The sequence below is a fragment of the Mesorhizobium sp. B2-1-3A genome, assembly GCF_006442655.1.
In the GTDB taxonomy this organism is placed as follows: domain Bacteria; phylum Pseudomonadota; class Alphaproteobacteria; order Rhizobiales; family Rhizobiaceae; genus Mesorhizobium.
This window is the reverse complement of sequence record NZ_VFWK01000004.1, coordinates 676,417-728,954: the sequence shown is the minus strand read 5'-3', so window position 1 is coordinate 728,954 and position 52,538 is coordinate 676,417. Positions and strand designations below refer to the sequence as shown.

Sequence of the window (52,538 nt, the reverse complement as noted above, 5' to 3'; positions counted from 1 at the left end):
GATCTTCGCGCTGATCGCGGAGTTCTTCTCGTTGCGCAATGTCCTGATGCACATGGTCTTCGGCGCCGCTGCCGCCGCCGGCGGCTTCTTCCTGATCTGGCCGAGTTCGGCGGAGGACATGGATCCGGAGCGATGGGCCGACATCGGCATCATCGCCGCAGCCGGCCTTGTCGCCGGCTTGATCTACTGGCTGATCGCCGGGCGGGAAGCCGGCTTCCGCCGCCCGTTGTCGCAGTTCTGAACGATCAGCTGGACGGCGAACGCACCGCCTCGGTCGCGTCCAGGGCCTGCTTCAGCCGCGAATCGCGATCGTAGACATCGTTGAAATACTCGACCTTGCCGGACATGTCGGGCCATGCGGTGAAATAGGCGACATAGACCGGGATCTTGCGCGTCACATCCTCGGTCGAGTGTCCGTGCTTCAGCTTCTCGGCCACATAGTCGACCGAGGTGCCAAGCACAGCGGCCGCCATGCCGCGCGGGTCCTGCAGGCGCACGCAGCCATGGCTGAGCGCGCGCATGTCCTGTTTGAAGAACGATTTCTGCGGCGTGTCGTGCATGTAGATCGCGTGCTTGTTGGGGAACAGGATCTTCAGTTCGCCCAGGGCATTGGCCTCGCTCGGCTGCTGGCGCACGCTGTAGGGAATGTTGGCGCCATAGGCGCCCCAATTGACCGCCGACGACGGAATGCGCTTGCCGCGCGAGTCCGTCACCTCGTAGCCGGCCCGGTCGAGATAGCCGGGATCACTGCGCAATCTGGGCAGCATCTCGTTGACGATGATCGACTGCGGCACGCCCCAATAGGGATGGAAATCGACCTGCTTGATCTGGTCGTAGAAGAACGCCGTCTGGTTGGTGACCCGACCGACGACGGCGCGCATCTTCAGCTTTTCCTCGCCATTGTCGATGTAGCTGGCGGTGAATGCGGGCTGGTTGATGAAGACACGCGGGCTGCCGAGATCGGAAGGCAGCCAGCGCAGTTCCTCCAGCGCCACCTGCACCTTGAGCAGCCTGTCGGCCTTCGACGTACCGGCCAGCAAGGCGACGGTGCGCGGACCGATGACGCCGTCGCCCTTCATGCCTTCCTTCACCTGCACCGCCTTGATCAGCGGCACCAGTTCGGGAACGTAGACCTCGCTGGTCGCCAGCCGCGACAGGAGCTCGCCATAGGTGCCGCCCATGTCGTCATCGAGATTGCGCGCGATCAGCGACAGCAGCTTCGGCAGTTCGGCGCTGGTCTGCCCCGGCTTCAGCAGCAGCTTGGGATCGACGACGATCTCGTTCTCGGCACTTGCCTGCAAGGATTCCAACTCGACGCGCAGCGCCTGATATTCCGCATTCTGCGGATGCCGCGATTCGAGGTAAGTGCGCACTTCCTGCGTATGCGCGAGCGTCTTCAGTACGCCGACCATGTCGAGCGGCTTGGCCGGGAAATCATAATAGCCGGTCATCCTGTTGGGCTCGACACGGCCGCTCTGGGCATCATGGGCGTAGCGCAAGACGCGCGCCGAAAGCGACATTTCGAAGCGCACCAATTCCTTCAACTTGGCTGCGTCGTCCGACGAGGCCGAATTCACGGCCGGCACGTCGACCGTATAATCGGCTGGCGTCAAGCCATAGCTCGCGGCCTCGCCAAGCACCCGAACCGCATCCTGGGCGCGGTTGTTGAGGCTGGCTCCGCTCACCCAGATGAAGTCCGGATTGGCCGAATAGTAGGCAATCAGTGCCTTGGCGATGTCGGGCTCGGCATAGAGCTCGTAGTCGCTGAGACCGGCAATGGCGTCGTGGAAAGCAGCACCAGTGGCGGACGGAACGAACGCCGCGTCCTGCGGCGTTGCCGGTTGCGGCGCCGCCGACAGCGTCGAGAAGTCGACGCGCACCAGCCTGTCGGCCTTGTAGGTGTAATAGGACGGGCTGCTGATCTTTACGCCACCGCCGCCAGCCGGGACTTTCGGCTTGGGTTTGTGCTTTGGTGGAGGCGGAAATTCGCCTTGTGGCTCATGCCTGACACCACCGCCGAACAGCATGTCGAAAAGCCCTTGCGCACCGGCTTGAGGCGCGCCCAGGGCGAGCGTTGCCGCGATCGCCATCAGCGGCATCGCGGTTGCTTTGTTTCCGAGGAATTTCATGAATCACCCGCTCCGGTCGCAACCGGTTCCCGTTCCGCACGCTAGACCGTCTCGCTCACCGCATGGCGGATGTAAGGCGCGACTATACCGATTCATACCGATTTCGTTAAGCTTTCATAAATTTCGGAAAGCCTGTTGCAGAACGGTTTCACAACATCGTGACGGCGGGAGCGCGGGTGTTCCCGCTCCCGCCTGGGAACTCCGCAAAATTCAGGCGTTGGCACCACCATCGATGGTCAATGCGGCGCCGGTCACGAAACGCCCCTCAGGTCCGGCAAGCCACGCGACCATGCCGGCGATGTCGTCGGCCTTGCCGAATCGCGGCGTAGCCATCTTCTGGCGCTGGTGCTCGGCATGCGGTCCGTCCGCCGGGTTCATGTCGGTGTCGGTCGAGCCGGGATGGACGACATTGGCGGTGATGCCGCGCGGACCGAGGTCGCGCGCCAGGGCCTTGGTCAACCCGACCAGTGCCGCCTTGCTGGCGGAATAGGCGCCAAGGCTGGTGTCGGTGACGCGTTCGGCGAGATTGCTGCCGATCGAGATGATCCGACCGCCCTTGCCCATATGAGCCGCCGCGGCTTTCGAGGCGATGAACGGGGCTCTCAGATTGACCGACATGGTCTCGTCGAAATCGGCAAGCGACAGCGTATCGATGGGTGCCGTTCGCCAGATGCCGGCACTGTTGACCAGGATGTCGAGCCGGCCGAAGGCGCCAACGGCCTGATCGACGGCTCTGTCTATCGCCGCCGCATCCCGGTTGTCGGCCCTGATCGCAAATGCACGGCCGCCCTTGGCCTCTATATCGGCAACAACGGAGAGAGCCTGCTCCTCGCCATGCACATAAGTCAGTGCGACAGCCGCGCCATCGGCGGCCAGGCGCCGTGCAATCGCCGCCCCGATGCCGCGACTGCCACCCGTGACGAGGGCGGCCTTGCCGTTCAAATTGCTGGAAGACATCTGTTTCTCCATTTTTGTATCGATCAATACATAAATGTCTGGCAGCCTTGCCCGGTTGCGTCAACTGATTTATGTATCGATCAACACAGAAAAGGCGCCATGTCGGAAAGAGGCCGTCCCCGTACCTTCGATCGAACTGCGGCCCTGCGGCGCGCGATGGAGCTCTTTTGGGCCAAAGGCTACGAGGGCACTTCGATTGCCGAACTGACCGCTGCGATGGGCATCAATTCGCCCAGCCTCTATGCCGCCTTTGGCAGCAAGGAGGCGCTGTTCCTCGAAGCGACCGAATATTACACGCAAGCCGAAGGAACAGAGATCTGGGCCGCGTTGGACCAGGCATCGACGGCATGCAAGGCGATCGAGAACTTCCTGCGGCAGACAGCCAAGGCTTATTCGCGGACCGATCGCCCGCAGGGCTGCCTGATTGCACTGGGTGCACTGCACGAAGACTCAAGCAGCGGCGCCATCTGCGCGGATTTGCGCCGGCGTCGCGCCGGAAACCTCACAGCCTTGCGCAAGCGCCTCGAGCGCGGCGTGGCCGAGGGCGAATTGCCGGCGAAATTCGACTGTCGTGCCGTGGCGACTTTCTTTGCCACGGTTCAGCACGGCATGTCGATCCAGGCGCGGGATGGTGCATCGCGCGCCGCCCTGCTGGCGACCGTGGCCGGGGCGATGGCGGCGTGGAAGACGATGGCCGCAACCGAGGCAGCGTGACAAACGCAGGCTGGTGTGCTCGAAATTCAGACCTGCCAGCAAGGCCGGGAGGGACGACGGTGAAAAAGGGTTATCGCGAACTGCTGGACGAGGCCAATGCCGAGATCGAAGTGGTTTCGCCTGAAGAAGCGGCGGGATTGCTCGAAGATGAGGGCACGATCTTCGTCGACCTGCGCGACCCTCGCGAGGTCGAACGTGACGGGAGAATACCCGGCGCCAAACATGTCACCCGTGGCATGCTGGAATTCTGGATCGATCCCGAAAGCCCTTATCACAAGCCGTTTTTCGCCTCGGGAAAGAGCTTTGTCTTCTTTTGTGCCGGCGGCTGGCGCTCGGCGCTCGCCACCAAGACCGCGCAGGACATGGGATTGACGCCGGTCAAGCACATCCTTGGCGGCTACACCGCCTGGAAGGCGGCCGGACTGCCGGTCGAGCCCGGCGAGAAGAAGTAGCCCAATGCATGTCGCTCAAAAGCGGTCCCGGTTTCGAGACAACAACATGCATGGAACGAGGACCGCGGCTCAATGCAGTAATGACGGCTCGTGGTTCCCCGCGACGAAGGCAACGGCGCGTTCGACAACACCCTTGTCCGCAAGAATGCGGCGGTGGCCGAGCCCGTCGGCCCAGTGCACCCGTACATGACCGCCGGCGCCGGCATAGCGTCTCGCATGCTCAGCCGGCACCTCGCGGTCATCGGGCGCGTGGATGATAAGCGTCGGCACGGGCGCCTGTGCGAGCTGGCGGTCGCCGGTGAATTCGTGCAGCGGCCGGCCGGACAGGTGTTCGACACGGTCCGCCATGGCAACCTGCGAGCGGGGACCGACATTGAGCATGCGGCTGAAGTCGGCAAAGATCGCCGGCAAGGAGCTTGGCGCCGCGATCAGCACAAGACGCCCGGCTGTCAGCGGCGGAACGTTTTTGACCGAGCCGGCGATGGCATTGGCGGCGACGGCGCCGCCGAAGGAATGCCCCACCGCCGCCACGAACGGACCGAACCATTCGCCAGCAACCCGCACAGCGTCAACCGCGTTGACCATGTTCAGGTGCCGGCCCTGCGAATGGCCGTGGCCCGGCAGGTCCAGCGAAACGACCCTGTAGCCAGCGGCGCGATAGCCTTCGATCAATGCGCGCATGTATTCGGTGCGCGAACGCCAGCCATGAACGACAAGTACGGTGCCGGGAGCCGCCCTGCCCGGCTCCGGCCGGAATTCATGCACCACCACGCAGCCGGTCGCCGTCTTCAGTCGATGATGGCGCGCCTCGGTCATGAATTCGGCGGCGCGGCCGATGGCGCGGCGCTCACCGTCGGTCAGCGCCCTGGCGCTCGGCGTACGGCAGAACAATTCGAAGGCCGCACGCCCGGTGATGCGCGGCGCAATATGTTCGGCCGCACCAAACACACCTCGGATGACCTTCAGCCCGAATGATGCCATAGTGAGAATCCATCCATACGTTCAAGCATGAACATAATAGTTCAAAGATGAACAATAAACAAGAGCTGCCCTGGGACAACCCGCGTTTTCGCAACTGGGTCGCGGTGGCGCGCGCCTGCCATGTGCTGGAGCGCACGCTGGCGGTGAAGCTCGCGCCGCTGGATCTCAAACCGGCGCAGCTCGACGTGTTGATGAACCTCTACCGCCATCCCGGCATGTCGCAGCACGACCTTGCCCGCAAGCTGCTCGTCGGCCGCTCCAACATCACCATGCTGTTGCCGCAGCTGGAGACGCGCGGCCTGCTGCGCCGCGAAGGCGACGAGAAAGATAAGCGCATCCTGCGGCTGGCCCTGACCGAGGCCGGCGAGGCGCTGCTGATGCAGGCGCTGAAAGTGCATATGGCTCTGATCGAAAAGGCGATGAGCCAGTCGACGCCGGAACAATGCGACATGATCGGCGAACAGATGCGCAAGATCTACGAGGTGCTGAAGGAAGCCTGACGGCCCGGTCAGTCACCACATCGTCTTCTTCGCCCGCTCCGGCCATTCCTTGTCATAGGTTTCACCGTCGATGTTCTTGCGGCTGGTGATTTCCAGGATTTTTCCTGGCGTCGGCAGTGATTTCGGGTCGACATGTTTCGCCGGATTCCAAAGTTCCGACCGCACGATGGCGCGGGCGCACTGGAAATAGACCGAATCGACTTCGATGACGGTCACCGAACGCGCCGCCTTGCCGTCGACTATGAACGACGCGCAAAGGGCGGCATCCGTGGTGAGGTGCGCGCGGCCGTTGATGCGCAACGTCGTACCGGAGCCCGGCACCAGGAACAGCAGTCCGACGCGAGGATCCCTGATGATGTTTTTCAGCGAATCGGCGCGGTTGTTGCCGCGCCGGTCCGGCATCATCAGTGTCTTCGGATCAACGATGCGCACGAAGCCGGCGAGATCGCCGCGCGGCGAACAGTCCAGCCCCTCCGGGCCGCTGGTGGCAAGCGCAACAAAGGGCGAAGCCTCGATGAAGGCTGCGTATTCGGGAATGACGTGGTCGAGTTCCTTGACCAGCGAGGCTTCGCCGGGAAAGCCATAGAGCGCTTCGAGCTGTTCGACCGTGGTGATGAGCGACATCGTTTCGTCTCCGAACCTTTGCCGGCGCTACTCCAGATGTGTGACGCCTTTACGACGCCAGCTCAGCGATCCCGGCTCAGCCCTTTTTCCGCAAGCTCGGCAAGATAGGCATTCCAGCGCTCATCCCTCTCATGGCCGAGCGTATGCAGGTAGTTCCAGGTGAAAATACCCGTGTCGTGGAAATCATCGAAGGTGATGCGCACCGCATAGTTGCCGACCGGTTCGATCTTCAGGATAGCCACGTTGCGCTTGCCGGGAACCGTCACCCGCTGCTCCGGGGAATGCCCCTGTACCTCGGCCGATGGCGAGGCAACGCGCAACAGCTCCGCCGGCAATTCGAATGGCTGGTGATTGGGAAAGGTGACCGACAGCAGCTTGCGGTCCTTGGAGACCCTGAGTTCTTTTGGCGCGGTCATGCAGTTTCATCCCGTATCGATTGCCCTTCCCTACGCCGCTTCGCGAAAGGGGAAAAGTCCTGATAGACGACCGACACACCGTGTCGGCTCCGGGATGTTACCAAAGATCGAGACGCGGTATCTTGAATGGCGGGCTGGATCGTATCACATAGCTGTATATAACGACGCCGATAAGGGCCACGGAAACGCTCGAACATGAACATGATCGACCCCTTCGGTCGCACGATCAGCTATCTCAGAGTGTCGGTGACCGACCGCTGCGATTTCCGTTGCACCTATTGCATGGCCGAAGACATGGCCTTCCTGCCGAAGAAGGACCTGTTGTCGCTGGAAGAGCTGGACCGGCTCTGCACCGTCTTTATCGAGAAGGGCGTCAAACGGCTGCGCCTCACCGGCGGCGAGCCCCTGGTGCGCAAGAACATCATGCATCTGGTGCGCCAGCTCTCGCGCCACCTCGACAGCGGCGCGCTGGAAGAACTGACGCTGACCACCAATGGCTCGCAGCTGTCGCGCTTCGCCGCCGAGCTCGCCGATTGCGGCGTCAAGCGCATCAACGTCTCGCTCGATACGCTCGACGCCGACAAATTCCACCAGATCACCCGCTGGGGCCATCTCGACAAGGTCATGCAAGGCATCGATGCCGCTCAGGCGGCCGGGCTGAAGGTCAAGCTCAACGCCGTGGCGCTGAAGGACTTCAACGACGCCGAATTGCCCGACATGATGCGCTGGGCGCACGGCCGCGGCATGGACCTGACCGTCATCGAAACCATGCCGATGGGCGAGATCGACGCCGACCGCACTGATCAGTACCTGCCGCTATCGCTGCTGCGCGCTTCGCTGGAGCGACAGTTCACGCTGACCGACATTCCCTTCAAGACCGGCGGCCCGGCCCGCTACGTCCACGTCGCCGAGACCGGCGGAAAGCTCGGCTTCATCACGCCGATGACGCATAATTTCTGCGAAAGCTGCAACCGGGTTAGGCTGACCTGCACCGGCACGCTCTACATGTGCCTCGGCCAGGAGGATGCCGCCGATCTGCGCGCGCCCTTGCGGGCGTCCGAAGGCAACGAATTTGTCGCCGACGCGATCGACGAAGCCATCGGCCGCAAGCCGAAAGGCCACGATTTCATCATCGACCGCCGCACCAGCCGCCCGTCCGTGTCCCGGCATATGAGCGTCACCGGCGGCTGACCTTCCCGCCGATCTGTGCAAGGATTGCTCCCGGTCATTGGCTTTGGGAAGGTAGATGCGGCGGCTTTTTTCAGTGATTGCGACTTTCGCGGCGATTGCGGCAAGCGGCGCAATCGCCAAGCCCTTCACCTATGTGAACGAGCGCTTCGGCACCGTCTGCATCTTTCCCGACGAGATCTTCACCGATCGTCAGCCCGAGCCCGAAAATGGCGACGGACAGGTATGGCTGAGCGCGGATGGCGCCAGCCTGACCTGCTCCGGCATCCTCAATGTCGACGACGACACGCCGAAGGGCTTTGTCGCGGAAGAAAAGGCGAGCAAGGAACCCGGCTATGCCGTCACCTACAGCAAGACCGGAAAGGACTGGGCGGTGCTGTCGGGGATGAAGGACGGAAAGATTTTTTACGAGCGGCGCCTGTTCGGCAGGGATGGTGTCATTCGCACGGTCTGGATCGATTACCCGCCGGCCCTTAAGTCGAAATACGACCCGCTCGTTGGCGCCATTGCCGGCAGCCTCGAGGGACAGTGAGTATTTCGGATCACACCCCAGAAAAAGTCTCGTTCGCGACCACCGCCGGATTTACGGCCAGCTTGTTCCGGCCTAGCTTTTCGCCTGAAAGCGGCTCTTCGCTGACAGGGGGAAAACGTCATGCGCAAACTCATTCTTTCTCTTGCATTGCTTGGCTTCACGGCACTGCCCGCGGCAGCGCAGTCGATCGGCGGCACTTACACCGTGGCCGGCACCAACTTCGATGGCTCGGCCTATGGCGGCGAAGCCACCATCACGCTGACCAGCGGAACCACCTGCACGATCCACTGGGAGACGGGCGGCTCCTCCTCGGACGGCATCTGCATGCGCAATGACGACGCATTCTCCGCCGGCTATGTCATGGACAAGGATATCGGCCTCGTTGTCTACAAGGTCGAGGAGGACGGCTCGCTGCATGGCCTGTGGACGATCGCCGGCAAGGAAGGCAACGGCACCGAAGTGCTGACGCCGAAGAAATAGGCATCGTCCAGGCTGGTCGGTTTCCGGGAGGCGAAGCCGCCTCCCGATACGATCCGTGACGAAGCCGGGATGTGATTTTACCCGGCGCCGACGGATTCTCCCTGTTCTGGCACAGCCCTTTGCCATTGCTGTTTCGCGGCGGGCTGTTACAGGCTTGCTTGCTCAGGCAATCGGTAGATCTCTTGCCCCTTTCTCCAAATCTTCGCGGCGCGTTGTTCATGATGGTGGCGATGGTTGGCTTCACGCTCAACGACGCCATCACCAAATACTCTTCGCAATCGATGAACATGGCGCAGGTCATGCTGATCAGGGGGGCTTTTGCCTCGCTCTTCGTCGGCCTGCTGGCCTGGCAACGTGGCGCGCTTTGGCAGCCGCGCCTGATGCTGCAGCCATTGGTGGCAATCCGAGTCCTGGGCGAAGCGGGTGCCACCGTGTCATTCCTCGTGGCGCTGGCCCATTTGCCGATCGGCAGCGTCTCGGCGGTTCTTCAGGCGCTGCCGCTGGCGGTGACGATGGGGGCCGCGGTGTTTTTCGGCGAACCAGTCGGCTGGCGACGCTGGATGGCGATCGCCATCGGTTTTGCCGGCGTGCTGATCATCGTGCGGCCGGGCTTCGACGGCTTCAGCATCTATTCCCTTGTGGCACTGGTCAGCGTTGCATGCTGCACCGTGCGTGATCTCGCCACCAAGCGTATCCCCCAAGCCATACCGACAATGCTGGTCTCGACCGCCACCGCGCTGGCAATGACCGTCGTCGGCGCGGTGCTGTTGTCGCCGATGGGTGGCTGGACGCCGATGACCGGCAAGAGCACGACACTGCTGGCGCTGGCTGCGGTGCTCGTGCTCGTCGGCTATCAGTTCATCATCATGGCGATGCGCTCGGGCGAGATCTCCTTCGTCGCGCCATTCCGTTACACCGCGCTCCTCTGGTCCATATTGCTTGGCTTGATCGTCTTCGGCGATTTCCCGGACATGCCGATGATCGTCGGTGCGGCGATAGTCGTCGGCTCGGGTCTCTATACGCTTTACCGTGAACGGCTGGTCGGCCGGCGAAGAATCGTCGCCGAAAGCACCGGGCCGGCCATGGCGCCGGACGGAATCTAGCCCTTGAAGCTGCTTGCGATTTCCGGCGGCTGGCGTAGAGGCTGGGCGGCATGAAACGGGATGTCGCGGGGATCATTCTGGCCGGCGGCCAGTCACGGCGAATGGGAGGCGGCGACAAGAGCCTGTTGCCGCTTGGCGCCGGCTGCGTGCTTGACCTGGTCCTGTCGCGCCTTGGCCCACAGATTGAAACCCTGGCGCTCGGTGCCAATGGCGATCCGGCTCGCTTTTCCCGTTTCGGACTGGCCGTGCTTGCCGACACCGTCGAAGGCTTTGCCGGGCCGCTTGCCGGAATTCTGACCGGCCTCGAATGGGCCGTTGCCAGCACACCTTGCAAGGCTGTCGTCACCGCTGCCGGCGACACGCCCTTCCTGCCGCTTGATCTCGTCGACCGCCTGGCGGCGGCGGCCGGCCGAAGCCCCGGTTCGATCGCTGTCGCCTCCTCGGCCGGACGGCTCCACCCGACCTTCGCGCTGTGGCCAACCGATTGTCGCGACGCCTTGCGGCATTTCCTCGTCGATGAGGATAGCCGGCGGGTACTGGCCTTCATCGAGCGTCACGGTCATGTCGAGGTGGAATTCCCGATCCAGCAATCCACAGGGCTCGATCCTTTCTTCAACATCAACGTGCCGGACGATCTTGCCGAGGCCAGACGCCTGTTGCAGAGCATGACATCATGAACATCTTCGGCATCACCGGCTGGAAAAACTCCGGCAAGACCACACTGACCGAAAAGCTGGTCGCCGAGCTTGTGCGGCGCGGCTGGAAGGTCTCGACGGTCAAACATGCCCATCATGACTTCGACATCGACAAGCCTGGCGCCGACAGCTTCCGCCATCGGCAGGCCGGCGCCACCGAGGTCGCGATCGTTTCCGGCAACCGTTGGGCGCTGATGCACGAATTGCGCGGCGAGGACGAGCCACCGCTGGAAGGGATCCTTTCGCGCCTCGCCCCATGCGACATCGTGCTGATCGAAGGCTACAAGCGCGAGTCCCACCGCAAGATCGAAACGAGGCGGCTGGAGGCAAAGGACCGGGCGCCGCTTTCGGCTGACGATCCCAATATTGTCGCCGTCGCCGCGGATTTCGCCGTCACGGACAAGAGCCTGCCGGTATTCGACCTCAACGACGTAAAATCGATAGTCGACTTCATCGAGCGCACCACCGGCCTCGTTGCTTGAGATCTAACGTAACGGCAGAACCCCGTTACCGATTTTGGTGGTTTTGCAGTTGCTTTTTTCTTTGAAAGAGTGGGAGTATCGCTTCAGCGGGCGGTCAAAAGCACCGCCCCACAGAGCCGTTTCGGAACGACGGCCGGGACCATAAAGAGAGGACTATCATGCGTATTGCACTGCGTATCGCGCTCGCCGCATCGGCCGCGCTGCTGACGCTCGGCGTAGCCCAGGCCCAGGAAAAGACCCTGCGGATCGGCACCGAAGGCGCCTATCCCCCGTTCAACAATCTCACCTCCGACGGCAAGCTCGTCGGCTTCGACATCGATATCGCCCAGGCGCTGTGCGACCAGATGAAGGTCAAGTGCACCTTCGTCGCCCAGGATTGGGACGGCATCATCCCCGCGCTTCAGGCCGGCAAGTTCGACGCAATCGTCGCCTCGATGTCGATCACCCCCGAGCGCAAGGAGAAGGTCGACTTCACCCACAAATACTACAACACGCCTTCGGCTCTGGCAGTGCCGAAAGACTCAACGCTGAAGGGCGTGACCAAGGAAGATCTCGCCGGCAAGACCATCGGTGTCGCCACCACGACCACGCATTTCAACTATGCCTCGAAGACCTACACCGACAGCACCGTGAAGGGTTATCCGAGCAGCCCCGAGGAGCAGGCGGATCTTGCCAATGGCCGTCTCGACGCGATCGAGGACGATATCGTCGTGCTGCAGCAGTGGCTGGACTCGCCCGATGGTGCCTGCTGCAAGATTCTCGGCCAGCCCTCGCCGCAACCGGTCGAGATCTTCGGACCGGGCGCCGGCATTGCCGTGCGCAAGGGCGAGACCGACCTGGTCAACAAGCTCAATGAGGCCATCGACGCCATCCGAGCCAGCGGAAAATACAAGGAAATCAACGACAAGTACTTCAAGTTCGACGTCTACGGCGCCGAGTCCTGATAGACTGGATCAAGACGGCGGGGAAATTCCCCGCCGTCTTTCTATTCGTCTTGGGAATGCCGTGGAGATAAGACCCGTCAATGCCAGCCCAAAGCATATGGACACTTCTCAGTTGGGGACCCGATGGCTGGAGTGACGATATTGCCTATGGCGTCGTAGTAACGGTTCTGCTGGCGCTGGCGACGCTCCCCATTGGTTTGACGATCGGCTTTTTCATTGCGCTCGGCAAGCAATCCGAAGAGCCTTCGCTGCGCCTGGCCGCCAACATCTACACCACGGTCTTTCGTGGCCTGCCGGAACTGGTCACGCTCTTCCTGTTCTTCTTCGGCGTGCCGATCCTGCTGCAGCACATCATCCGGTATTTCCGCCCCGAAGCGACCATCGACGTCAACAGCTTCGTCGCCGGCATGATCGTGCTTGCCCTGATCTTCTCGTCCTACGCCAGCGAGGTTTTCCTGTCGGCCTTCCGTGCCATACCGAAAGGTCAGTATGAGGGTGGTTATGCCATTGGTCTTTCCTACGGGCAGACAATGCGCCTTGTGATCTTGCCGCAGCTGCTGCGCATAGCGTTTCCTGGTCTCGAGAATTGCTGGCTCAGCCTGTTGAAGGACACCTCACTGGTGTCGGTCGTCGGTCTAGCAGAGACATTGCGCAACGCCGGCGTGGCCGCTCGCGTCACTAAGCATTCGTTCCTGTTTTACGGCGTGGCGGCACTGGTCTTTCTTGGCCTGGCCGTCGTGTCATCCTTCGCCACCAACGCCATTTTGCGCTCGCTCGGCAAACGCGAGGCTCAACGATGAGCGCGACAGCTACCATGGTCGAACGGCCACCACCGCGTGCTCGCGGCTGGCCGCGACGGCGCATCGTCGGCTACGCGCTTGTTTGCCTGTGGATCGCCTTTGGCCTCGGCATCGTCAGCTACTTGTTCTTTGCCTGGAACGCAGCCTTCTTCGCCAAATATGCGCCGGCCTATCTCAGAGGGCTTGGCGTCACCCTGTCGCTGGTCGCCATTTCAATGGTGCTTGGCGCCGTCCTGTCGGTGCCTGTCGCCTATGGGCGCATGTCCAGGAACCGGATCCTGTCCGGTCTTGCCTATTGTTACGTCTATTTCTTCCGGGGCACGCCGCTGCTGGTTCAGACATTTCTGGTCTATTACGGGGTGGGCTCGTTCAGACCGGAGCTCAGTGCGGTTGGCTTATACCTACCGGTCGTCAGCGACTGGGTCCAAGTTCTGCCTCACGTAAGCATCCCGGTCGGATTTACGATGGGATGGTTCACGCTCTGGGATTTCTTCAAGGACGCCTTCAACTGCGGCGTCTTCGCCTTTGCGCTCAACACAGCCGCCTACCAGGCCGAAATCCTGCGCGGTGCCATCGAAAGCGTGCCAAGAGGGCAATGGGAAGGGGCATCGTCGCTCGGCCTGCACAAACTGCAGACGCTGCGCAAGATCGTCTTGCCGCAGGCGTTGATTGTCGCCCTGCGACCCTATGGCAATGAACTGATCCTGATGGTCAAGGCATCCGCCATCGTCGCCATCATCACGGTTTATGATCTGATGGGCAATGCAAAGCTCGCCTTCGCCAACAGCTTCGACATTCAAGCCTATATCTGGGTCGCCATCGTCTATCTGGTGATGGTCGAGATCTTGCGTCATGCCATCGAATGGATCGAGCGCCGCATCACCATTCACCTGAAACGCTGACCCGTTCTCGGCTTCGGCTGCACCAGTCGATGGTTTTCCGCGCGTCTTGACGAATTGAACGCAGAGTCTAGAACGGTTCATCGTTTCGCGGAAACGGCGAACCGCTCTATCTCTTTGTTTTGACGCAATTCCTGTGGGAAAACCGCTTCACATTTTTTCAGGAATTGCTCTAGAGCTTTCGCAGCAAATTCCATTTTCAGTCTGAAGGGCAAGCTTATGGCATCCGTGGCATTTCTCGGTCTTGGCGTAATGGGTTATCCGATGGCCGGGCACCTCAGGAACAAGGGGGGCCACGACGTCACTGTCTACAACCGCACCAAGGCCAAGGCCGAGCAATGGGTTGGCCAGCATGGCGGCAGCCTTGCGGTGACGCCGGCGGAGGCAGCCAAGGACAAGGACTTTGTCTTTTCCTGCGTCGGCAATGACGACGATCTGCGCTCGGTGACGACAGGCCCGGATGGTGCCTTCAAATCGATGAAGAAAGGTTCGGTCTTCATCGATAACACCACGGCCTCGGCCGAGGTCGCGCGCGAATTGGCGGAGGCCGCGCAAGCCGGCGGCTTCTCGTTTCTCGACGCGCCGGTCTCCGGTGGCCAGGCTGGCGCCGAGAATGGCGTGCTGACCGTCATGGTCGGCGGCGACCAGGCCGCCTTCGACAGGGCCAGGCCGGTTATCGACGCCTATGCCCGCATGGTCGGGCTGATGGGATCGGCGGGCGCCGGCCAGCTGACCAAGATGATCAACCAGATCTGCATCGCTGGGCTGGTGCAGGGCCTGTCGGAAGGCATCCATTTCGGCAAGAAGGCCGGGCTCGACATCGAGAAGGTGATCGAGGTGATTTCCAAGGGCGCGGCCGGATCCTGGCAGATGGAAAACCGGCACAAGACCATGAATGCGGGAAAATATGATTTCGGTTTTGCCGTCGACTGGATGCGCAAGGATCTCGGCATCTGCCTGGAGGAGGCTGATCGCAACGGCGCCAGGCTGCCGGTGACCGCGCTTATCGACCAGTTCTACAAGGACGTGCAGGCCATGGGCGGCAAGCGCTGGGACACGTCCTCGCTGCTGGCGCGGCTGGAGAAGTAGGATTTGCGATGGCCGAGCTTTCGCCCCAATCCAGTGCCGACGAAATCGTCGCGCATCTGCGCTTGATCGGCTCGGAGGAAAATCGTCTTGGCATGCTGCGCTACGGTATCAGGATCGAACGCGCGCTTGGAATCCCACATGGCGTCCAGCGGCAGATCGCTCGGAAGATCAAACGCAACCATGAGCGCGCTTTTGAGCTGTGGGAGTCAGGCATTATGGAGGCGCAGTTCATCGCTTCCGTCACGGCCGACCCGAACCGGTTTTCCGCCGCGAACGCAAGGCAATGGGCGTCGAGTTTCGATTCCTGGGATATCGTCGACGGCGTCTCCGATCTCTTCGTCGACACGGACGCCTGGAAGGATCTGATCGGCGAGTTCGCGGCCGATGAACGGGAATTTGTTCGACGCACGGCCTTTGCCATGATGGCTTGGTCTGTCGTCCACCGGAAGAAAGAGCCGGAGGCGACCTTTCTCACCTTCTTGTCGATCATCGAGGCGCATGCCTCGGACGACCGTAATTTCGTGAAGAAAGCCGTGAACTGGGCGCTTCGTTCGATCGGCAAGCGATCGATGAATATGCACGGCGCGGCCCTTGCTGTCGCTGAACGGCTCGCGAGATCGCCCGACAAGACGGCACGCTGGAACGGCAGGAATGCCGTGAAGGAACTGACCGATGCCAAAACGCTCGCGCGGATCGCCGCCAGAAACGTTTGACCTCGCCAACATCCGCTTCACCGAGGTGACGCGGGCGACCCGTGGCGGCTTCGAGACTTTGTTCGAGCAGCCGGGGGCGCCAAAATATTGCTGGTGCATGGCCTGGCGGCAGTCCGGCCGCGAGCACGCCCAGAGCGACGAGAAGAAGCGGCGGATGATGGCGCTCATCGATGCCAGCACCCCGGTCGGCATAGCCGCCGAGCTCGACGGCAAGACCATCGGCTGGTGCTCGGTCGCGCCACGCGAGACCTATCGCAAGCTTTCAAAGCAGCAGGATGACGGCGAGAGCGGCGTATGGTCGATCGTCTGCTTCTATGTGCCGAGGGCTTTGCGCGGCGGCGGCCTTGCTTCGGCGTTGCTCGATGCCGCCATTGATCATGCCTTCGCCAAGGGCGCGCGTATCATCGAGGCCTATCCGGTGTCCGAGGCGTCGCCGAGTTACCGTTTCATGGGTTTTCGCGACATGTTTGCATCGCGTGGCTTCCGCGAGGACGGCATGGCCGGTTCTCGCCGACATGTGATGCGGCTCGAGCATTGACGTCATTGGGCACGGCGTCTTTACTCGCCCGCAAAGGAAGCGGCATGAGCATCCATTTCAAATCAGTGCTGGCGCTCGCGGCCGCGCTGTCTCTCTGCGCCGCCGGTGCCTCGGCCGAGACCACGCACATCTTCTGGAAGGATCTGCGCCCGGCGAGCCAGGCGGTTGCCGAAGACGCCGGCCTGCCGATGATCGCGGCAAAATTGCCCGATCATGGCGAGACGCTGTCGCTTGGCCTGCAGGACGAGACTATACAATTAGCCGGCTATGCATTGCCGGTCGATCGCGACGGTGACCTCGTCTATCAGTTCCTGCTGGTGCCATGGACGGGCGCGTGCAGCCACATGCCGACGCCGCCACCCAACCAGATCGTGCTGGTCACGCCAGCCCATCCCTACAAGATGTCGCAAGCCTACCAGTCGGTCGCCGTCACCGGCGCCCTGAGGCCGGACATGGAAAAGAGCCAGCTGTTCATTCTGGATGGCGTCAGTGTCATCCAGTCCGGCTATACCGTGCGCAAGGCGGAGGTTGTCGGCGTCGACACCGTGCCGGACACCATCGTCCTGCCGGTGAATTCGCCCTGGAGTTTCCTCAACAAAAAGAAGAACTAGAGCAATTCCAGGAAAAGTGTGAACGGTTTTCCCACAGGAATTGCGTCAAAACAAAGAGTTAGAGCATTTCGCCGTTTCCGCGAAACGGTGAAATGCTCTAACGGCTTGGCGCTCAGGCAGCGTTGGCACCCGATTCCTTGTCCAACACCATGTAGTCGAGCGGGATCTCTGTGGTGTACTTGATCTGCTCCATGGCGAAGGACGACGACACGTCACGGATCTCGATCTTGGCGATCAGCCGCTTGTAGAAGGCGTCATAGGCGGCGATGTCGGGCACCACGACGCGCAGCAGGTAATCGACGTCGCCGCTCATGCGGTAGAACTCGACCACCTCGGGAAATTCCTGGATGACCTCGGAAAACCGCCGCAGCCACTCATGGCTGTGTGAATTGGTGCGGATCGAGACGAAGACAGTGACCCGTACATTGACCTTCTCATGGTCGAGAATGGCGACGCGCCGCTTGATGACGCCTTCCTCCTCGAGCTTCTGGATGCGGCGCCAGCAGGGCGTGGTCGACAGGCCGACTTTCTTGGCGACATCGGCGACCGCGAGCGTCGCGTCCTCCTGCAGGAGGCGTAGAATTTTTCGGTCAAGGCGGTCCATGAGAGGCTCCTGGGGAATAGTTTATCTATATTCCCTCTTATTCGAGGCTTTCACAAGAAAGAAATTCTGCCAATCGCCACTAAAGCGAGTGATTTCTTGCTGAATGCCTAGCCAATGCGATAGCGGATTTCCGACCGAAGGAAAGGCAGCAAATCCATTTCAAACCATGGATTCTGCTTTAGCCAGCCGGTGTTGCGCCAGGACGGATGCGGCAGAGGCAGCACTTTCGTGCCGACCGAATTCTCCCAGATGGCACGCCAGTCCATCACCGTTTCCGTCAGCGAGGGTCGGCGCGCGGCGCCCATGTGCCAGGACTGCGCATAGATGCCGATCGTCAGCACCAGGTCGATCGCCGGCATCAGGGCCATCAAGGGCGCGCGCCATGCCGGTGCGCATTCGCGCCTTGGCGGCAAGTCGCTGCCCTTGGCATCCTGACCGGGAAAGCAGAAGCCCATCGGCACGATGGCGAATTTCTCTATGTCGTAGAATTCGTCGCTGGTCACACCAAGCCAGTTGCGCAGGCGGTCGCCGGAGGCATCGGTGAACGGCATGCCTGACAGGTGCACCTTGGTTCCCGGCGCCTGGCTGGCGATCAGGATGCGCGCGCTGGACGACGGCCGCAGAACCGGTCTTGGCTCATGCGGCAGCGGCTTGCCGACGGGGTTCTCGACGCAGATGCGGCAGGCCCGGACCGTCGCGGCAAAGCTGTCCAGTTCCACACTCAAGCGGCGGCACTCGTCCGGCTGGAGATCGCCTGATGCCAGCGCAACACATTGGTGCATTCCTCCGGCACCTTGATGCGGGCCGGCTTCATGAAGTCGATCGCGATCAGGCCGGTAATATCGGCAATCGAATAGCTGTCACCGGCGGCGAACTCACGGCTCGCCAGCTCGCGGTCGAGAATCTTCAGGAACTCGACCGCCTTCGGCTTGTTGGCCTCGCCCCATTCCGGGACCTGCGGGATTTCCCATTCCTTCATGGCCGGATGGATATGGCGAAAGGCCTGCGCGACGCTGCTCAGCAGATTGAGCTCCATCCGCCTCTGCCACATCTCGACCTGCGCCTTGCCGAGCGCGCCGCGTCCGAACAGGGCCGGTTCGGGCTGCAACTCCTCGAAGTAGCGGCAGATGGCGACGGATTCCGTGATGATGGTGCCATCGTCAAGTTCCAGCACCGGCAGGCGTTGTAAAGGGTTGCGCGAACTCACTGTTTGGCTCTTGTGCTCCAGCGCGCCCATGTCGACGGACACGATTGGAACCGCGATCCCTTTCTCGGCAAGGAAAACGCGTACCCGCCGCGGGTTGGGCGCCCGGCCGCCGTCGAAGAGCTTCATTCGATCCTCCTTCCCTTCCGCAGATGCGTTTCACCAGAGGCGAAAAATCTCCCGGACGGCATCCCCGATCGATGCCAGCGCGCCGTGTCTTCGCTCCACGACTTCGCCGCGATGGCTGTCGCGCCAGTCCTGCGGCCGGTCGAACGTGCCTGCCCAGATGCCGACCTTTGCCGCGCGAGCGGTCGCTTCCTCGCTTTCGAAATCGCCATAGGCAACGGCCCAGCCAGCCTCGACCTGGGCGCGGTTGAGATCCGTGTCACCCGCCTTGCAGTTGCCAAGCAGCCGGCCATAACGATCCCGTTGCCAGCCGCTGCAAGTGACCGGCCTGCCGGCGATCAGGCGCACCAGCGACTGGCGCGCAAGCGTGCCGCAGGCATAATCGGCGCCGTTCCTGCGGCAGGTCTGGGTGTATTCAGGCGCGTCGATGCCGCGCATGCGGATGCGCTCGGTGCCGAGCGTGATCGAATCGCCGTCATTGATGACGGCCGCGCCTTGCGTCTTGCGCGTCTCGAACCGGTCGAGGCGTGCCGCCAGCAGGATCAGCAGCCCCAGAATGACGATAGTCAGCCCGTAGTCCATGAGCTTGCGCCACAGGCTTCTCGGGCGCGGCGCCGCGTACCGGCGCGATCTTGGCGACCAGGAACGGCTCATATGGCAAACGGTTGGTTAATCATTCGAACGTAGCTTAACACCTTGGAACCGCTGCACGCATAAATTGAAGTTTTTGATGCCCTTGCAACGCTCGAACACAGCGGACAAGTTCATTGTGGACCGCAGGAAACCTCATCGCAACAGCGATGTGGCGCGCGCGGTGCGCAAGACGCGCGACCGTCTTTCGCAGCAGGCGGGCAATCCCGATTTCGACCGTGAACTGCTGAATCTCCACGCCCGCGCCATGACAAGCGGCGCCGTGGCCATCCCGCTGCTGGTCCTGGCGATCGCCGCGGCTGGCCGGCTGGCCGGCGTCGGCAACGAGATCGGGCTCTGGGCGCTGTTCACGCTCACTTGCTATACCATCGTCGCCTTCATGGCCCGGCGCATTGAGCGCACGGAAGCTTCCGAGCTCAACCCCTTGCAAACGCGAAGGGAATTCCTGGTCGGCCACTTCCTTTGCGGCCTCGGTTGGGCCTGGTTCGTCCTGCTCGGCTGCGCCGCCTGCGAGGTCGACCAGTTCCAGGTGGTCAAGGCGGTGGTGATGCTGCTTGCCATGGCCGGGACGGCTCTCATGGCCTCGTCGCTCAGCGGAGCACTGCTGGTGACCTTTGCCGTGCCCGTCGCGCTCTATGCCTATGTCGGCACCAGATTGTGGATGCCGGTCGAGGCGATCATGGCAGGGCTGCTTGTCGTGTCGCTGCCTTTCTTCGCCTATGTCGCCCGTCAACTCAACCGCTCCTCCCTGATGCTGTTGTCGTTCCGCTCCGAAAAGGACGCGCTGATCGCCGAACTCGAGACGGCGAAATCGATGTCGGACGAGGCGCGGCGGCGGGCTGAGGATGCCAATCTGGCGAAGTCGCGCTTCCTCGCTTCGATGAGCCATGAATTGCGCACGCCGCTCAACGCCATTCTCGGCTTTTCCGAGGTGATGGCGAACGAAGTGCTGGGGCCGATGAGCAACCCCACCTATCGCGACTACGCCCATGACGTGCACGACTCCGGCCAGCATCTGCTCGACTTGATCAATGAGATCCTCGACCTGTCGCGCATCGAGGCCGGCCGCTACCAGCTCAACGAGGAGCCGGTGATGTTGCTGAACATCGTCGAGGATTGCTGCCATATGATGGAGTTGAGGGCGCGCAACAAGGACATCCGCGTCATCCAGGATTTCGAACAGACATTGCCGCGTCTGTTCGCCGACGAGCGCGCCGTGCGCCAGATCGCGCTCAACCTTTTGTCCAACGCCATAAAATTCACCGCCACCGGCGGCGAAATCCGCGTCCGCGTCGGCTGGACGGCGGGCGGCGGGCAATACATTTCGATCAAGGACAATGGCCCGGGCATTCCCGAGGACGAGATTCCGATCGTGCTTTCAGCCTTCGGCCAGGGCTCGATCGCCATCAAGAGCGCCGAGCAAGGCACCGGGCTTGGCCTGCCGATCGTGCAAGGGCTGCTTGCCATGCATGGCGGCGAATTCGAGCTCCATTCCAAGCTGCGCGAAGGCACCGAGGCGATTGCCATCTTCCCGCTGAGCCGAGTGATGGAAGAGCTGCCGGCATTGCCGACCGCGGCAGTAGCGGCACGGCGGCGATAGGCGCTACCTCGTCAACGCCGCGTATGCCTCGTGGCTAACCCCGAACAGCCGCCGCCATGCCCGAACTGGTCAGCGCCGCGGCCTTGACGAGGCCTGCGCCAAGCGCCGCCCCCGCCCCCTCGCCATGGCTTATGCCGAGGTCGAGCAGCGGGCGCAAACCGAGGAGCTCGGCGGCTCTTGCGTGCGCGGGCTCCGGCGACAGGCTGGCGAGAAGACAATGGTCTAGCGCTGCGGGGTTCGCGGCATAAAGCACCGCCGCTGCGGCCGTTGCCGCAAAGCCGTCAAGCAGCACGGGAATCTTCTGCATCCGCGCGGCGAGGATGGCGCCGGCTATCGCCGCGAACTCGCGGCCGCCGACCCGGCGCAACACCTCCAGCGGGTCCTCTAGATGGTCGCCGTGAAACGCCAGTGCCGCATCGACCACCTCCGCCTTGCGCGCCTGCGTGGCCGCATCCGCGCCGGATCCCGGACCGACCCAATCGGCACCCCTGCCCCCGAACAGTGCCGCAAACAGCGCGGCAGCGACGGTGGAATTGCCGACACCGAGATCCCCGAGGCAAAGCAGGTCGGTGCCGCCGGCGATCGCTTCCATGCCGAAGGCCATGGTCGCCGCGCAACCGCGCTCGTCAAGCGCGGCATCATCGGTGATGTCGCCGGTCGGGATGTGCAGCGCAAGATCGAACACTTTCAGCCCGAGATCGTTGGCGATGCAGATCTGGTTGATCGCCGCGCCACCGGCGGCGCAAAGCTCGACCGCATTGGCTGTTGCTGCCACCGGGCGTGGCGAAATGCCATGTCTGACCACGCCATGATTGCCGGCGAAGACCGCCATCAGCGGCCTTGTCACGGCGGGCGGAGCCCTGCCGCTCCAGGCCGCAAGCCACGCGGCGATCTCCTCGATGCGGCCGAGCGAATGCGCTGGCTTGTCCGCCTTGGCGAACAGCGCATGCACGCGCGCTTCCGCCTTGAGATCGGCAGCCGGCAAATTGTCGAGCAGGTTGCGAAAATCGTCGAAAGGTAACGCGCTGGTCATGTCGTGAGCAATCATTCCTGGGTTTGGTGAGCGGCATAGCCGCGTTGCGTGATCAGCACAACCTCCCCCAAACATCCGCCTTGATTGCCGCAAAGATGGCCCGGGACGGCGCGATTGCGAGGGCTTGCATTGGCTTTGCCGTTGCACCATGTGGAGATGGAAGAGCGGATTCCAAACGGGTCGCTCGTGAGAAAGTCATGACGGCCATCGAATCGCCCTGCATCCTCGTCTGTTCGATCGACATGAAAACCGGCTTCTGCTTCGGTTGCGGCCGCACGCGCGAGGAAATCGGCGCCTGGATGGGGATGACGCCCGAAACGCGCCGCAATGTGATGGCCGAACTGCCGGCCCGGCTGGAAACGGTCGAGCGCCGGCCGCGCCGGGAAACGCGCCGCACCCGCATGGCGCGCGAACGCGACGCACTCTAGCGAGGCACGGATGAGCAGCCGGCTGTTCTGGATAATGATGGCGGTGATCGGCGTGGGCGCGGTCCTGCTCATGCTCAACGATTCCGCCGGCAGCACGCTGGGCGTGGAAAATTACGATTTCGGCCGGCTGATCTGGCTTGGCGCCTTCGGCGCCCTGATCGGTGCCGGCCTGCTGCGGTCAGGCCGCCCGCTGGGCGCGATGGCCCGCAACCTTGGCGCCTGGGCGGCAATCGTGCTCGCCCTGATCACCGGCTACCAGTATCGCTACGAACTGCAGGACGTCGCCAGCCGGGTGACGGCGGGCCTCGTTCCCGGCAGCCCGCTGGCGCTTGGCGTCGAAGACGGCCACGCCACCGTGACCCTCGACAAGGCCGACAACGGCCATTTCGAGGCGCGCATCCTGGTCAACGGCAACCCGGTGCGGGCCGTGGTCGATACCGGCGCTACCAGCACGGTGCTGACGTCGGAGGACGCGCAAGCCGCCGGCTTCAACCCTGCCGCGCTCAACTACACGATACCGGTGTCGACAGCCAACGGCATGGCGCGCGCCGCGGCGGTCAAAACCGACGCGGTGGCGATCGGCGGTATCGTGCGCAAGGACATGTCGGTGATGGTCGCGGCCCCTGGCATGCTGAGCCAGAGCCTGCTCGGCATGAACTTCATCGGTTCGCTGTCAGGCTTCGACGTGCGCGGCGACCGCATGATCCTCAGGGACTAAAGCAGTTCACCGTTTCATGGAAACGGTGAGCTGCTCCCACTCTTTGCTTCGACGCAATTCACGGACGGAAAACCGTTTTACACTGTCCTGGAATTGCTCCAGCTCAGGCCGCTTCGGCGGTCCCTGCGCCAAAGTCGACGGCCGCAAACGCCGTCTTCAGCACATCAGGCCCGGCACCGGGCCGGTTCGCGTCGGTCGACAGGATCTGGCGGTAACGGCGCGCGCCGGGCAGCCCATGGAACAGCCCGACCATATGGCGGGTGACATGGCCGAGCCGCCCGCCCTGTTCGATGTGGCGCGCTGCATAACCCGCCATCGCGTCGATAAGCGCTGCGAAGTCGAACGCCTCGGGCTTTGCGCCATAGAAGCCGGCGTCGAGACCGGCCAGAATGCCTGGTGTATGGTAGGCGGCGCGTCCAAGCATGGCGCCGTTAACCCGATCGAGATGCGCCCGCGCCTCTTCAAGTGACTGAACACCACCATTGATGCCTATGAATTTGCCCGGTTTTCCAGCCTTCAGCCGATAGACCCTGTCATAGTCAAGCGGCGGAATGTCTCGGTTTTCCTTGGGGCTCAGCCCTTCCAGCCATGCCTTGCGCGCATGCACCCACAACGCGTCGGCGCCGGCATCGAAGACCCCGTCGGCCAGCGTATCGAGCGCCGGCTCGGGATCCTGTTCGTCAACGCCGATGCGGCATTTGACGGTGACGGGGATCGTCACCGCAGCTTTCATCGCCGCGACGCACTCGGCGACAAGGTTGGGCACTTGCATCAGGCAGGCACCGAACGTCCCCGACTGGACGCGGTCGGATGGGCAGCCGACATTGAGATTGATTTCATCATAGCCGAAAGCCTCGCCAATGCGCGCCGCCTCGGCAAGTTTCGCGGGATCGGAACCGCCGAGCTGCAAGGCGACCGGATGTTCCACCGCATCGAAGCCAAGCAATCGATCGCGCGCGCCGTGGAGGACCGCGTCTGCCACCACCATTTCGGTGTAAAGCAGCGCACGGTTCGTCAGCTGGCGATGGAAGAACCGGCAATGTCGGTCCGTCCAGTCCATCATCGGGGCCACGGCCACTCTATGATCTTGATTTTTCAGCATTTTTTCTTTAACATCAAATCGTTAGAACCTGACGAGTGCACACGAATTTACGCCAGAATACGACCCTTTTCGCCACGTTTCGATCTCTCAGTGCACACGGAGCGCACACGAAAAAATGGCCACCTACACAAAGCTCTCGTCCGGTTCCTGGCGTGTCCAAGTCCGTCGCAAGGGTCGCTACGTCAGCGAGACCTTCCTGCGCCGAGACGACGCCCGGCGTTGGGCCACCGAAACCGAGCGCCAGGTCGATCGAGGTGAGACGCCGACCAAGTCCCGCATAGCGCGCCTCAAAACCTTCGGCGAACTGATAGACCTTCATATCGACGACATGTGCGATGTAGGCAAGTCCCCTCGCCGCTCCAAGGCCGCGGCCCTCGATATGCTCCAACGGCATTTGGGGAAGTGCAACCTAGCAGTGCTCGATCGCGAACGGCTCATTCGTTTTGGTCGTGACCGCGCCGCCCAAGGTGCCGGACCGATGACCCTCGGTATCGACATCGGCTTTATAAAACTTGTTCTTACTCACGCCGCTGCGGTCCACGGCCTGCCCGTCAAGGTCGAACCGGTTGATTTCGCGCGTGTCGCCCTAACGAGGCTCGGTCTCGTTGGCAAAGGCCTACAGCGAGATAGACGACCGACACAGGATGAACTCGACAAGCTCATCGCTCACTTCGAGGCAAACGCTCGCCAGATTGCACCGATTAGCCAGATCATTAGGTTCGCTATCGCAACCGCGATGCGCCAGGAAGAGATCTGCAAGGCGCGTTGGTCCGATTTGGAATCTCGCACGCGGATGCTCCTTGTCCGCGACAGGAAGGACCCTCGAAACAAGAACGGTAACAACCAGCGCATACCGCTGTTTGCAGCCACTGGGTATGATGCGTGGGCCATTGTTGAAGAGCGGCTGACAAAGCGTAGCAATGACGACGATCGAATTTTCCCGTTCAACCATCGGTCAGTTGGAACTGCGTTCCGTCGAGGATGTACTGACCTAAGAATCCACGATCTTCATTTTCATGACTTGCGTCACGAAGGGACGAGCCGGCTATTCGAAGCTGGGTTCACAATCGAACAGGTAGCGCTGGTTACAGGACATAAGGATTGGAAGATGTTGCGGCGCTATACGCACCTCAAGCCGGAAATGCTCCACACTATCCAAGCAGCGAGGGCTGCATAGTTGACGCGAGTGGCGGTATCAGTCCGCAATCTCCGGCGACGTTGAACGCCTCCGATGGATAGCCGCGGCTACAATCGCGATGCTTTGAAATAACGATTCAAAACGGGATCTCGTCATCAAGCTCTCTGTGCTTGACCGCCGGAGGCGCGATCTGCCTGGCTGGCGCAGGGAGAGCCTTGGGTGATGGCGGAGGTCCAAGCCTCGTGGTCTCAGCGTCTTCTGCCTCTTTGTCGGCGCCGATTAAGCTTGTGATAGTGGCAATGGCCTGCGGCGCCTCAGCTAGGAAACCGGTGGCCCCACCGACGCCAACGCTGACAGCAGCAATGACTGCCAAGACCTTCGCAAAACTAACGCGCGGCTGAGAGAGTTCCACCGATAGTTCGTCCAACTTGCGGAGGAGTCGTTTCCGACGGTCTTCAGGTAGATCCCCGGCCGAGATAATCTGGCGCAGCTTATTAAGCTGCTGCTCGATGCGTCCCCGTGTTTTGCTCGCCAAGCGAACTGAAGTTTCCGGGGCTCCGACCGTGCTGCGGAGACGAATCCGTGTTGTCGTGGCGGTCGCCTTTAACAGGAAATCATCAAACTCTTCCATGGGGTTTTGCATGTCAGACGGGTAGGCAAAGCCCACAAACCCCAGCTCTTCCGCAGCAGCCGCTATGACAGCCATGTACTGAGTTCTGATCCCCCGATCATAGTGCTCGGGACTTTCCCCCGTTATCATGGCATTCATGTTGCGACGGCAAATTTCCTCAAGTGCGGCGAATTTCGCATCCGGCTCGAAAGGAAGGGTCGCAAACTCGCGGCCAGAAATAATCTCATCTGCCATTGGCTGAATCCTCCCGCTGCCCTTGGGTCAGTTATTTAGGATTGGATGAGATCGTTCGCAATGCGGCTCAAAGCGAGCTTCGTCGCGCAGCCTGCCAGCCGAGATGGCTAACCCAGTATGAAGCCTTGGTTACATCAGAGTTACATCAGCAAGATTGGTGCGATGCAACTCAATATAAGCATCTGAAATGGCTGGTGGACCGAGTAAGGAGCATGCCGGCGTTGCCGAACTTTCCAACCTGCCATTCTTCCACGGGAGAGATGCCGCCAAGCCGGAGCCCCACGTATATGACGCCCACGAGAAGTTCACAAAACAGGCGCATGCTGTTCGGATTCCTCGGACGAAAGCGCCGTCACGAGCTTGATGGCTTCGTCCCAGTGTCGCGCCACGTCAGCACGGGTGATGGTGCGGTCCGGTCGGTAGGCTGCCAGATCGCCCGCAAATGCCTTCAGGTCGTGCAATACGGACGCAATGTGCGGCCATGGGAAATCCGTCGGATCGCCGATGTCCCGATCGGCGCCAACAATCATCTCCAGCTTTGCGATGATCCCAGCGAGCGACAGAGCAGCAACGCTGGGGATTGCATCCTGAAATTTGAGTGCTTCGGTCATGGCAAACACCTCTGCCTCGCGAGCCGCCGCATATTCGGCGCTCGCATCCGGCGCGGCCACCGACATCCGCCAAGACAAGGATTCGCCTGGGGTCAATACCGGAATTCCGGTATTGGCCATCATTCGTGCCTCTAAACGTTGCTGAACCCGACACAACAGCAATGAGGCATATCGAGCTTGTCGCCACCCGCTCCAGAGACCTAAAGCCGGGTCTATTGTTTGCCGTTCGTGACCGTCCGGCTTATCGCCTTGCCGGTCGATGACGAAAGGCAAAGTCGTGGTATTGTCGGAATCAGCCATGATCCGAGCTCCAGACAGCTTTGGCGTGGTCAGGCTAGGCACGGTGCGTCAACACTGCGTCTAGCCGCACCCTCGACAACCGGCCAAGGGTATCCACTGATACCTTTGGATCATAGCGCAATGATCTAAAGGGATCAACAGAAATTGGTGACAGCAGCACAAATGCGGGCGGCCCGAGCTTTGATTGGCCTATCACAATCGGAGCTTTCCAAGCGGGCCGGCGTTTCAATTCCTACTGTAAAACGCTGTGAGAGCGACAGTGCGCGCGTCGCTGCAGTCTCTGCTGAAACCCAGGACAAAATCCGCGTTGTTCTTGAGGCAGAGGGTGTGGAATTCACTAACGGCAATCATCCGGGCGTCAGATTGCGGCGGCCCTGACCGACGAAGCGGCGGGAATAGAGTTTATCCCAGAGAATGGCGGTGGCCCTGGCGTTCGTTTGTCTCGCAATCAGAGCTAACGCTCTGCTCGCCATGCAACTGGATCCTCCACCCACCGATTGATATCGGATTCTCGCCAGCCCGCCCCGTTGACGCTGATCTTGATCTGAGCTGGGAACGTGCCTTCGACGATCTTGCGATACATGGTTGAGCGGGACAGGCCGGTCCGGTCAAGGACGGTTCTCAGGCGTATGATGCGATCCGGCTCGGACATAGCTCGCCTGCTTCTCACTGGTTGTTGCCGGTACCTGCTGGGACAGACAGCGCGAACCGATGATCGACGCAATCGAAGTTGTCACCTCGCCTATCTATGGCGTGTAGCCGACGGCAAAACGGAGAAAGGTCAAAGTCCAAGGCCCCTTCCCACGCCGATGCCGTGGCTGAACGCGAGCTCCAGACCCAGGCGCCGGCCGGACTCGCTGTGAATGCCGAGATCGCGCTTGCGGTTGGTGAGCAGGGATTCCAGTTGTGGATCGCGTTCAAGGCTCTTGGCCATATCGGACATGGCCGTGCGCGTTGACTTATAACTCGACATGTCGCCGGCCTGATATTGGTCCTGGCTTGCCCGGTGGAGCTTCTGCCAACGATCCACGAACCGGTCGGCGCGGCGGCCGGGATCGATGTCCATTCCGGTGCGGATTTCCGTCTCAAGCTGGAGAGCAATCACGATGCGGCTGACGCGGCCGGCGCCCGCCTCGCGGACAAGCTCGGGATTCTTGACGTAGGCCGCTTCGGCATCGCGCCAGCCATGAGGCCGCACCTTCTCGAAAGCGCTACGGGCATCCCTCAACTCGCGCATCTGCTCGAGACTGCCCTGTCCGTCCGAGTTTCCAGTACTGAGGATCGCATCGATAGCACGCGCGTGACGCACAAGCGCCTGGGTGCGGGCTCGGCGCATTTCTGCTTCGAGGTTCTCGGGCACATTCGTGTCGCGCTGCGCTCCCCTGGCAGAAGGATCTCTTTCCGGCGTCGGGCCTGGATCTCCGATCCGCACCCCAACATCTTCCCTTCCCGGTCTTCGCCCACTGTCCTGGCTCAGCTCGCCGTCTCCGGGCGAGCGCAACCCGTCCAGCAGTCCGCCGATCCTGTCGCGCAGCTTCTCCGGAACAATCCGACGCACGATTTCGACCACGCGCTGTCGGAACGTGATGCCGCGCCGCTCGGCATAGCTCTGCGCCGGGTCGATCTGCTCGTAATCCGACGCCATGTCTTTCGCGCGGTCCCGTGACAGCGTTCGGTCCAGCCGGTCCCGCGTACTGAAGTCGTCACCTCCGTAATGCAGGTCCATCCTGTCTCGATGCCGCGACAGTGCGACGTAGCTGCCATGCGCATCCATGCCAGGCGTGGCGAGCACATAGGTCCGGTCGACGGTCATGCCCTGCGCCTTGTGAATGGTCGCGGCATAGCCGTGGTCGATGTGTGCGTAGTCTTTCAGATCGAACCGCACCGACCTCGCATCGTCGACGCGAACTGTCATGCTCTGTGTGCTGACTTCCTCCACGATGCCCAGCGTGCCGTTCTTGACGCCAAGCCCGCGCTCGTTGCGCAGGAACATGACCCGGTCACCGCTGGCGAAGGCCCTTGCACCTCGTTCCACATCCACGTGAACATCGTCGCCGAGTGCTCCAGCAGCGCGCAGCCGCTCGCGCGCTGCCTGGTTCAGGGCGCGCACCTCGTCGTTTGTGTGGGTGAGAATGATACGGCTTGCCTCTGGATGCGTCTGCCTGTCGCGATCCCAGCGCTCGACGAGTTCACCTCGCGCTTCGTCGCGCGTTGCAGCCTGATGCACCATTCCTTGCGCGTCGTAGGCGCTGATTACGGCACCGATCCTGCCGGTTGCCAGATCGCGTGTGGCATCGCGCTGCCAGCCCTCGCGCTGCCGACGCACCTGGCCGATTTCGACGCCGCCATGACGCTCGTGGATAGAGCGGAATGCAGCGCCGGCTTCGATTGCCTGTAACTGCTGCGGATCACCAACCAACACGACCTTTGCGCCAACGTCCGCCGCATGGGAGAGCACGCGCTCCAACTGGCGCGTGCCGACCATGCCGGCCTCATCGATCACCAGGACATCGCGCGTGGTGAGCAGGTCACGGCCCTGTCCCCAGCCATGCTCCATACTGGCGATGGTGCGTGACGAGATGCCTGATCCGCCTTCCAGATTCTCGGCGGCAATGCCGGAGAGTGCCGCGCCTCGAACCTCGTAGCCTGCCGCTGCCCATGCCTGGCGCGCAACGCCCAGCATGGCGCTCTTTCCCGTTCCGGCAAACCCGACAATGACACCAAGACCGCGACAGTCGGTGATATGTGCAAGCGCATCGCTCTGCTCGCCTGACAGGACAAGCCCGCGTTGCGCAGCCCGCGCCAGAGCTGCCTCGCGATGTACGTCACTCACCGCGTGTCGCTCGTCCCCGGCCATGTGTTCGGCAGCGCGGTGAAGGCGCTGTTCGGTCTCGATCATCTGCTTGGTGGTGAACCGGTCTTCGCCGCGTCCGTCCTTGCCGAGTTCGACCAGATCGGGCGCGTTGCTGATGGCTTGCACAACATCGCCGAACTGCTCCATTCCATCGCTGTGCCGATGCGCAAATTTCGCGATGTCCTTTCGGGTGAAGGTCGATTGCTGATGGGTGATGGCATCGAGCGCCACGGATGGATCGGCAATGATGCGCGCACCATTGTTGCGCGCAATCTCGCGATGCAGTTCGGCGCGATCTGCTTCACTATCGACAGCAGCAATGCCACTGCTCTCGATGCGTTGAGCCGGTGCACCAATCTGCGTTTGCGGCTCCAGGGCAATGCCCTGCGCTTCCAGACTGCGATGATCGATGCGGGCGTCGATGTCGAGTTCGGCAAGGCGTTCATTGGCAAGCTCCGCCCATCGCTCGCGCCAACGCTCGACCATCCGGGTAGAATTCCAGTCTCGAACCTTTGACCCAAAACCATTCTCGTCCACGGACCGCATGGTGAGCATGACATGAGCATGCGGTTTTAGACTGCCATCCTCCGCCCTGTCCCAATGCACATTGAGATCGGCGACCATGCCCTTGCTGACAAACTCGTCCCGAACAAAGTCGCGCGCCAGTTCGATGCCTTGCACCTGGCTGAGTTCTCGCGGCAGGGCGAACTCGACCTCGCGGGCGAGCTGGGCATCCTTGCGGACCTCGGAAGCCTCGACATCGTTCCACAGCCGTTCGCGGTCGCGCCAGACCTCCGGTGCATTCGCAGGCAGCATCACCTCGGAATGGACGACACCGCGCTTGGCGGAGAAATCATGCGTGCGTTCGATCCGCTCATCGCGCAACCGCGAAGCCGAACGGTACGCGGCTGACGCGACAGCGCTTGAGCCTGCCTTGCGGCCAATGACTTTGACATGAAGATGATAGATCGCCATCGCGACCAGATCATTTGCATGTCAAAGCGTACGTCGGCACGACGTATAAGCGCGCCCTCCCTCGAAAAATTCTCGGGATGGACCAGCCCGTCCCGGGCTGTCTCGGCAACCCCGAAGCCTTCTGGCGGACGCTCCCCTATCATCGCCACATCGACAATCAATGGAGACAGCCATGCGTAAACCACGCGATTTCAACACCGAACTGAAGGCGCTGGAAGAAAAGGCGCGCGGGTTAAAAACGCGAAAGGTCCAGCAACTTGGCGAGCTGGTGATCGCCACCGGTGCCGATCAGCTCAGCAGCGACGAACTGGCCGGCGCACTGGTCGCAATTGCCGAGACGAAAGACACCTCAAAGCGTGAGGCATGGGCCAAGCGTGGAGTGATGTTTTTCGAGAGCCGGTCCCGGCGAACTGCTCCGGCATCTCAGCGCAACCCACGCGGCGCTCCAGCGCAACCGGGCAGCCCACAATCGCCGGCAAGCGGCACAGGCTCGCAATGACATGCGCGCCTGGCAGGTCGAGCGTCGCAAGCGTACACGACATCTGATCGAACTCGGTGCGACAGGAGGACAGGCAGGCGCAAATCCGCGAGAATGTCTTCGGTGGCGCCGCCAAGCACGAAGTCCCTGACGCGGGAGTGGCCGTATCCGCCCATGACAAGCAGGTTGCCGCCGATCTTCAGGGCATGTTCCTGAAGCGCTGTTCCGATTGAACTGTCCCCTGCCTGGATGGAGACAGCCTTGGCCACCAGACCGCGCGTCCTCAGGCCCAGCGCAAGGCGTTCGCCGATGCCCTGCCCGGGAAGTGGCTTTTCGTCGGTCACGGTCACAACGGTGACCATCGAGGCACGTTCAAGAAACGCTCGCGCGTCGGACGTGATCGCCGTAAGGCCGGACGCTATGGTGAGCAGGTTCTTGACGCGGTGGCTCATTTCGCCGGCGAGAAGCTCACGGCCCTCCTCGGCCTGCTTGCGGCCGGTCACATCAATGAAAATGCCGAACATCAGCCGCTGGACCATGCCTTCGTCGTCGCCCTGGCCCCGGGCGGAGATCCACTTGAGCTCGTCGCCGATCATGATCCTGAAATCAATCTCGTAGGGGCCGACGATCGACCGGGTGGCGTTGAAGGCGGCACGCACCCGATCGCGGTCGGCCGGATGGATGTGCGCGGACAGGTCTTCAAACTTGACGTCTTTGGTGCGCGGAATGCCCCACAGGTCATAGGCCCGGTCATCCATCGCCAGCGCATCGGTGTCGACATTCCACGACCAGAGGGTCACCCCTGCGGCCTCGACAGCCCGGATGAGGTTCTTGGGTTCCCAAAGGAGTGGCTTGAGATGTTCAGCGGTGGTTGTCATTGTGACTCGCAAGAATCTCGGAAGAGCAGGAAACGGCTTCGAAGTTGGAACACTGGCCTGACTAGCCGGAGGTCAATGAAGGTCGATGAAAAAGTCGCAGATCAGATCCGCAACCTTGACGGCTTCGAAATCCGTCATATGCGCGGCTGTTTCCACCGCCGTCCGTTCCAGGTCGTCCTGATCGACGGCCAAAAGATCGAGGATCCGGGCGAACCTGATCTTGAGTTCCCGGTCCCCTTCGAACTCGTTGATGGTGACCTGCAGGATGCTCTCTGTGGCGTTGATCAGGCGGGTCTGGATGCTGTCAGACGACGCTGCAAGGGTGCGTATCGCCGCGAAAAAATGCTCTCGCGCATTGGCTTTGGCTTCGTCCATGTGAATACCTTCTTCGCTTTCAGGGCACGCCTTGGACGGGTGGCATGGGAAGCGATTGATGAGCGCAGGAAATAGGATCGTGTTCTGCGACGCACTCACCTGGCGGCGCATTGCACGGTCTCGGACCTTCCGGATGGGGAGGCAAGCGGTCCGTAGCACAGTTTTGTGCAATTACCCAACTGCGTTTGGGGGTGCACGTAACTAGACCTCCCGGCTTCGTGAGGTTTCGCCATCCCCAAAGTCGAGGTCCATTACTCGGGGTGCGAAGGGCCCTCTTCCACAACCGGAGGTCGGTAAGTATCGCCGGAACGAATTGCGCCGCCCGCCGTTGCGTCTGCAGCTTGAAGCAGGGAACGGGGATAATCCATGGGCAAAGACGAAGACGACGCCCGCACGGCGGAGCGTGATCGGCTGGCAATCAGTCTGGCCAAGGAAACCGGAATCTCCGAAGCGCAGGCACGTGACCTCATCAACATGCTTGGGACTGATCGCAATTCGCTGCTGCGCGAAGCACGCCTGATATATGGCCAGCGCCTGCGCTAGACGGCCGCGCGAGATCAGTCGACCGTCGAATCGATAACCCCATAATCCACGGATTTTGCGGAGCGGTCTCTGCCGTGGCCAGAAGCATTTTGACCAAGTCGAAGCAACTCCCGCACCGCGTCGGAACGGCTCGGCATTCTTCTGTCGAAGCGCCACGGGTCGAGAACCGCGAGTTCTTCGGAATTCAGCATGATCTGGAGACGATAAGTGCGCTTTTGAATTGTCATCCGCTCTCCTGCTGCCGTTTTAGCCATCGCATTCGGTGACCTAGCCCTCTTCCGCCAGGCAGCGGATCGGCTGCCCCGCCCGGGGCAGCCGCATGAATGAGTATGCGGAAACTTAGGCATAGGCGAGGTCGACGCTGGCCATTGCGCCCCTTCCCCCTGGGGCGCGCGGACGCGGCGCGGCTGATACCGGGCATGGCGGCGGGTCATCGTCATCGTCAGGGCCGAAGAACCGGCCGCTCCGTCGCCAGGCGTCGCGACGTGGAGAGGGCCGCCAAGGCAGAACGCGTGCCGAAAATCTGTCCCCTGCTTCGGGCATCTCATCCAAGGCCTTCAAGGCACTTATAATCCGTTCGACAGGGATGACGGTTCCATTGTCCAGCCGGCGTAGCGTCGGTTGATTTTCCACCGCATATGCGTCGGATGCCCACGAGGCGAGCAAAGCCCGCTTCTCGGCACGGCTGAGACGTGGATGGCGGATGACCTCCTCAGGATCGCCGAGCAGGTACAAAACCGCTTCGCTTTGTGGCAAGCGTTGGAAAGTATTCATCGAAGTCTGGTTCTGGGTGTTCATCTCCGTTCTCCGCAATCTGAGCCTCCCGGCCGAAACCGGGAGGCGGACCGCAGTGTTATGGGTGAATGGACGCGATGATCACGCGGCTTTGCGCGCGCGTTCCGTGTCCTGCGAGATCTGCTTGCTGACCGCAGCATCGCCGGCCCCGATGCTGATGCGGCGCGGCTTCAGCTCCTCGGGAATCTCCCGGACGATGTCGATTGCGAGGAGGCCGTTCTCAAGGGTTGCCCCCTTGATCTTCATGTGGTCGGCCAGTCTGAACGTCTGCCTGAAGCTGCGATAGGCGATCCCCTGGTGGAGCAACTGGCGTCCGCTCTGGTCATCGGCCTTTTGGCCCACGACAACCAGCTCCGGGCCATGCTGGGTCAGCTCAACCTCGTCCGGGCTGAACCCCGCAATCGCCATGGCGATGCGATAGTCGTTCTCGCCGACCTTCTCGATGTTGTAGGGCGGCCAGTCGGTCCTGGCGCCGCTGTCGAGCATGTCGAAAAGACGGTCGAAACCGACGGTGGTGCGATACAGAGAGTCAAAGCTTCTCATAGCCACATTCTCCTTGAAGCAACATGGGTACAAGGGACGCCGACCATGCGGCGCCGCCGTTTTGTCGAGCCATACAGCCTCGACGGCGGATGACTTAGGAGCCGACCAAAACGCCTTCAAGAGCCCTGCCGAAAATTTCATTCTGTCACCTGCTCTCTGCGACGAAGCAGGTGGTACTGATGCCCTCGCGGAGGTCACGCGGGCGGTGAGACCTCCGCGAGGTTGCCATCGATAAAATTGCCGATCTACATCAAAGTTAAATGCGGCTTGCTGGGCCGTCAGCCATTGATGACGCTCCGCTCAGAGGAACATGCCATGCCAACTGTCCAACGCATCGCTGAGTCCGATCCTCTCCTGTCTACACGCGTCGAGGTGGTCGAAGCCTGCAGCGAGTGGTTCGTTCATGTTGTCGAGGACGGCCGAGACCATACGCGGTCGTTTGACGTCGAGGCTTTCGCGCTGAATTACGCCGAGGGCCAGTGTTCGCGGTTGAACCTCAAGGAGTATCTACGGATCTAACTTTTGCGTGCGCAGGGCGCATGACTGGAACTTAAATTGCTGAAACGCATTGTCACCCGCCTGGAACATGGGGCGGGGATAGAGCATGCATGCGCACGTCGTTCTACTTGTCGAAGACGAAGCCCTGATTTTGCTCGACGTTGAAGCCGGTCTTTCCGAAGCCGGTTTCGAGGTCGTCGGAGCCAAGAACGCAGCCGAAGCCCTCACACAGTTCGATGCCGAGCCCGCTAAATTTGCAGGGCTGGTCACGGACATCAGGCTCGGCGACGGAAAATCCGGATGGGATATAGCGCGGCACGTCAGGGAGACGTGGCCTTCAATGCCTGTCGTTTACATGAGCGGCGACAGCGCGTTCGAATGGCATGCTCAAGGCGTCCCCGATAGCGTCATGATCCAGAAGCCCTTTGTGATCGCGCAAATCATAACGGCGCTTTCGCAGCTGTTGAACCAGCCGCCGATTCAGCCGGGAGACGGTCCGTCCGACTGATGACTAGGCGCTCCATCCCGACGTCAGGATGAGTGACGCCTCGAAAACTTGTGCCCCCGTATCGCTACGCACTTTGACGGTAAGTTTCACGAGTTCGTGGTCCGGCATCTCTTCGCGGGTGACATCATGGAGAATCCGCACCGCCTCAACCCGCGCACGTTCCCGTGATTCCAGCAGTTGGCCTTCGTCGTCGAGGACATGGCCGTTGCTGTTATAGACGTCGAAAAAGTACCGGTTCATGTCACGCCATTTGCATCAGGGATTTGGGTCAATTCCCGTCAACGGCCTTGGTTCCTGTTCACGCTGGCATTTCATCGTAAAAGCGGGCATTTTTCGCATTCAGCGACGGGCCCGTTCTCAAGGGCAATTGAACCCTCGCCTCGCCCAGAAGGCCTGGCGACCGGCACTCAAATCCGGACACGGCGAGCCCTAACATGCTTGAACCTCTCTACCTGCAGCTTGGCCAACACGATAAGCTCTCCGACGAAGAGAAAGCTCTCTTGGCCGACATCCTTTCTCCGGGGCGTGATTTTGCGGTGGGGCAGGACCTCGTTTCGGAGGGCTCACGACCCGCGTACAGCACCTTGCTGCTTGAGGGCCTGGCAGCCCGCTACAAAGTGCTGGAAGACGGTGGCCGGCAGTTTACATCATTGCAGGTGGCAGGCGATTTCGTCGACCTCCATGCCTTTCTGCTCAAGACGATGGACCACGGCATCATAGCACTGTCGCCTTGCCGTGTTCTGTTCGCGGATCATGCACGCCTGCGTATGGTCACGGAACAGGCGCCCCACCTCACGCGCCACCTGTGGCTCGACACGCTGATTGACGGAGCCATTCACCGCGAATGGATCGTGGCCATGGGCCGCCGCTCCAAGACTTCACATCTTGCCCATCTCATTTGCGAGCTGTTTTTGCGATTGCAGGTGGTCAAGCACACCAATGGGATGAGCTTCCATTTTCCATTGTCTCAAGCTGAGGTCGCGGACGTCCTGGGTCTGTCCGTCGTGCATATGAACAGGGTGATCGGCGAGGTTCGGAGAGCTGGTCTCGTTACATGGGTCAACCATACCATCAAGATCCTTGACTGGGACCGGCTTGCGGAGTTGGCGGAGTTTGACCCGACCTACCTAAGCCAGTTTTGCGAGCCCCGGTGACATCGACCAAGGGAAGCTGCCCGGGAAAGGCAACCGTCAGCTCACCTCGTCTACGTTGCAGACCCCTAAGGCCAACAGGTAGCCTCTGGCTTCCGCCGTGTGCTGGCGGCGGTGAGGCCTTGCAGTCACCTTTCAGGAGCGTAATCCAGTTGGCTAAGTACTTGGCTTGATCCGCGGGTCCCCTCAATTCCAAGCTTGGCGGAGAGGAACGCGGCACCCATCTCGGCGACCAATTCTTCGGCCCTGCGTACCCTGCGTCGATGTAGCGTCGATATACGCCTCGCAAGCCGGAAACGCAGCATACGGTTCAAGTTGCGGGGGCATCCTTAAAATTTCAAACGTTGGCGCTTGCTGAGGAATACCTATCATCCTCTCGCAGGTGCTCCGTGGAAAACGCAGCGATGATCGCCTCGAGCGATACATTCAGGGCGTTCGAAAAGGTCCTGCCCTTCTGCCAAATGGCCACGTAATGATACAGAGCGGATGGTTCCACTGGCTTTATCCCCAGGTGAAACGCCGCGTATTCGCGCGCAATGATCTCATTGGTTATCGAAATGCCGAGGCCAGCCGAAACGTATCCGGCTTCGTGACCGTTGCAATCGAATTCCACTAATATGTCCGGCTCGACGCCGGCGAAGCGCATTGCATTGAAGTTCATTTGGTGGGCCGCGAACTGGGGATCGATATCGACGATCGTTTCGCCTGCCAGGTCGTGAGCCTCGATACCGGCCTGTTTTGAAAAACGGTGGTCGGGATGGAAGATGCATACGTTTCGTGCCGATCCAAGCGGCGCCCACTCAAACAGGCTTGGATCCCGGGGCAGTCTCGAGATTCCAATATCCGCCCGGCCGGCCAGGATGTGCTCGCCGATCTGCTCGTAGCTTCCCGAAATCGAGCGGACATTCGACGCGGTCTTTGCGTGGATGATCGCCACGACCTTGGGCAAGGTCACGAAACCGAAAACAGAAGGCGCGGCAATCGCAATCCTCTGCTTTTCCTCGTTCTTCATTGCGAAAATCGACGCCTCCAGCCGATCCAGGGACGTCAGGGCAAGTTCTACGTTTCGCAGGAGTTCCCAGGCCTCCTGCAAGGGCACGATGCGGTTGGCCGACCTCTTGAAGACTGTGATGCCGAGCGTGCTCTCGAGTTGCTTCACATGTTGACTGACGGCAGGCTGGCTTATCCCGAGCGCAACCGCTGCTCGCCTTGTCGAACCGGCCCGCAAAACTTCTCGGAAGACTTTCAACTGACGGAGCTTGAGGTCGCTCTGTAGCAACTCCATACTCGACACCGTCGAAGGAGAGCGAACGAGCGGTGTAAAGGCCCAGCGCCCGCAGGTCCCGGGCAAGCACCTCCATCGCCGCCACGCCACCTGCCTCTATCGCCTCGACGAACTCCGCCCGGGTCGAGAACGGAAAGTCTTCCCCGCCCCACAGGCCGAGCCTCTGGGCGTAGGCCAGGTTGTCGACGGTGGTCGCGCCTGTTGCGGAGACGTAGACGACCCGGGCGTCCGGCAGCGCATGCTGCAGGCGCAGGCCGGCGCGGCCCTGCTGCGAGGGGGCCACATCACCGCGCTCCCGCTTGCCGCCGCCGGCGTTCTGCATTGCATGCGCCTCGTCGAAAATGACCACTCCATTGAAATCGGAGCCCAACCATTCTACGATCTGCTTGAGCCGCGAAACCTTCTCGCCGCGGTCGTCGGAACGCAGCGTGGCATAGGTTGTAAACAGGACGCCTTCCGCCAGAGTGATGGGGCGGCCTTGCGGAAGCGCGACAGTGGAGTGACCAGCAGACGCTCCATTCCAAGCGCCGACCAGTCGCGCTGAGCATCCTCAAGCAGCTTGTCCGACTTGGATGTCCAAACGGCCTTGCGGCGGCCCTGCAGCCAATTGTCGAGGACGATACTGGCGGACTCCCGGCCTTTGCCGACGCCGGTGCCGTCGCCGATAAAAAACCCCTGCCGGAAGCGCACCGCCCCTTCCGCATCCTGCGGCGCGGCTTTGACGATATCGAAGGTACCGTCGTCGACCAACCATGAACCGGCGAGAAAGCCCGAATGTCTCAGAGCCAGCTTCCAGAGGAAGATGACATGCTCCCGAAATGCCCGAAGTGATCGCAGGTTGGCGGGCACCGCGTGATACTCATAGTATCCGCAGACGACCTGCCTGAGCCATTTCGCTTGTTCGCGAATTGGCTGGTTTCTCAACCATCGCAGCCGGTCCTTGATCTCCCGGAGCTTCGCCCATACGGTCGCGGCGGGACTTCCGCAGAAGCATGAAGTCTCCCCGCAGTGATTTGCCGCAGATATGGGTAAAGCCGAGAAAGTCGAAGGTTTCCGGTTTTCCGAGACCACGTTCCCGACGACGACTGGCCGCGTAGCGGCCAAACGTTATCAGGCGCGTTTTCTCAGGGTGCAATGACAGAGAGAACTTCTCCAACCGTTCTCGCATCTCGATCTGGAATCGGTGTGCGTCGGCTTCTCGTTCGAAGCCCACCACGATATCGTCCGCGTAGCGCACGATGATCATGTCGCCCGTGGCTGACCGCTGTCGCCAGCGGTTAGCCCAAAGGTCGAAGACGTAGTGCAGGTAGAGGTTCGCGAGCAGTGGCGAAGCCACCGATCCCTGACCCGTTCCCTGTTCAGACGTCGTGACGATCCCTTCTTCCAAAACGCCCGCCTTCAGCCACTTCTGGATGAGACGGATGACGCGCTGGTGCCGATCCGATGGTTCAGGAACCTGACCAGCCATTCCCGACTGACCCGGTCGAAGAACTGCTGGATATCAGCGTCCAGTATGAAGTTCACCTTTCGCTTTTCGGTCCCGACCGCGAGTGCGTCCAGCGCATCGTGCTGGCCGCGTCCGGGCCGGAAACCATACGAGAACCCGAGGAAGTCTTCCTCGTAGATCGCGTTGAGCACCGCGACCGTCGCTCTTTGGACAATTTTATCCTCAAGGGCGGCGATGGCGAGCGGGCGTTGGCGTCCGTCCAGCTTTGGTATGTACTGCCGCTGTGCGGGCTTGCCCGGTATGCACCTCTTTGGAGCCTATCGCGCAGATTCTCGATCAGGTGATCAAGGTCCGCTTCGTAGGCTCGCCATGTCAGCCCATCGACGCCGGGGGCTGCATCACGCCGTAAAGCGTAGAATGCCGTCCTCAACGTTTCGAGATTGAGATGGTGAAAGAGGCTGGTGAACCTCTCCTGCTTCCTAAGTCTTGCGACTTGCCGTATGCGGTCCAGCGCATGTGACACGCTTTCCCGGTCCTGTGCCCGGCGCGTGGTTTGCTGATCCGCATTTCCATTGGTCGCTGCCCTTGGCTCCACCGACTCCGCAGCCGGTTCCCCGGCCTTGTTCGTCAGCTTCATAGCTACTATGACAACGTCTGACTTCTCACGATCGTTCATCATCGGCTCATGCTTTCGCTTTCCCGATACGGACCAAGGAAGGTGATACCGCCTTGGTCAATCGTGAGATCTCCCGGTTCCCGAACAAGGAATTTCCGCACATGCCAGGTTCTACGACCACGCCGAGTTGGTCGGGCACTCGCAATAACGCGCCCTACCATGTTGCCTTCCGGAGCATCCACGCCGTCGGCACTCGAGATTAGGTCCCTTACGCGGCTCAATGGCTGGCCTGTGCTTTCTCCTACCGACGCTTCACCAACGACCTCGCGGGCGTAGGCGCACGGCTCGGAGCCAATGTGGATTGCTACTCCTTCACTGAAATGGATCACCATTCTATTCCTTGCCGGTTTTTCCGGCGCTCGGACGCGGGACCGACTGTCCCCGTCCGCGGCGGTCCGCATCTCCCGGTTGGTTTGGCTTTCAAGCTTCTTGCTGGATTCAGTCGACTCCGCCGAACCCGCGGCAGAGGGAACGATTTGAAAGAAAACTCGTTTGCCCTGACCGGAAACAGGATGAACGACATGGTTGCGCCACGTGCTGTCTGGAAGGGCTTTTTGAAGGTTGGATCGGTGACCTGCGGGGTGAAGATTGTCGGCGCCACCAGCGAGGCATCCAAGATCCACTTCAAAATTTTGAACCGCAAGGACGGTCTTCCTGTCAAAAGCGTCTATGCCGACGAGAAGACAGGAAAGACCGTCGACGCAGAAGACCAGGTCAAGGGGTTCGAGGTCGAGAAGGATGAATTCCTTCAGATCGAGCCCGCGGATATCAAGGCGCTTAAGCTCACCTCGGATCACACGCTTGAAGTCGGTGAGTTTGTCGCGATCAATGAGATAGACACCCGCTATCTGGAGAAGCCCTACTACCTCATTCCAGCCGACGGCGCGGCCGTCGAGGCCTACGGCGTGATCCGCGATGCGATGAAGAACAAGGGAGTCGCAGCCCGATCCTGCATCGTGCTCTATCAGCGCGGCCGGGAAGTTGTGATCCAGCCTTACGGCAAGGGCATGGTGATGACCGAGTTGCGAAACCACAACGAGATGGTCTCCGAAGACAGTGTCTTCGATGGTTTGACCAAGGCGAAATACGATCCCGAATTGCTCGAAATCGCAGGCATGCTGATCGACAAAAAGGTGACAACTTTCGATCCCTCGAAATTCGAGGACACCTACGAAGATGCGCTCATTGCCATGATTGATGCGAAGCGCAAGGGCAAGTCGCCACCGAAAGCGGCGCCGAAGCCGAAGGAGAACGTCATCAACCTAGCCGAGGTGCTTAAGAAAAGCCTTAAGCAGGAAGGGCTAGCGACACCTAAAAAGAGCGCTCCGAAGCGCAAGAGCGCTTAGTACAACCGGACACAGAGCCGACCGAGGAGACGTTTGTGACCCATTTGACTGTGGAGCAATGTCGGGCGGCGCGGGCTTTGCTGGACTGGTCACAAGCCAGGCTTGGCGCCAAAGCGCAGGTCAGCGAGGGGACGGTTCGGGACTTCGAGAAAGGGAAGCGCATTCCGGCCGCCGGCATGATTGTCGCGATGCGATCGGCGCTCGAACTGGCGGGGGTGGCCTTTCTGAGTGATGGCGGGACGGTCCATGGCGGACCCGGCGTTCGGCTCAAGAGGTCAACGGCGTCGCGCACGCCTATCCAGGATAGCGAAGCGGGAATTATTCAGAACAGCGAAATGTAAGCCGCAACAAGTCGAGCCCGTCATTACCGCTGATCATTGTACGGCTCTTTCGTTTGTCCAACCATCTTCGCCAGTTCCGAAAACGGTGGAATGTCGGCCTCGCCCTGGGCATTGTTCGCGATCTGCAAAAGCCGAATCGGGAAGCAGATGGCGTCGCGATTGGCCGGCGACATATCCTCATATGTCCGCTCATCGCCCGTCACATTGGCCTCGGCCTTTCGCAGCGCGATGTCGATGTCGTCGATCGAAAGCAGGCCTTTGTGGACCAGCAAATTGTTGATCGACGCGACTGCCATCATCAGACCTTCAAGCTGAAGATTGGCGACGTTCATGGCCGAGCACTCTTTACCTGTCCTGATGGGTTCTGTCCGTCCGATTGATGCGTCTTGTCATCGACTTCGTCCACGGGACGCGTCAATCCAACTCCGCCCTTGGGCTTCTTGTTTCCAGCTGCGTCCTGGGAGAACGCATCCGATGGGTCGGCACCCGTCTTGGCGGGATATTTCGTCGCGCCGGTTTCGCGATGGTTTTCATTGTCAGACATTTTTCGGTGCTCCTCTGTGATCATCGATAACAGGCCTGCACCCCTGCGAGTTCCGCGCGGCATGGAACATTCCTGACGGCCGGTCGTTGGCCAGCAAAGGAGATGACGGGATGGCCAAGATCAAAACCTCAACGCTGCAATTGCCGAGGAACCAGAGGCAGCCGGTGTCGAAATCCAGCGTAAAGGCCCTGGCACCAATGACTCCGGCCCAGGCGCCAGCCAGCCCCAAGACGATAGGCGCTCCGCCCGAACGTGCCAGCGCTTTGGCGGCCCCCTTCACGACCCGACGAAGCGACGCACGTCCGGTGGCTGGCAAGACACCTCGCCCAACCGACACACCAGGAGAATAGGCATGCCGCCCAAACCAGAGCCGAACGAAGAACCGCCGGTGGATGCACCAAGCTGGACCCCAGATGTGCGGGAGCCTGACCCTGACCTCTTGCCGGACGAATTGCCCGTCCCCAACCCCGACGAGAACCGTGGCCCTCCAAAGCGAGCTCTGACATGAGCGAAGATTATATTCGCAGGGGTGGGTGCCTCTGTGGTGCGGTTCGCTTCTCGGTCAACGGCGCTCCGCTTCGTGTTGGCCTTTGCCATTGTCAGGATTGCCGCCGCTCGAGCGGCAGCGCCTTCAACTTCTTCGGTGTTTGGGCGCGGTCGGATTATCAGGGGACTGGCGACCTACGGGCGTTCAATGGCCGAAGCTTTTGCCCCGATTGCGGATCGCGCATCGCCTCTTTGCGGGACGACGAGGCGGAGATCATGCTGGGCGCTCTGGACCTCGCCCCGAGCGACATCATTCCAGGCTATGAACTCTGGATCGACCGGCGCGAGCCTTGGCTGATGGATCTGCAATGGGCAGAGCAATTCCAACATGATCAAGAGACCGAAACCCCCGACTCGGCTTGAGCCGGCGGACACATCTGCTCTCGCGGTCCGCTCTCTCGATCTTCTCGCGATCGATGCGTCTTGTCAGGCAGCCTCCGTTGGTCTGCCCCCCAAAAGTACGACTGGATGCAAATGTTCACGACAAACAAGCGTTTCCGTCAAATGACATTGACGGATGTTCCGCGATATTTCGCGGCGGATTACACGATTGCCGGGTGGGGTGACTAACGAATGTGTTGCCGTTCTGCCGGGTACGGGAACCGCGCCTCTCGACGCTCGTTACTTCCGTGCTGCGCAGACTACGGCCCGACAAGGCTTGCATGCGCGGCCGTACCTGTTCCATCGATCTCAGGACATCATGATGACCCAGAACGAGACCGAACTGACCGCCCGTCTTGCGCGCGAGCATGGCATCTCCGAAGGCGCTGTCACCGCTGTTCTAGACGCTTTGCGGCGTGGGGGCGGGACCATGGCCCAGTTCAGTCACGTCGACTTCGGAGGCATGTCGCAATGGTCTTCCGGCATGACGATGGTCGGCGACATGTTCAACGGCAGCCTCAAGGCGAAGCTCAACGCTATCGCGGGCGAGCTTTCCGCCTACCTCCGCGATCATCCAGCCGAGGGGCGCAACGACGATACGAATGTGAGCTATCGCTCGGCTGGTTTGGCAACCGCCGGCTCGTGGTGGCCTGACGAGTTTGGAAGCCCGTCTGCCGCTGGCTCCCAGAACCATATGCGCTACGCGGCGTTTAACGAGAAGCGCCGTCTGGTCATCGACGATCATGGAAACACGATAATCTACGATACCGGAGATCATCGCATATCTGGTGTTTCACAGAGCCAGAGCACGGACACGACATTGACCTTCGTAAGCCAGCACGGCGTGGTCCGCGTCTCTGATCTCCAGCGCGTCGATGCTGCTTAGGTCAGGCCCGCAATTACGCAGACAGTAACGCTCATTGGCGCACGTGCAGCGCAGTAACCGGAGGACTCCGCAATGACGCAATCGACACCGATGCCACCTAACCCAATGGTTGAGCAGCCTGCCAGCGAGGTTCCTCGGACCATCAACGGGGGAGAGCTCCCCGCTGTCTAAATCCGGTCAGCAGCAGGCGGTGCAACCTCGGCACTCACCGAAGGCACCAAGCGGGTATGAGAACTTTCGGTGACGCCGAACGAGTCACTGCAGCGGAATTTGGCTCGGCGGATTCAGGAATGGATAGTTCCAGGCGAATTGACACGCTGATCGATTAGCGCCGCCGCCGGAGCCAGTGGGTCGTTGCGGGAATCACGCCAGAGGCCCAGCCTCACTACGAAAGGGGTCAAGAAGCGAACATGGGCCGTCGAGCGCATAGGGCCAAGGTTTAAGCGCAACGCGCGCGCTACAGACGGCGTGCCCATTTCATGTTTTCAGCATCTGTTCGAAGGTGCACTGCTTGGGATTCTTGTCGGGGCGCCATCGCAGAAATTTGGTACCGTGCCGGAAGCGATCATTCGTGACGTGATCGAAGCGGACTTCGACCACCAATTCGGGGTGAACCGGTTCCCACTCCCCACTCCTCTCGGTGCTCCAGCGGCTTGGGCCGCCCGGAGCCTTGCCGGTAAAACCAGGAGGCGACCGCAAAGCTTCGAGTTGTCGGGTCAGTTGCGGTCGATCCTCCCGCGCGATTGTCGACGTGAACCCCACATGATCGAGCTTGCCCTGGTTATTGTAGAGACCCAGCAGTAAGGAACCAACCTCACGCGCATTTGCCAGATAGCGAAAGCCGCCGACCACGCAATCGGCTGTACGCAGCCGTTTGACCTTGACCATGGCGCGTTCGCCGGGCCGATATTCGTCGTCGACAAGCTTGGCGACAACGCCGTCCGTCGAACCGTGACCGGACGCGTCAAGCCACTTCGTTGCTGTCGCCAAATCCCGAGTGCAAGGAGACAGTTCGATATCGGCATGACCAGCCGATTCTACAAACAGTTCCAGAGCTTGGCGCCTTTCGGACAGCGGCTGGTCCATCACGTTGAAGTCCGCCCTAGCCAGCATATCAAACAAGATCAATCTGGCGGGGGTTTCGACAGACAGCTTTCGAACCCTGCTTTCCGCTGGATGCAATCGCATCTGCAGCGCATCGAAAGAGAGCGCGCCATTCACCTCGATGACGATCTCACCGTCGACCACGAAATCAGTGGCCCTCTGAACACGCAGCATCGAGACGACTTCCGGAAAGTATCTGCCGAGCGGCTTGCCAGACTTTGCCCTCAGGTCGACCTCATCGCCAGCTTTGAAGGCAAGGCAGCGGAAGCCGTCCCATTTGGGTTCGTACTGCCATTGGCCAGCGCTGTCAGGCAACGTGGCGGCAGCCTTTGCCTCCATCGGTTCCGTGTCCAATGGGACGGCGAAAGACGGTTTTGCATGTTTCGATGTCATGCCGCTAGCTTTGCTGAACCGAGCCGTTTGATCGCGCTCGCGATAGACCTTTCGCCATCGTCGTAGTCGGCCCAGGCAACCGTCTTCTTCAGCAACCCCGGCACGGTGCGGACTGTGTATTTTTTCGGGTCGAGATCCGCCTTCACCTGGCTCCAGGTCAGTGGCATGGAAACAGTTGCACCTTCTCTGGCACGCGGTGACAGGGGTGCAACGGCCGTCGCCATGCGATCATTGCGGAGGTAGTCGAGAAAGATCCGGGACGTCCGCAACTTCTTGGCCATGTTGACGAGGTAGAGATCCGGACGGTCCGCCGCCATTTGCACGCACACCGCCTTCGCGAAGGCCTTGGCCTCGGGCCAGTTCGTTTTGCTGCGCTGGCCTGCCAGCGGCGTCACAACGTGCAGGCCCTTGCCGCCCGTGGTCTTGCAAAAGCTGACCAGCCCCAAATCTTCGAGACGGTCGCGCATCTCCTTGGCGGCCGCGACAACTTCGCCAAAGGAAACCTCCGGACCGGGATCCAGGTCGAAAACCAGCCTGCCGGGAACCTCGGGATGAGCGGGGTGGCAATTCCAGGGGTGCAGTTCCAGGCCGCCGATCTGGGCGATCGCAGCCAGGCCTTCGACGCGGTCGATCTGCAGATACGGCTTGTGGTCGCCGAAGACTTTCACCAATTCCAGCAGATTGGACGTGCCAGGCATGGCGTGGCGCTGGAAGAACTGCTCGCTGGCGTAACCGTCCGGCGCGCGCACGAGTGAACAGGGGCGGCCCTTGAGATGCTTGATCATCCAAGGGCCAATGGCCTCAAAGTATTCCGCGAGGTCGAGCTTGGTGACTGGCTTCCCACCATCACCGGCATTCGGCCAAAGTGGCTTGTCAGGTTTCGAGATAATGACGCCCATGACGATTGGGGTTTTTCCGGTCCGACCGGGTCCTCTGGCAGGTTCGGCAATCTGCGTGTCCTGTGGCTCGGCGGGACGTTCGGCCTCAACCTCCTTTGCTGGCTTGTCTTCGCGAAGGCCCTTGAAGGCCGCCTGCCTGACATTGCCGCCGCCGGTCCAGCCGGCGAACTCGATTTCCGCAACCAGTTCCGGCCTCGTCCAAAAGACGGTTGAATCCTTTTTCGGTGCGCCATCGCCTGTAAACGGTGACTTGGCGGCCTTCATCTCCTTCAGCCTCGGCAGCAACTGCTTGACCTTGGCCTCACTGTAACCGGTTCCGACACGGCCGACATAGGCGAAATGTTCGCCCCTGTTGACGCCGACCAGCAATGAGCGGAATTTTCCGTTGGTCGTCGACCAGCCGCCGATAACAACCTCATGCCCGGCGCGGCATTTCGACTTTGCCCAGGTGTCGGTTCTGCCAGAAACGTAGGGTGCATCAGCTTTTTTGGAGATAATGCCTTCGAGTTCCAGTCGGCAGGCAGACTGCAGCACAGCGTCACCGCCATTGGTGAAGTGCTCGACATAGCGGAGGTGGTTCTCCTCACCGCGCTCGACCTCGCCGATCATCTCGCTTAGCCTTACCTTGCGTTCCGAAAGCGGCAGCTTTCGCAGATCGACACCGTCCGCAAACAGCAAATCAAATGCAAAGAAGATCAGGTCTTTTGTCCGGCGCTCCGAGAACGCCGCTTGCAAGGCGGCGAAATCCGGTGCGCCATTTTCGCCGAGCGCCACGATCTCACCATCCACGATAGCGTTGGGAAGGCTGGCTGCCTCTTTTGCAATGGCGCCGAACTTCTCAGTCCAGTCCAGGCCTTTTCTGGTCTTCAGCGCGGCGACGCCATCTTCGACCCGCAGCTGGACGCGATAGCCATCGAACTTGATTTCGTGAACCCAGTTTGTTCCTACAGGCGGCCGGGAGAGCGTCGCGCAAAGCTGTGGTGCGATGAAGTCGGGCATCTTGGCCGCATCGGCACGAACGGCGCGTTTCGGACGTGGCGATGCTTTCGGCGACGGCTTTGGCGATGCCTTTGACGGCTTTGCGCGTTCCTCGGCGGCGAGGCCGCGATTGCTGTCCCACACGGCGTCCGCATCGGGCACCGATGAGCCTTGCATCATGAACGGCTTCGGGCTAGCCCCCTTCCCGGCAGCAATCTTTTCCATGCTCCGGCCCGAGGCGACGGACCGGTCCTGCTGCAGCACTGCGTCGCCATTGCCATCAGTCGCGTATTTGTCGCGGTGCTTGATCAAAAGCCAGTTGGTTCGCTTTCCGCCATTGCGATCGTGCTTCATGCGCACGAGAACGAAACTTCCATGCAGGCGCTTGCCGTCAAGCGTGAATTTCAGATCGCCTTTCTCCAAGGATTGTTCAGGCGACATAGCGCTTTCTGGCTCCCAATATCCGCGGTCCCACAGCTGGACGGTGCCGCCACCATATTGCCCTTTGGGGATCGTGCCTTCGAAGTCGCCGTAGTCCAGCGGATGGTCCTCAACCTCTACCGCAAGGCGTTTATCCTGAGGATCGAGCGACGGACCTTTGGTGACGGCCCAGGACTTGAAGACACCGCCGAGCTCGAGGCGAAGGTCGTAGTGGAGCCGCGTGGCTGCGTGTTTCTGGATTACAAACCGTAGCCGGTTTGATTTCGCGATCAAACGCTCGCCACTGGGTTCTTTCGTTTTGGTGAAATCGCGTTTGGTCCGATAGGTAGATAGCTCGCCCTTTGTCATGGAAATGCCCCGATGACGCAACGCGACTCAACGCCTTTGGCGACATTTGGTTCGGTCCGCGGCATTCCAGTCCGGTTTTGCCGTGGTTCGGTTGGAACTCTGGCGCCGCCTGCTTCGGAAACGGCGGCGCCGGATATTTTCGCGCACCGGCGTGCATCGCGCCGCCTTAATTCCGCATGAAAGCGGCGTGCTCGCCGCCACACAGCTGCTTCCCTTTGTAAACTCGGTGTGGTCAAGCCGCTTGCAGGATTAGTGCAAACGAACACTACGCCCCCGCGAGCGCGGCGAGGAATGATCGCCGCCATTCTGCTGCGTCGTTGCGCTTGATGCGCTTGAGCAGTGCGCCGTGCCTAGCAATTCGTTCATCAAGTGGCATCACGAGCGCTTTTGCGATGGCATCGGCAACCTCGTCAACCGCATAAGGATTCACGATCAGGGACTCCGCAAGCTCTTCCGCCGCACCTGCAAACGAGACAATACAAGCACTCCGGGATCGGCTGGATCCTGGGCGGCGATGTATTCTTTTGCGACAAGGTTCATCCCGTCACGCAAAGGCGTGACCAAGCCGACCTGGCTAGCGCGCAACCGAGGACTGTATCTCGCGTCAGGTATCGCGCTTCATTGGGAAACGCGGGTAAAATCGTGATGCCGGCGGAATAGACGTTCGTCTTGCCCGCGCACGCGGAGGCACGTCCGGCGTGGTGCTGAAATAACTGAAGTTCGAGCGCAATGCGGCGAGCGGCATCGGCGTCCCCGCCCTGTTCAGTTCCACCCCCAGCGGGCCATTCCCACTGCGATCTGCTGCAGCCGTTCCAGCACGAACGTTACGGTGTCGGCGGTGATCAAGCCGTTGATCGAGAGGCTAGGTGAGAACAGCAGGTCAGGGACGGCTTGGACGCCGGCCATCTCAGACTTTTGCCTCTTCGCCGACACTCTTCAGTTCCGCGAATTGACGGGTCACCTCGGCGAGGTTCGACTGAAGCCACCTTGCCATCCCTTCTTCTTCGGACAGGTTCTGGCGCAATGGGCCTTCGGCCCGTGTCTCGCCAGCCAAGTCAGCAATTACCAGCAAGGAGTTGTAAGCCGCGATCTCGAAGTTCTCGAACGCGAAATTGGCAAAGCTGTTCTTGAGGATATCATCTCCGGCAACCGTATGGCCCGTTGCCGCCATGGTTCCAACAGGTGCGAGAGCTGATAGGGGAAACCGGCAACGATCGCGCCGCGCTCATCGCGGCGGCACGGCAGCTCAGGGCTTTCTCCAAGGGCGGGCCGCTCACGAGCGCCTAGAAGATATGGGCCGTTCGGGGCGCAGAGGGCCTAGGTGGATGCTCACACAATTTCTTGCTCCAACAGGACACCTGGACCGGACCGCTTAACTGTTCGGAGCGGAAGGCGAGCTCAAATGAAAGTTTTCGGCAGACCCAAATTTCTGTCTCCGGCGGAACAAATGGCCTCGAGAGCGGTTCGGCGCGAAATCCATTGAAAGGCAGTGTCATGGCTAGCAAAGCAGTTTGGGCGCTTGTCGCCCTTTTCTCTAGCTGCCTCAGCGCAGCTTCAGCTCAGGCAAAGAGTGATTCGGAATTCCTGGGCGATGCGATTAAGGGCGATAATTCGGAGATCGTCCTCGGTAAGCTGGCGGTCGAGAAAAGTTCCAGCAGGGCCGTCAAATCCTTCGGTCGCGCCCTTGAAAGAGATCACCGCAAGGCGAAGCGGCAGGCCACCGCCGTCGCCCGCAAGGTGAACTCGCGGGTGCCGAACGGCTTGACCGATGAAGCAACACAAGAGCAGCAGAAACTTGAAGCCCTCTCAGGAGCCGCGTTCGACAGGGAGTTTGCGGCCTACATGGTGTCAGATCACCAGAAGGACATCTCGGAATTCCAGGATGAGGCGAAGGCCGGGCGCGGCGAGGTGGCGAAGCTCGCCGAGAAGACCTTGCCGACACTGCGCAAGCATCTGAAATTGGCCCAGTCCCTCAAAGGACACTGAACGCATGACGGTCGGCCACGCTGTCTCAGCAGAAGCGGCCGCGCGGACTTCATCGGCGCCGTGAGCGGCCTGTCGCTGGGGTGCGCAAAGTAAGTACCTGATGTGGAGCTGAAGCGTGAATCGCGGAATAGCAATTGCCCTGGTCGTCGTTGCCGTCCTGATAATAGGATTTCTCGTTCTTCGAGGCGGTGGCTTCACGAGTGGAGGTTCGGGCGGACAGACGCCACACGCCCTCGATCAGCGCCCCTAGCAAACACCTTGATCGGCCGACCCGCGCACATTGCGCTCTCGCGTGATCGGGCGGGTCAACAAACAAGCAAGCGAGGACTGCCCTATGTACCAGTTCGTGCTGTCGACAACCATTATTGTGATAGGGGCACTCCTCACGGTCGGGGGCGTCTGGTTGGCAGCGCTGGGCGGCAGTTGGTTCTATCTCGTGCTGGGTGTGATGCTCGCCATATCCGGTGTTCTGACGGCGCTGCGCAAGCCCGCTGGGGTGGGCCTTTACGCCCTGGCGACACTCGTCACACTTTGCTGGGCGTTGTGGGAAGTCGGCTTCAACTGGTGGGCCCTGGCGCCTCGGGGCGGGCTGTTGCTGGTCATCGGGGTTCTGCTGCTCCTGCCAGCCATGGTCAACAAGTTCAACCGTTCCGAGCTGGCGGCGGCAGGTGCCGATCATGCTCGCCCGGTCGATGTCAACTATGCCGCTTTGGCAGCGGTGATCGTCCTCGCCGCTGCTGCAGGCATCTATTCAATGTTTCAGGATCCGGAGGACGTGACGGGAACGTTTGACCAGGAGCGCATGACGGCGACGTCATCCTCAGGCGACGGCACTCCCGCAGGACAATGGGTCGCCTACGGACGTACATCAATGGGCCAGCGCTACTCGCCCCTAGCCCAAATTACGCCGGAAAACGTCGGCAAACTGCAGGTGGCGTGGACATTCAAGACGGGGCAAATCCGCGGGCCTAATGACCCGCAGGAAACGACCTATGAAGTCACTCCGCTCATGGTCAACGATACCGTATACATCTGCACCCCCTTCAGCACGGTGGTAGCTCTTGACCCCGTGACCGGCAAGGAGAAGTGGCGGTTTGATCCCAAGCTCAAAGAGCCGCCTCAGGCCACCACTCAACACATGACCTGCAGAGGTGTCGCATACCAGGAGGTCGGCCCGGCCGACCTGCCCCCAACCGTCTCGGTCGCGCCGGACGTTGCAGGGGCGGCTGCACAGGCCGGGGGCGATGTCCAGCAGAGCGTGGACGAAGTGACGACGCAGGCCGCCGGCGTTCCGCAAAATGTGGTGACTGGACAGGCACAGCCTGGGGCTCCCAACCCGGTCGTCAATCGCGACCAGCCGCCAACCAGCGTGACTCTGACACGAGCATGCATGAAGCGGCTTTTCGTCCCCACATCGGATGGCAGGCTCATCTCGATCAGCGCCGAGACCGGCAAGATCTGTCCGGGGTTTGGCGGCGCTGACGGCACCGTCAATCTGTGGGCCAACATGCCCAACGTGACGCCGGGTTCTTTCTATTCAACGTCGCCTCCCGTCATAACTCACGATCTGGTCGTCGTTGCCGGGGCGGTCAATGACAACGTGGCGACGACTTCTCCATCTGGAGTGATCAGGGCCTTCAACGCCTATACGGGCGCCCTTGTCTGGAATTTCGACAGCAAGAACCCCGATGCAACCGCTCCGATTCCCAACGGCCAGACCTATTCCAACAATGCTCCGAATTCATGGAGTGTCGCCAGCTACGACGCCAAGCTCGGACTGATTTATTTCCCGATGGGCAACGAGTCGCCGGATCAATTTGGCGCCAAGCGCGGACCGGACACCGAGCGGTTCTCGTCCTCAATCCTGGCACTCCACGCGGACACGGGCAAGGTAGCCTGGGTCTTCCAGACCGTCCATCATGACCTTTGGGATTACGACGTGCCGGCTCAGCCGAGCCTGGTCGATCTCACCGTGGGCGGGCAGGACGTTCCGGCCTTGGTTGCGCCGACCAAGCAGGGTGAAATATTTGTTCTGAACCGACTCACCGGAAAACCCCTTCTGCCCGTCCAGGAAGAGCCCGCCCCGCAGGGCGCCGTCGACGGCGATCACAC

Annotated in this window: 63 protein-coding genes and 2 pseudogenes (2 of these 65 only partly in view); 33 read left to right on the top strand and 32 right to left on the bottom strand. The window is 61.0% G+C overall.

Translation table 11 applies throughout. From position 1 onward, the window contains the following. Window positions 1-241, top strand: the end of a protein-coding gene (locus FJ977_RS19395) for a hypothetical protein (protein WP_181179959.1). 242 nt of this gene lie to the left of the window's left edge; 241 of the gene's 483 nt are visible here — the last part of the coding sequence; the start codon falls outside the window, past its left edge; it ends in the stop codon at window positions 239-241. Window positions 242-245: 4 nt separating this feature from the next. Here FJ977_RS19395 and FJ977_RS19390 read toward each other — a convergent pair whose 3' ends face one another. Together FJ977_RS19390 and FJ977_RS19385 are read right to left on the bottom strand one after the other, a co-directional pair. After that, window positions 246-2,129, bottom strand: a complete 1,884-nt coding sequence (locus tag FJ977_RS19390; RefSeq protein WP_140773811.1) for a murein L,D-transpeptidase — start codon at window positions 2,127-2,129, stop codon at window positions 246-248. Window positions 2,130-2,339: 210 nt separating this feature from the next. Beyond that, entirely contained in the window at window positions 2,340-3,086 is a 747-nt protein-coding gene (locus FJ977_RS19385; RefSeq protein WP_140773810.1) for a 3-oxoacyl-ACP reductase family protein, read from the bottom strand. Window positions 3,087-3,185: 99 nt separating this feature from the next. Here FJ977_RS19385 and FJ977_RS19380 point away from each other — a divergent pair, with 99 nt between their 5' ends. Further along, on the top strand, window positions 3,186-3,800 hold the full coding sequence (locus FJ977_RS19380; RefSeq protein ID WP_140773809.1) for a TetR/AcrR family transcriptional regulator: 615 nt from the start codon (window positions 3,186-3,188) through the stop codon (window positions 3,798-3,800). Window positions 3,801-3,859: 59 nt separating this feature from the next. Continuing rightward, the gene (locus FJ977_RS19375) at window positions 3,860-4,252 is read left to right on the top strand and encodes a rhodanese-like domain-containing protein (RefSeq protein WP_140773808.1); all 393 of its coding nucleotides are present in this window, start codon (window positions 3,860-3,862) and stop codon (window positions 4,250-4,252) included. 69 nt (window positions 4,253-4,321) lie between these two features. Here the strand turns inward: FJ977_RS19375 and FJ977_RS19370 are convergent, their stop codons facing one another. Continuing rightward, a complete protein-coding gene (locus tag FJ977_RS19370) occupies window positions 4,322-5,233 on the bottom strand; it encodes an alpha/beta hydrolase (RefSeq protein ID WP_140773807.1) in 912 nt (303 codons plus the stop codon). Window positions 5,234-5,280: 47 nt separating this feature from the next. Here FJ977_RS19370 and FJ977_RS19365 point away from each other — a divergent pair, with 47 nt between their 5' ends. Then, window positions 5,281-5,733 (top strand): MarR family transcriptional regulator, encoded by a 453-nt coding sequence (locus tag FJ977_RS19365; RefSeq protein WP_019858112.1) that lies wholly within the window; start codon window positions 5,281-5,283, stop codon window positions 5,731-5,733. A gap of 12 nt (window positions 5,734-5,745) precedes the next feature. Here FJ977_RS19365 and FJ977_RS19360 read toward each other — a convergent pair whose 3' ends face one another. Continuing rightward, window positions 5,746-6,357 carry a pyridoxamine 5'-phosphate oxidase family protein gene (locus tag FJ977_RS19360; protein WP_140773806.1) on the bottom strand — a complete coding sequence of 204 codons (612 nt, stop codon included), beginning with the start codon at window positions 6,355-6,357 and terminating at the stop codon, window positions 5,746-5,748. A gap of 62 nt (window positions 6,358-6,419) precedes the next feature. Continuing rightward, window positions 6,420-6,773, bottom strand: coding sequence for a DUF971 domain-containing protein (locus tag FJ977_RS19355; RefSeq protein WP_140773805.1), 354 nt, complete (start codon window positions 6,771-6,773; stop codon window positions 6,420-6,422). A gap of 195 nt (window positions 6,774-6,968) precedes the next feature. Here FJ977_RS19355 and moaA point away from each other — a divergent pair, with 195 nt between their 5' ends. The 13 genes from moaA (at window position 6,969) to FJ977_RS19290 (ending at window position 16,847) form a co-directional block, all read left to right on the top strand. After that, window positions 6,969-7,964: a GTP 3',8-cyclase MoaA gene (moaA, locus tag FJ977_RS19350; RefSeq protein ID WP_140773804.1), complete on the top strand. Its 996-nt coding sequence runs from the start codon at window positions 6,969-6,971 to the stop codon at window positions 7,962-7,964. 55 nt (window positions 7,965-8,019) lie between these two features. Then, a complete protein-coding gene (locus FJ977_RS19345; RefSeq protein WP_140773803.1) occupies window positions 8,020-8,493 on the top strand; it encodes a hypothetical protein in 474 nt (157 codons plus the stop codon). 120 nt (window positions 8,494-8,613) lie between these two features. Continuing rightward, the gene (locus FJ977_RS19340) at window positions 8,614-8,973 is read left to right on the top strand and encodes a hypothetical protein (RefSeq protein ID WP_140773802.1); all 360 of its coding nucleotides are present in this window, start codon (window positions 8,614-8,616) and stop codon (window positions 8,971-8,973) included. 182 nt (window positions 8,974-9,155) lie between these two features. Further along, window positions 9,156-10,076: a DMT family transporter gene (locus tag FJ977_RS19335; protein ID WP_140773801.1), complete on the top strand. Its 921-nt coding sequence runs from the start codon at window positions 9,156-9,158 to the stop codon at window positions 10,074-10,076. A gap of 50 nt (window positions 10,077-10,126) precedes the next feature. Next, complete coding sequence (gene mobA / locus FJ977_RS19330; RefSeq protein WP_140773800.1) at window positions 10,127-10,753, top strand: molybdenum cofactor guanylyltransferase MobA; 627 nt, start codon at window positions 10,127-10,129, stop codon at window positions 10,751-10,753. After that, window positions 10,750-11,253, top strand: a complete 504-nt coding sequence (mobB, locus tag FJ977_RS19325) for a molybdopterin-guanine dinucleotide biosynthesis protein B (RefSeq protein WP_140773799.1) — start codon at window positions 10,750-10,752, stop codon at window positions 11,251-11,253. The genes mobA and mobB overlap by 4 nt, the downstream gene beginning before the upstream one ends. Before the next feature lie 158 nt (window positions 11,254-11,411). Then, the gene (locus tag FJ977_RS19320) at window positions 11,412-12,197 is read left to right on the top strand and encodes an ABC transporter substrate-binding protein (protein ID WP_140773798.1); all 786 of its coding nucleotides are present in this window, start codon (window positions 11,412-11,414) and stop codon (window positions 12,195-12,197) included. Window positions 12,198-12,277: 80 nt separating this feature from the next. Further along, the gene (locus FJ977_RS19315; RefSeq protein WP_140773797.1) at window positions 12,278-12,997 is read left to right on the top strand and encodes an ABC transporter permease; all 720 of its coding nucleotides are present in this window, start codon (window positions 12,278-12,280) and stop codon (window positions 12,995-12,997) included. Beyond that, on the top strand, window positions 12,994-13,899 hold the full coding sequence (locus tag FJ977_RS19310; RefSeq protein ID WP_140773796.1) for an ABC transporter permease: 906 nt from the start codon (window positions 12,994-12,996) through the stop codon (window positions 13,897-13,899). The genes FJ977_RS19315 and FJ977_RS19310 overlap by 4 nt, the downstream gene beginning before the upstream one ends. A 216-nt stretch (window positions 13,900-14,115) precedes the next feature. Further along, window positions 14,116-14,985 carry an NAD(P)-dependent oxidoreductase gene (locus FJ977_RS19305; RefSeq protein ID WP_140773795.1) on the top strand — a complete coding sequence of 290 codons (870 nt, stop codon included), beginning with the start codon at window positions 14,116-14,118 and terminating at the stop codon, window positions 14,983-14,985. Window positions 14,986-14,993: 8 nt separating this feature from the next. Next, window positions 14,994-15,698, top strand: coding sequence for a DNA alkylation repair protein (locus FJ977_RS19300; RefSeq protein ID WP_140773794.1), 705 nt, complete (start codon window positions 14,994-14,996; stop codon window positions 15,696-15,698). After that, window positions 15,658-16,236, top strand: a complete 579-nt coding sequence (locus FJ977_RS19295) for a GNAT family N-acetyltransferase (RefSeq protein ID WP_140773793.1) — start codon at window positions 15,658-15,660, stop codon at window positions 16,234-16,236. Before FJ977_RS19300 ends, FJ977_RS19295 begins: the two co-directional genes overlap by 41 nt. 44 nt (window positions 16,237-16,280) lie before the next feature. Next, on the top strand, window positions 16,281-16,847 hold the full coding sequence (locus tag FJ977_RS19290) for a DUF3299 domain-containing protein (RefSeq protein ID WP_140773792.1): 567 nt from the start codon (window positions 16,281-16,283) through the stop codon (window positions 16,845-16,847). A gap of 112 nt (window positions 16,848-16,959) precedes the next feature. Here the strand turns inward: FJ977_RS19290 and FJ977_RS19285 are convergent, their stop codons facing one another. The 4 genes from FJ977_RS19285 to FJ977_RS19270 form a co-directional block, all read right to left on the bottom strand. Beyond that, complete coding sequence (locus FJ977_RS19285; RefSeq protein WP_006205209.1) at window positions 16,960-17,451, bottom strand: Lrp/AsnC family transcriptional regulator; 492 nt, start codon at window positions 17,449-17,451, stop codon at window positions 16,960-16,962. A gap of 107 nt (window positions 17,452-17,558) precedes the next feature. Next, window positions 17,559-18,233: a uracil-DNA glycosylase family protein gene (locus FJ977_RS19280; protein WP_140773791.1), complete on the bottom strand. Its 675-nt coding sequence runs from the start codon at window positions 18,231-18,233 to the stop codon at window positions 17,559-17,561. Further along, a complete protein-coding gene (locus FJ977_RS19275; RefSeq protein WP_140773790.1) occupies window positions 18,173-18,784 on the bottom strand; it encodes a glutathione S-transferase in 612 nt (203 codons plus the stop codon). Before FJ977_RS19275 ends, FJ977_RS19280 begins: the two co-directional genes overlap by 61 nt. A gap of 30 nt (window positions 18,785-18,814) precedes the next feature. Continuing rightward, the gene (locus FJ977_RS19270) at window positions 18,815-19,435 is read right to left on the bottom strand and encodes a thermonuclease family protein (protein ID WP_140773789.1); all 621 of its coding nucleotides are present in this window, start codon (window positions 19,433-19,435) and stop codon (window positions 18,815-18,817) included. A gap of 76 nt (window positions 19,436-19,511) precedes the next feature. Here FJ977_RS19270 and FJ977_RS19265 point away from each other — a divergent pair, with 76 nt between their 5' ends. Continuing rightward, complete coding sequence (locus FJ977_RS19265) at window positions 19,512-21,032, top strand: HAMP domain-containing sensor histidine kinase (protein ID WP_140773788.1); 1,521 nt, start codon at window positions 19,512-19,514, stop codon at window positions 21,030-21,032. A gap of 34 nt (window positions 21,033-21,066) precedes the next feature. On the opposite strand, the gene FJ977_RS19260 is transcribed toward FJ977_RS19265, so the two are convergent. Then, on the bottom strand, window positions 21,067-22,065 hold the full coding sequence (locus FJ977_RS19260) for a nicotinate-nucleotide--dimethylbenzimidazole phosphoribosyltransferase (RefSeq protein ID WP_140773787.1): 999 nt from the start codon (window positions 22,063-22,065) through the stop codon (window positions 21,067-21,069). 197 nt (window positions 22,066-22,262) lie between these two features. Here FJ977_RS19260 and FJ977_RS19255 point away from each other — a divergent pair, with 197 nt between their 5' ends. Together FJ977_RS19255 and FJ977_RS19250 are read left to right on the top strand one after the other, a co-directional pair. Then, window positions 22,263-22,493 (top strand): DUF1289 domain-containing protein, encoded by a 231-nt coding sequence (locus FJ977_RS19255; protein WP_010909481.1) that lies wholly within the window; start codon window positions 22,263-22,265, stop codon window positions 22,491-22,493. Between the two features lie 10 nt (window positions 22,494-22,503). Then, window positions 22,504-23,211, top strand: a complete 708-nt coding sequence (locus tag FJ977_RS19250; RefSeq protein ID WP_140773786.1) for a TIGR02281 family clan AA aspartic protease — start codon at window positions 22,504-22,506, stop codon at window positions 23,209-23,211. 103 nt (window positions 23,212-23,314) lie between these two features. Here the strand turns inward: FJ977_RS19250 and dusA are convergent, their stop codons facing one another. Then, a complete protein-coding gene (gene dusA, locus FJ977_RS19245) occupies window positions 23,315-24,313 on the bottom strand; it encodes a tRNA dihydrouridine(20/20a) synthase DusA (protein ID WP_140773785.1) in 999 nt (332 codons plus the stop codon). A 115-nt stretch (window positions 24,314-24,428) separates the two neighbouring features. On the opposite strand from dusA, the gene FJ977_RS19240 reads away from it, so the two are divergent. Then, the gene (locus FJ977_RS19240) at window positions 24,429-25,490 is read left to right on the top strand and encodes a site-specific integrase (RefSeq protein ID WP_140773784.1); all 1,062 of its coding nucleotides are present in this window, start codon (window positions 24,429-24,431) and stop codon (window positions 25,488-25,490) included. A 97-nt stretch (window positions 25,491-25,587) separates the two neighbouring features. On the opposite strand, the gene FJ977_RS19235 is transcribed toward FJ977_RS19240, so the two are convergent. Next, window positions 25,588-26,316, bottom strand: a complete 729-nt coding sequence (locus tag FJ977_RS19235; protein ID WP_140773783.1) for a hypothetical protein — start codon at window positions 26,314-26,316, stop codon at window positions 25,588-25,590. 305 nt (window positions 26,317-26,621) lie between these two features. Beyond that, window positions 26,622-27,227, bottom strand: coding sequence for a hypothetical protein (locus tag FJ977_RS19230; protein WP_246683192.1), 606 nt, complete (start codon window positions 27,225-27,227; stop codon window positions 26,622-26,624). 162 nt (window positions 27,228-27,389) lie between these two features. On the opposite strand from FJ977_RS19230, the gene FJ977_RS19225 reads away from it, so the two are divergent. Beyond that, window positions 27,390-27,605: a helix-turn-helix transcriptional regulator gene (locus FJ977_RS19225; protein ID WP_210243845.1), complete on the top strand. Its 216-nt coding sequence runs from the start codon at window positions 27,390-27,392 to the stop codon at window positions 27,603-27,605. Between the two features lie 76 nt (window positions 27,606-27,681). Here the strand turns inward: FJ977_RS19225 and FJ977_RS19220 are convergent, their stop codons facing one another. Next, window positions 27,682-27,879 carry an AlpA family phage regulatory protein gene (locus FJ977_RS19220; RefSeq protein ID WP_140773782.1) on the bottom strand — a complete coding sequence of 66 codons (198 nt, stop codon included), beginning with the start codon at window positions 27,877-27,879 and terminating at the stop codon, window positions 27,682-27,684. A 129-nt stretch (window positions 27,880-28,008) separates the two neighbouring features. Further along, complete coding sequence (gene traA / locus FJ977_RS19215) at window positions 28,009-31,056, bottom strand: Ti-type conjugative transfer relaxase TraA (RefSeq protein WP_140773781.1); 3,048 nt, start codon at window positions 31,054-31,056, stop codon at window positions 28,009-28,011. A gap of 172 nt (window positions 31,057-31,228) precedes the next feature. Here traA and FJ977_RS19210 point away from each other — a divergent pair, with 172 nt between their 5' ends. Further along, the gene (locus FJ977_RS19210) at window positions 31,229-31,555 is read left to right on the top strand and encodes a conjugal transfer protein TraD (protein ID WP_140773780.1); all 327 of its coding nucleotides are present in this window, start codon (window positions 31,229-31,231) and stop codon (window positions 31,553-31,555) included. On the opposite strand, the gene FJ977_RS36310 is transcribed toward FJ977_RS19210, so the two are convergent. Both FJ977_RS36310 and FJ977_RS19200 read right to left on the bottom strand, forming a co-directional pair. Then, window positions 31,480-32,412: a universal stress protein gene (locus tag FJ977_RS36310; protein ID WP_246683191.1), complete on the bottom strand. Its 933-nt coding sequence runs from the start codon at window positions 32,410-32,412 to the stop codon at window positions 31,480-31,482. The genes FJ977_RS19210 and FJ977_RS36310 overlap by 76 nt on opposite strands. Window positions 32,413-32,484: 72 nt before the next feature. Then, window positions 32,485-32,898 (bottom strand): hypothetical protein, encoded by a 414-nt coding sequence (locus FJ977_RS19200; RefSeq protein ID WP_246683186.1) that lies wholly within the window; start codon window positions 32,896-32,898, stop codon window positions 32,485-32,487. Window positions 32,899-33,153: 255 nt separating this feature from the next. On the opposite strand from FJ977_RS19200, the gene FJ977_RS35875 reads away from it, so the two are divergent. Further along, window positions 33,154-33,330 (top strand): hypothetical protein, encoded by a 177-nt coding sequence (locus FJ977_RS35875; RefSeq protein ID WP_181179957.1) that lies wholly within the window; start codon window positions 33,154-33,156, stop codon window positions 33,328-33,330. 14 nt (window positions 33,331-33,344) lie between these two features. Here FJ977_RS35875 and FJ977_RS19195 read toward each other — a convergent pair whose 3' ends face one another. From FJ977_RS19195 to FJ977_RS19185, 3 genes are all read right to left on the bottom strand, one after another. After that, window positions 33,345-33,557, bottom strand: coding sequence for a hypothetical protein (locus FJ977_RS19195; RefSeq protein ID WP_140773779.1), 213 nt, complete (start codon window positions 33,555-33,557; stop codon window positions 33,345-33,347). Between the two features lie 112 nt (window positions 33,558-33,669). Further along, window positions 33,670-34,128, bottom strand: a complete 459-nt coding sequence (locus tag FJ977_RS19190; protein ID WP_140773778.1) for a hypothetical protein — start codon at window positions 34,126-34,128, stop codon at window positions 33,670-33,672. A 78-nt stretch (window positions 34,129-34,206) separates the two neighbouring features. Then, on the bottom strand, window positions 34,207-34,668 hold the full coding sequence (locus FJ977_RS19185; RefSeq protein ID WP_140773970.1) for an Hsp20 family protein: 462 nt from the start codon (window positions 34,666-34,668) through the stop codon (window positions 34,207-34,209). 315 nt (window positions 34,669-34,983) lie between these two features. Here FJ977_RS19185 and FJ977_RS19180 point away from each other — a divergent pair, with 315 nt between their 5' ends. Further along, window positions 34,984-35,187 carry a hypothetical protein gene (locus FJ977_RS19180; RefSeq protein WP_140773777.1) on the top strand — a complete coding sequence of 68 codons (204 nt, stop codon included), beginning with the start codon at window positions 34,984-34,986 and terminating at the stop codon, window positions 35,185-35,187. A gap of 85 nt (window positions 35,188-35,272) precedes the next feature. Then, on the top strand, window positions 35,273-35,674 hold the full coding sequence (locus FJ977_RS19175; protein ID WP_140773776.1) for a response regulator: 402 nt from the start codon (window positions 35,273-35,275) through the stop codon (window positions 35,672-35,674). Window positions 35,675-35,677: 3 nt separating this feature from the next. Here the strand turns inward: FJ977_RS19175 and FJ977_RS19170 are convergent, their stop codons facing one another. After that, window positions 35,678-35,914 (bottom strand): hypothetical protein, encoded by a 237-nt coding sequence (locus FJ977_RS19170; RefSeq protein ID WP_140773775.1) that lies wholly within the window; start codon window positions 35,912-35,914, stop codon window positions 35,678-35,680. Window positions 35,915-36,108: 194 nt separating this feature from the next. On the opposite strand from FJ977_RS19170, the gene FJ977_RS19165 reads away from it, so the two are divergent. Then, complete coding sequence (locus FJ977_RS19165; protein WP_140773774.1) at window positions 36,109-36,828, top strand: Crp/Fnr family transcriptional regulator; 720 nt, start codon at window positions 36,109-36,111, stop codon at window positions 36,826-36,828. Between the two features lie 334 nt (window positions 36,829-37,162). Here the strand turns inward: FJ977_RS19165 and FJ977_RS19160 are convergent, their stop codons facing one another. The 4 genes and pseudogenes from FJ977_RS19160 to FJ977_RS36755 all read right to left on the bottom strand — a co-directional run bounded on the left by FJ977_RS19160 (window position 37,163) and on the right by FJ977_RS36755 (window position 39,772). Next, window positions 37,163-38,110, bottom strand: coding sequence for a LysR family transcriptional regulator (locus tag FJ977_RS19160; protein ID WP_140773969.1), 948 nt, complete (start codon window positions 38,108-38,110; stop codon window positions 37,163-37,165). Further along, window positions 38,109-38,887, bottom strand: a pseudogene (locus FJ977_RS19155) (strawberry notch family protein); the annotation flags it as partial. The gene FJ977_RS19160 and the pseudogene FJ977_RS19155, both read right to left, overlap by 2 nt. An 82-nt stretch (window positions 38,888-38,969) precedes the next feature. Then, window positions 38,970-39,578: a reverse transcriptase domain-containing protein gene (locus tag FJ977_RS36760; protein ID WP_348643218.1), complete on the bottom strand. Its 609-nt coding sequence runs from the start codon at window positions 39,576-39,578 to the stop codon at window positions 38,970-38,972. Continuing rightward, the gene (locus FJ977_RS36755) at window positions 39,509-39,772 is read right to left on the bottom strand and encodes a reverse transcriptase domain-containing protein (protein ID WP_348643219.1); all 264 of its coding nucleotides are present in this window, start codon (window positions 39,770-39,772) and stop codon (window positions 39,509-39,511) included. The genes FJ977_RS36760 and FJ977_RS36755 overlap by 70 nt, the downstream gene beginning before the upstream one ends. Before the next feature lie 982 nt (window positions 39,773-40,754). Between FJ977_RS36755 and FJ977_RS19140 the strand changes: the two genes are divergently transcribed. Both FJ977_RS19140 and FJ977_RS19135 read left to right on the top strand, forming a co-directional pair. Further along, a complete protein-coding gene (locus FJ977_RS19140; RefSeq protein ID WP_140773968.1) occupies window positions 40,755-41,579 on the top strand; it encodes a Ku protein in 825 nt (274 codons plus the stop codon). 35 nt (window positions 41,580-41,614) lie between these two features. Beyond that, window positions 41,615-41,920 (top strand): helix-turn-helix transcriptional regulator, encoded by a 306-nt coding sequence (locus tag FJ977_RS19135; protein ID WP_348643217.1) that lies wholly within the window; start codon window positions 41,615-41,617, stop codon window positions 41,918-41,920. A gap of 23 nt (window positions 41,921-41,943) precedes the next feature. Here FJ977_RS19135 and FJ977_RS19130 read toward each other — a convergent pair whose 3' ends face one another. Continuing rightward, window positions 41,944-42,252, bottom strand: coding sequence for a hypothetical protein (locus tag FJ977_RS19130; protein ID WP_140773773.1), 309 nt, complete (start codon window positions 42,250-42,252; stop codon window positions 41,944-41,946). Next, entirely contained in the window at window positions 42,249-42,464 is a 216-nt protein-coding gene (locus tag FJ977_RS19125) for a hypothetical protein (RefSeq protein ID WP_181179955.1), read from the bottom strand. Before FJ977_RS19125 ends, FJ977_RS19130 begins: the two co-directional genes overlap by 4 nt. 504 nt (window positions 42,465-42,968) lie before the next feature. Between FJ977_RS19125 and FJ977_RS19120 the strand changes: the two genes are divergently transcribed. Continuing rightward, a complete protein-coding gene (locus FJ977_RS19120; RefSeq protein WP_140773772.1) occupies window positions 42,969-43,373 on the top strand; it encodes a GFA family protein in 405 nt (134 codons plus the stop codon). Window positions 43,374-43,713: 340 nt separating this feature from the next. Beyond that, entirely contained in the window at window positions 43,714-44,277 is a 564-nt protein-coding gene (locus tag FJ977_RS19115; RefSeq protein ID WP_246683184.1) for a hypothetical protein, read from the top strand. A gap of 477 nt (window positions 44,278-44,754) precedes the next feature. Here the strand turns inward: FJ977_RS19115 and FJ977_RS19110 are convergent, their stop codons facing one another. The 5 genes and pseudogenes from FJ977_RS19110 to FJ977_RS19095 form a co-directional block, all read right to left on the bottom strand. After that, on the bottom strand, window positions 44,755-45,774 hold the full coding sequence (locus FJ977_RS19110) for an ATP-dependent DNA ligase (RefSeq protein ID WP_140773771.1): 1,020 nt from the start codon (window positions 45,772-45,774) through the stop codon (window positions 44,755-44,757). Continuing rightward, window positions 45,771-48,440, bottom strand: a complete 2,670-nt coding sequence (ligD, locus tag FJ977_RS19105; RefSeq protein WP_140773770.1) for a DNA ligase D — start codon at window positions 48,438-48,440, stop codon at window positions 45,771-45,773. Before ligD ends, FJ977_RS19110 begins: the two co-directional genes overlap by 4 nt. A gap of 265 nt (window positions 48,441-48,705) precedes the next feature. Further along, window positions 48,706-49,016, bottom strand: a pseudogene (locus tag FJ977_RS19100) (trehalose-6-phosphate synthase); the annotation flags it as partial. Between the two features lie 186 nt (window positions 49,017-49,202). Next, complete coding sequence (locus FJ977_RS35865) at window positions 49,203-49,346, bottom strand: hypothetical protein (protein ID WP_181179953.1); 144 nt, start codon at window positions 49,344-49,346, stop codon at window positions 49,203-49,205. A gap of 1 nt (window position 49,347) precedes the next feature. Continuing rightward, the gene (locus FJ977_RS19095) at window positions 49,348-49,611 is read right to left on the bottom strand and encodes a DUF892 family protein (protein ID WP_140773769.1); all 264 of its coding nucleotides are present in this window, start codon (window positions 49,609-49,611) and stop codon (window positions 49,348-49,350) included. A gap of 323 nt (window positions 49,612-49,934) precedes the next feature. Here FJ977_RS19095 and FJ977_RS19090 point away from each other — a divergent pair, with 323 nt between their 5' ends. Together FJ977_RS19090 and FJ977_RS19085 are read left to right on the top strand one after the other, a co-directional pair. After that, window positions 49,935-50,426 (top strand): DUF4142 domain-containing protein, encoded by a 492-nt coding sequence (locus FJ977_RS19090; protein WP_140773768.1) that lies wholly within the window; start codon window positions 49,935-49,937, stop codon window positions 50,424-50,426. Window positions 50,427-50,760: 334 nt separating this feature from the next. Next, a protein-coding gene (locus FJ977_RS19085) for a membrane-bound PQQ-dependent dehydrogenase, glucose/quinate/shikimate family (RefSeq protein WP_140773767.1) crosses the window boundary here: on the top strand, window positions 50,761-52,538 show its 5' portion. It continues 778 nt past the right edge of the window; only the first 1,778 of its 2,556 coding nucleotides appear in the window; it begins with the start codon at window positions 50,761-50,763; its stop codon lies beyond the right edge, outside the window.

What these genes read in the sequence shown, in the direction of transcription:
- FJ977_RS19295 (WP_140773793.1), top strand. Translation starts at nt 15,658, where the DNA reads ATGCCAAAACGCTCGCGCGGATCGCCGCCAGAAACGTTTGACCTCGCC.
- FJ977_RS19240 (WP_140773784.1), top strand. Translation starts at nt 24,429, where the DNA reads ATGGCCACCTACACAAAGCTCTCGTCCGGTTCCTGGCGTGTCCAAGTC.
- FJ977_RS19115 (WP_246683184.1), top strand. Translation starts at nt 43,714, where the DNA reads ATGACCCAGAACGAGACCGAACTGACCGCCCGTCTTGCGCGCGAGCAT.
- FJ977_RS19220 (WP_140773782.1), bottom strand. Translation starts at nt 27,879, where the DNA reads ATGTCCGAGCCGGATCGCATCATACGCCTGAGAACCGTCCTTGACCGG.
- FJ977_RS35865 (WP_181179953.1), bottom strand. Translation starts at nt 49,346, where the DNA reads ATGGCCGGCGTCCAAGCCGTCCCTGACCTGCTGTTCTCACCTAGCCTC.
- FJ977_RS19320 (WP_140773798.1), top strand. Translation starts at nt 11,412, where the DNA reads ATGCGTATTGCACTGCGTATCGCGCTCGCCGCATCGGCCGCGCTGCTG.
- FJ977_RS19190 (WP_140773778.1), bottom strand. Translation starts at nt 34,128, where the DNA reads ATGAACACCCAGAACCAGACTTCGATGAATACTTTCCAACGCTTGCCA.
- FJ977_RS19310 (WP_140773796.1), top strand. Translation starts at nt 12,994, where the DNA reads ATGAGCGCGACAGCTACCATGGTCGAACGGCCACCACCGCGTGCTCGC.
- FJ977_RS19180 (WP_140773777.1), top strand. Translation starts at nt 34,984, where the DNA reads ATGCCAACTGTCCAACGCATCGCTGAGTCCGATCCTCTCCTGTCTACA.
- FJ977_RS19285 (WP_006205209.1), bottom strand. Translation starts at nt 17,451, where the DNA reads ATGGACCGCCTTGACCGAAAAATTCTACGCCTCCTGCAGGAGGACGCG.
- FJ977_RS19125 (WP_181179955.1), bottom strand. Translation starts at nt 42,464, where the DNA reads ATGTCTGACAATGAAAACCATCGCGAAACCGGCGCGACGAAATATCCC.
- FJ977_RS19185 (WP_140773970.1), bottom strand. Translation starts at nt 34,668, where the DNA reads ATGAGAAGCTTTGACTCTCTGTATCGCACCACCGTCGGTTTCGACCGT.
- FJ977_RS19210 (WP_140773780.1), top strand. Translation starts at nt 31,229, where the DNA reads ATGCGTAAACCACGCGATTTCAACACCGAACTGAAGGCGCTGGAAGAA.
- ligD (WP_140773770.1), bottom strand. Translation starts at nt 48,440, where the DNA reads ATGACAAAGGGCGAGCTATCTACCTATCGGACCAAACGCGATTTCACC.
- FJ977_RS19370 (WP_140773807.1), bottom strand. Translation starts at nt 5,233, where the DNA reads ATGGCATCATTCGGGCTGAAGGTCATCCGAGGTGTGTTTGGTGCGGCC.
- FJ977_RS19365 (WP_019858112.1), top strand. Translation starts at nt 5,281, where the DNA reads ATGAACAATAAACAAGAGCTGCCCTGGGACAACCCGCGTTTTCGCAAC.
- FJ977_RS19200 (WP_246683186.1), bottom strand. Translation starts at nt 32,898, where the DNA reads ATGCGCCGCCAGGTGAGTGCGTCGCAGAACACGATCCTATTTCCTGCG.
- FJ977_RS19195 (WP_140773779.1), bottom strand. Translation starts at nt 33,557, where the DNA reads ATGACAATTCAAAAGCGCACTTATCGTCTCCAGATCATGCTGAATTCC.
- FJ977_RS19140 (WP_140773968.1), top strand. Translation starts at nt 40,755, where the DNA reads ATGGTTGCGCCACGTGCTGTCTGGAAGGGCTTTTTGAAGGTTGGATCG.
- FJ977_RS19165 (WP_140773774.1), top strand. Translation starts at nt 36,109, where the DNA reads ATGCTTGAACCTCTCTACCTGCAGCTTGGCCAACACGATAAGCTCTCC.
- FJ977_RS19170 (WP_140773775.1), bottom strand. Translation starts at nt 35,914, where the DNA reads ATGAACCGGTACTTTTTCGACGTCTATAACAGCAACGGCCATGTCCTC.
- FJ977_RS19250 (WP_140773786.1), top strand. Translation starts at nt 22,504, where the DNA reads ATGAGCAGCCGGCTGTTCTGGATAATGATGGCGGTGATCGGCGTGGGC.
- FJ977_RS19315 (WP_140773797.1), top strand. Translation starts at nt 12,278, where the DNA reads ATGCCAGCCCAAAGCATATGGACACTTCTCAGTTGGGGACCCGATGGC.
- FJ977_RS19270 (WP_140773789.1), bottom strand. Translation starts at nt 19,435, where the DNA reads ATGAGCCGTTCCTGGTCGCCAAGATCGCGCCGGTACGCGGCGCCGCGC.
- FJ977_RS19275 (WP_140773790.1), bottom strand. Translation starts at nt 18,784, where the DNA reads ATGAAGCTCTTCGACGGCGGCCGGGCGCCCAACCCGCGGCGGGTACGC.
- FJ977_RS19120 (WP_140773772.1), top strand. Translation starts at nt 42,969, where the DNA reads ATGAGCGAAGATTATATTCGCAGGGGTGGGTGCCTCTGTGGTGCGGTT.
- FJ977_RS19095 (WP_140773769.1), bottom strand. Translation starts at nt 49,611, where the DNA reads ATGGCGGCAACGGGCCATACGGTTGCCGGAGATGATATCCTCAAGAAC.
- FJ977_RS19390 (WP_140773811.1), bottom strand. Translation starts at nt 2,129, where the DNA reads ATGAAATTCCTCGGAAACAAAGCAACCGCGATGCCGCTGATGGCGATC.
- FJ977_RS19265 (WP_140773788.1), top strand. Translation starts at nt 19,512, where the DNA reads ATGCCCTTGCAACGCTCGAACACAGCGGACAAGTTCATTGTGGACCGC.
- FJ977_RS19255 (WP_010909481.1), top strand. Translation starts at nt 22,263, where the DNA reads ATGACGGCCATCGAATCGCCCTGCATCCTCGTCTGTTCGATCGACATG.
- FJ977_RS35875 (WP_181179957.1), top strand. Translation starts at nt 33,154, where the DNA reads ATGGGCAAAGACGAAGACGACGCCCGCACGGCGGAGCGTGATCGGCTG.
- FJ977_RS19130 (WP_140773773.1), bottom strand. Translation starts at nt 42,252, where the DNA reads ATGAACGTCGCCAATCTTCAGCTTGAAGGTCTGATGATGGCAGTCGCG.
- FJ977_RS19225 (WP_210243845.1), top strand. Translation starts at nt 27,390, where the DNA reads ATGCGGGCGGCCCGAGCTTTGATTGGCCTATCACAATCGGAGCTTTCC.
- FJ977_RS19380 (WP_140773809.1), top strand. Translation starts at nt 3,186, where the DNA reads ATGTCGGAAAGAGGCCGTCCCCGTACCTTCGATCGAACTGCGGCCCTG.
- mobB (WP_140773799.1), top strand. Translation starts at nt 10,750, where the DNA reads ATGAACATCTTCGGCATCACCGGCTGGAAAAACTCCGGCAAGACCACA.
- mobA (WP_140773800.1), top strand. Translation starts at nt 10,127, where the DNA reads ATGAAACGGGATGTCGCGGGGATCATTCTGGCCGGCGGCCAGTCACGG.
- FJ977_RS19090 (WP_140773768.1), top strand. Translation starts at nt 49,935, where the DNA reads ATGGCTAGCAAAGCAGTTTGGGCGCTTGTCGCCCTTTTCTCTAGCTGC.
- FJ977_RS19355 (WP_140773805.1), bottom strand. Translation starts at nt 6,773, where the DNA reads ATGACCGCGCCAAAAGAACTCAGGGTCTCCAAGGACCGCAAGCTGCTG.
- FJ977_RS19235 (WP_140773783.1), bottom strand. Translation starts at nt 26,316, where the DNA reads ATGGCAGATGAGATTATTTCTGGCCGCGAGTTTGCGACCCTTCCTTTC.
- FJ977_RS19175 (WP_140773776.1), top strand. Translation starts at nt 35,273, where the DNA reads ATGCATGCGCACGTCGTTCTACTTGTCGAAGACGAAGCCCTGATTTTG.
- moaA (WP_140773804.1), top strand. Translation starts at nt 6,969, where the DNA reads ATGAACATGATCGACCCCTTCGGTCGCACGATCAGCTATCTCAGAGTG.
- dusA (WP_140773785.1), bottom strand. Translation starts at nt 24,313, where the DNA reads ATGCTGAAAAATCAAGATCATAGAGTGGCCGTGGCCCCGATGATGGAC.
- traA (WP_140773781.1), bottom strand. Translation starts at nt 31,056, where the DNA reads ATGGCGATCTATCATCTTCATGTCAAAGTCATTGGCCGCAAGGCAGGC.
- FJ977_RS19160 (WP_140773969.1), bottom strand. Translation starts at nt 38,110, where the DNA reads ATGGAGTTGCTACAGAGCGACCTCAAGCTCCGTCAGTTGAAAGTCTTC.
- FJ977_RS36310 (WP_246683191.1), bottom strand. Translation starts at nt 32,412, where the DNA reads ATGACAACCACCGCTGAACATCTCAAGCCACTCCTTTGGGAACCCAAG.
- FJ977_RS19305 (WP_140773795.1), top strand. Translation starts at nt 14,116, where the DNA reads ATGGCATCCGTGGCATTTCTCGGTCTTGGCGTAATGGGTTATCCGATG.
- FJ977_RS19290 (WP_140773792.1), top strand. Translation starts at nt 16,281, where the DNA reads ATGAGCATCCATTTCAAATCAGTGCTGGCGCTCGCGGCCGCGCTGTCT.
- FJ977_RS19230 (WP_246683192.1), bottom strand. Translation starts at nt 27,227, where the DNA reads ATGGCTGATTCCGACAATACCACGACTTTGCCTTTCGTCATCGACCGG.
- FJ977_RS36760 (WP_348643218.1), bottom strand. Translation starts at nt 39,578, where the DNA reads ATGGCTGGTCAGGTTCCTGAACCATCGGATCGGCACCAGCGCGTCATC.
- FJ977_RS19385 (WP_140773810.1), bottom strand. Translation starts at nt 3,086, where the DNA reads ATGTCTTCCAGCAATTTGAACGGCAAGGCCGCCCTCGTCACGGGTGGC.
- FJ977_RS19280 (WP_140773791.1), bottom strand. Translation starts at nt 18,233, where the DNA reads ATGCACCAATGTGTTGCGCTGGCATCAGGCGATCTCCAGCCGGACGAG.
- FJ977_RS19360 (WP_140773806.1), bottom strand. Translation starts at nt 6,357, where the DNA reads ATGTCGCTCATCACCACGGTCGAACAGCTCGAAGCGCTCTATGGCTTT.
- FJ977_RS19300 (WP_140773794.1), top strand. Translation starts at nt 14,994, where the DNA reads ATGGCCGAGCTTTCGCCCCAATCCAGTGCCGACGAAATCGTCGCGCAT.
- FJ977_RS19345 (WP_140773803.1), top strand. Translation starts at nt 8,020, where the DNA reads ATGCGGCGGCTTTTTTCAGTGATTGCGACTTTCGCGGCGATTGCGGCA.
- FJ977_RS19110 (WP_140773771.1), bottom strand. Translation starts at nt 45,774, where the DNA reads ATGACATCGAAACATGCAAAACCGTCTTTCGCCGTCCCATTGGACACG.
- FJ977_RS19260 (WP_140773787.1), bottom strand. Translation starts at nt 22,065, where the DNA reads ATGACCAGCGCGTTACCTTTCGACGATTTTCGCAACCTGCTCGACAAT.
- FJ977_RS19340 (WP_140773802.1), top strand. Translation starts at nt 8,614, where the DNA reads ATGCGCAAACTCATTCTTTCTCTTGCATTGCTTGGCTTCACGGCACTG.